Source organism: Inquilinus sp. OTU3971, from assembly GCF_038440215.1.
Map to the genome: position 1 here is coordinate 57,672 of NZ_JASATH010000001.1, position 57,671 is coordinate 115,342.

Here is a 57,671-nt window from a genome sequence, read left to right on the forward strand (position 1 = left end):
TCAGGGCGACGTGCAGGTCGATCACGCCTCGAACCTCAATCCGGACGGAACTGACACTATCCCCACGTCTTGGTTTCGCTCTCACTCGCGTCGTACTTGGCGCGGGCTTCGATGATGTCCCGTTGATTCTCCTCGGTCCAGGCGACTAAGGCCTGGACCGTCTGGTGCAGCGTCGACCCCAGCGGCGTGAGCGCGTAGTCGACCCTGGGAGGCACAACCGGGTGGACGGTGCGCCGGACGATCCCGTCGCGCTCCAGCTGACGGAGCGTCGTGGTCAGCATGCGCTGGCTGACGCCCTCGATGTTTCGCTGCAGCTCGGTAAAACGGTATGTGCGCTGCTCCAGGAGCGCGATCACCAGCAGCGACCACTTGTCGGCAATACGGTCGAGGATCTGGCGCACCTCGCAGTCTTCGCGAGAGTCCCACTGCAGCACCCGGTAGTTCCCTTCGGTGCTGCAGCGCTCAGTCTGTAACCTTTTAGTGCCTTCTTTCATGGTCGCGGACTCCGCCTTAGGTCTTGCGCAGTAACAAGAAGGAACTGACCGGCCTGGAAGTGACTATGGCCGGACGTCCCGCGGTTGCGCAACAGATCCCTAGACCCTTCAAGGAGTCGAGCCGATGTCGACCATCGTGGAACCAGAGTCTGCGCAGAGCCGAACCGAGCGGATCAGCGGACGATCCCGAGGCGCGCTACTCGTGCTGTGCGGCGCCATCTTTCTCGAGGGCATCGACGTGGCGATGCTGAACGTCGCCCTCCCGGCGATCCGGGCCGAGCTTGGTCTGTCCACCACGACCCTGAGCGCCGTCGTCAGTGCCTATGTGCTCGGCTATGCCGGCTTCATGCTGCTCGGAGGACGCGCCGCCGACCTGTTCGGCAGGCGGCGCATCTTCCTGCTATCGCTGACCGTCTTCATCGTCTTCTCGGGCCTTGGCGGTCTTGCGACCAATGGCTGGATGCTGCTGGTCGCCCGGTTCGTCACTGGGCTCTCGGCATCGTTCATGACCCCGGCCGGGCTGTCGCTCATCACGACCAACTTCCCGGAGGGGCCCCAGCGCAACAAGGCCGTCCTCATCTATGCGGGCACGGCGGCAGCCGGGTTCTCGCTCGGGCTGGTCGCCAGCGGCCTGCTCACCGCCATCAGCTGGCGCTGGGTCTTTTTCGCGCCGGTCATCCTCTCGGCCATCCTCCTGGCTCTCGCGCCGCGGCTGATCGTCGATACGGCCTCCACCGAGGGGCGCCCGAAGTTCGATTTCCTCGGTGCGATCACCATGTGCGGGGCGATGCTTGCCGCCGCCTTTGGCGTCACGCGCCTGGAACGTGCTGCGGAAGATCTCGACGCCGCCCTCATTGCCTTTGCGGTGAGCGCCGCACTGTGGATCCTGTTCGTCATCATCGAACACGGCACGCGTTCGCCCCTGGTCCGGCTCGGCATCTTCCGGTCGGCAGCGCTGATCCGCGCCAATCTGGTCACGCTCCTCTTCGCCGGCTCGTTCTTCGGCTTTCAGTTTCTCGCCACGATCTATTTGCAGGAACTTCTGAGGTGGACGCCGCTGCAGACCGGGGCTGCGCTGTTGGCCATCGGCATCGACTCCATTCTGGCGCCGACGGTCACCCCATGGCTTGTGGCGAGGTTCGGCAACGCTCGCGTCATCCTGGGAGGCCTCGTCTTCGCGGCAGTCGGCTACGGCCTGTTTCTGCGGCTCAGCCTCGACTGGACCTACGCGACGATGTTTCCGACTATGCTTCTGCTCGGATTTGCGTTTTCGCTTGCCTACGGCCCTCTCACCATCGCCGCCACCGACGGGGTCGCCGAAGATGAGCAGGGGCTGGCCAGCGGTCTGGTCAACACCGCCTTCCAATTTGGCGCCGCCCTCGGACTCTCGGCGGTGAGTGCCATCAGCGCCGTCATCCTCGGGGCGGACGTCGCTCCGGACGCCCGTCTGGAGGCGATCCGAGCGGCTCTCCTCGTTCCGCTGGCCGCGGCGGCTCTCGGTGCGCTCGTCATGGCGACTGGCGCGGCTCGGCGCCAAGACAAGTGACGCTCACCCGCGCACCTTCGGAGATGCCGGCCGCCTGGCGGCCGGCATCTCGCCCCGCGGACCGTGGCGGCGCGCCCGGATCGGCGTCGCTTCCGCCTCGAACCACAACAGCCGGATCGAGGGGGAATTTTCATCCGAGCTCGTGCCGGTGGCAAGGATGCCTCTTGGTGTCGGTACGACAGGTGCCATAGCCTAAAAAATGCGTCAGGCAAAACCAAAGGACAGCTGCTGTCGGCGGTGGCAGGAGCTGGGAGTATATTTTAGTTCTTCGATATCAGATCTCGAAAATATTCGATATCCAGCCACTTCCGGTCGTTGATATTGGGAGGGGCGTTGGGATCTTCGGCCGCTGCCTGATCCGCCTCGGGCAAGGGCTGATCCGCGATCCCATCCATTGCTCGCGATCCGCGGCCTGGAAGCCACGGCAATCGGGAGTCGCTCCTCCGCACCACCGGGGCCGGGAAGATGAGTCTTGGGCGTATCGGCGACGTTCGATTCGGGCGCTCCGAGCTGCCGGCATCGAGATTCCCGGCGCGGGGGCCGGTGCCGCGGGCAGAAGGGCTGACGCCACAGCCCAGAGGCCCGGTATCGCCCCCGCCGGGTCACCCTTTGGCCTGGGTCGGGGAGATCACTTCGGCCGAGAATGAACTCGCGGCCATGCGGGGCTCGAGCGCCGCGGCGCAGCAGACCGACGGCATCAACGGCAAGTCACGGCACCTCCTCGAGCTTCGGAGCATGGTGCAAGCTACGGCGCAGCGGGAGACCGCTCTGGCCCTGGTGGGGGCTCCCCCGGATCAGTGGCAGCACCGAGCCGCCGAGACCCTGGTGCGGTTGAACATTCCCCAGATCCCTGAATCCGTGCGGCCCTTCATTCTGGCAGGGGTCCAGGAGGCGCTGGACGCGGCGCCGGCAGGCGAACGGTCGGTGAAGCCGCCGACACTCACCGTGACGGCTGCGGATCCGAGGACGGGGGCTCTGGCGGGCATCGCGGAATCCGCCAGGCAAGGGTCTGCCGACGCGCCGTTGAGCACGGAGACCCGGCTGGCCCGGGCTGGCGCCGGCGCGTTGATCTGGGAGTGGCAGGCGGCCCAGGACAGCGGCGTTGCGGATGCGCTCGAGCAGCAGGCCCGGGCCTACGAGCAACTGGACCCCGGCTCCGACCGCGCCGTCCAGGCCCGGCTGCGGGCCGACGCGGCCGTCGCGCGGGCCCTGGCGGATGGCGGACAGTCTGCCCTGTACCGGGCCGAGGCGAACGAGCTCCTGTTGTCGCCCGGCGGGAGGGCGGCGCTTCCCGGCGCCAAGCGCACGCTCGACGGGGGGCTGGCCCCGCTCGGACGGCCGTGGTCGCCGGCGTCGCCCGAGGGCACGCTGGAGCAGGCGAGGATTCGCCGGAGCCAGATCGCTGGTCAGGCCGGGCTCCTGAACGAGGCCTGGTCGCACGCTGTCGCCGCGTCGCGCGCGGCCTCGTCCACGGAGGCCAAGCAGGCTGAAGTGGCGCAGCTCGAAGGCGCGCACGGCCGCCTCCTGATCTCGGCGCCCGTGCTTCCCGACCCGGCAGGGGACGACGATCTGAAGGGGCGCTTCGAGGTCGAACTCCAGTCCTACGAACAGGCGGTGGTGGGGACGCGCGGCCGGCTCGCGGTCGCCAAGGCCGAACTCGAGACGCTGGCGGCGACCGTCGGCGCCGAGCGGGCCTTCGCCCGGGAGCGGCTGGCCGAGTTCGGGCAGGCAGCCGGCACGATGCCGTCCCCGACCGGCCCGGCTGCGGAGGCACCGGAGGACGCGCAGGCAGAGGCGATATCCGCGCGAACGGCCCTGCAGGCCGCTCAGGCGCAACGAGAGCTGGCCGCGGCGCAGGAGGGCCTCGCCCGCATCGAAGCCGAGGCGGGCCAATTCCGGATCGATCGCCTGCAGGAGCGGTTGTGGGAGGAGGGAGAGATCTCGCTCGTGCGGGAAAGGCGCATGCGCCTTCTCAGCGACACGGGTCTTGCCGACTGGGGCAACCGGGCGGACAAGCCCTTGGTTGAGCGTTTGGACGCCCCGGAGCTCGAGGACATCTATCCCTATACCAGCCTGGAATGGGACGAGTTGTCCGCGCGCCGGGCCGATGCGAACGAGCGGTTGTTGCACGCCCGGAAGTCCAGCCTGGAGATCGCGCAGCAGGTCAACACCGAGACCCGCGCGACAGCGCGCCAACGCATTGCTGAGCTGCGCGGCAGGGGCGTGGTCACGGTCGCGGCCGACGTCGATGCGCCGGCGCCGGGGCTGTCCGGCGCCAGTGTCGAGGAGGCCGAGGAGGCGCTGGCGCAGCTCACGGCCGAAGGCGAGGAGATCGCCGGCCAGCTCGAATTCGTGAACTTCACGCTTGGGCAGCCACCCGAGGCGCGGGCCGATCCGGCGAAGATGGCGGCGGTCGAATACCGCTTCGTGATGGAGGATCCGAAGCGGCTGCAGCCCAGCTTCAACGCCTTCGCCAGGACGATGGAGCAGTTGCCGCGAAACGCGGACGGTACCGTCACGCTGACGGTGGGACCCCAGCTCGAGAATGTCCTCGGTGCGGCGCTGGGCCTGCGCCCCAACCGGCCGGTGCAGGCTTCTGCCGGGGCGGTGGACGATGCACTCTATCCGGGGGCGCCGGGCGAGGGGCTGGCGTCGGCTGCCGGATCGCTGGGCACGGCGCGGGAGGGCGACGGGGAAGACTGGTACTCGGGCCGGTCGCAGCAGCAGCTCACACCCGTGATCGACGAGCTTCTCGGTGTGACCGGTGCCGGGCCCGGGAAGACAATCAACGTCAAGATCCACCCCGTCGTCATGGCGTTTCCCACCGGAATCCGTTCCACGGTGCTGATCGAAGCCCGCGGCAGCGGCGGCGAGACCTGGTTCATCGACGACGAGGGTGGCAAAAACACGAGCGTCGACGACTTGCGGACGCAGCTTCCCGCTGGAGGCAAGCTGTTCCTGCCGAAGGGGCTGTCGCTGGCGCGCATCGGCGGCGATGTCCAGATCGAAGAGATGGACTCGCATCTCACCACCGGCGGAGAGGTCTTCAGGGCGGTGGGCGATTATGCCTCGGTCGGTCTCAGCCTCTTGGGAACAGGCTTGACGATGACCGGCGCCGGCGCGCTTATCGGCGCGCCGATGCTCGTCGCGGCCGGATCCTGGGGCATCTACAGCACGGTCGACTACACCGCTGACCGCATCCGGCATGGGCGACTGACCGGCTGGGATGTGTTCAGCGGGGCGCTCGGGCTCGGGGCGTCCGCGGTGCCTCTCGGGGCGGGGCTGGTTCGTATAGGCGCTTCCGGTGCGGGGCGATTGGGCAGCGCCCTCACCGGCGCGGCGCAATTCGAGGGCCTCCACGGCATGGCGGGACTGGGGCGTGCCTATACCGGCCTCTCCGGCGCGCTGGGCCGGGCCGCCGCAGCGCTGGAGCGGAGCGGCCTGTTCGTCGGAGCGCCGCTTGTCGCCGACCAGATGTGGAATCTGGCGATCCACAGCGGCGAGATGAGCACGCGCGACCTGCTGCTCGGCGTTCTCGGTCTCGGCGACATGGCTTTCGGCATGAGCGCTCACCAGTTGAGGGCCAAGTTCGAGGCGAGAGCTGAGGCGACCGATCCGTTGGGGGTCGGAGGGTTCGACTTCGGATCGGGAGGATTTGGCGAGCGGGACTATCAAGGATCTGCGCCGTCCACGCGCCTCATGAAGCTCTACGAGGCGGGGCTGGATGGCGTCTACCGGGACAGTCACAAGTTGCTTAGCCACGAAGCCGGCCGGATTGTGGTCGATGGTGAAGTGGCCGACGTCCGCGTGGCCGCCGAGGAGCCGGCGGCCGGCCCGGAAACCCCGCATACCGATCGCTGGACGGAGCCACGGCCTCAGGCGGCACACCGTGAGGTGGCGGTGGGCGAGAATCTGGTTCCGGCCTCGTCCCGTCTAGCGCCCATCGCGGCGCTCGGGCCGGAGGGAAGAGGCGAGAGGGCGATTGGTCCGGCGGCTTCGTCCGACGCCCCGTCCGTCACAACGCCCCGGCCCGATCTTGTGCAACCTCCGCAACAGCGACCGCCGGGCGAGGAGCCGGGGAGGATTGCCGCTGCCGGGCCCGCGTCGCGGCATACCGATGCTTCGGGGCGGGTCCTTTCCCGCGACGGCGGGTCACGGCCGGGCGCTCCCTCGGGCCGGGACGCGCGCTCCCGCCCGGAGACCGGGCCGGTGACGGCTAGGACCGACGCGGCAGGTCCGGGCCGGGGGACGATCGGCCCCCGCCGCGACCCGGCCTCCGGACCCGTCGCACCGGCCGGAGCCGCGCCAAAACCGCGCGATGACGCCCGTCGCGGCGCGGGCGGGCCCGTCGCCGACCCCGCGGTCCGACCCGGTGGGGCGGGCGATCAGGCGTGGCACGGTTCGGTGTCCGGTCTGTTTGGCGGTGTCGAGAGGTCGAACGACAGGCAACTCGGATCGGCTGGCCGGCCTCCGGCCGGGACGCCCGCAGGAGACAAGGTACCGCCCGTCGATCCCCTTGGCCAGAGCCCGGGACGGGGGCTTAGCCCGCCGGGTGACGACCGAGCGCCCGGCATGCCGCGTGCGACTGATGGCCCTGATGCAGGGCCTCCGGCCACCCCGCGGGGTGGGGACGGAGACCAGTCGCCCGACGGACCCGGCCGGTCTGGTCCGGATGATGTTCGTAGCCCTGCGCAGGACCCGACCGCCGGCGGGCTCCGACCCGCGGTCAATCCGGCGCAACCAGGATCGGCACCGGCTCCCGGGGCGACGGCGCCCGTCGATCCGACGCGCGTGAATCCCGTCACCCGGGATCATGGCTCAGCACAACAGGGCGGGCCTCAGCAGGATGGAGCTCGGCCGTCCCCAGCGGACCAGGGAGGGATCCAGAAGCTTCCGCCCAGCGCTGTGACGGGCCATGGGGGCGGCCGGACGTCGGCATCGGATCCGGGCGCGGGCGAGGCCACGGTGCCTGGTCAGCTGGTCGAGCCGGTGGATCGCGACGGCACCGGTGGCGGTCGCGGCCGGCGAGAGGATCAAGACGGTGAGAGCCGCCCTGGTGGATCCGTCCCGCCCACGCGGGCGGAGGCCGCGACAGCGGAAGGGTTCGACCCCGCCGAGCTGCTGAACGTTTACGAGTATATCCGGAGGAATTTCGGCGAAGAAGTCTGGGAAGCCGACGCACGGATCCTCCCTTGGTTGGGAGAGCGGATGGGGGGCCGTCTGGCGAGGCTTCGACAGTCTTCGGATGACGGGGACTGGGTTGGGGCGGACCTCGGCTCTGGCCCAGTCCCTTTGGGTGGCTTGGTCTTGCAAAGACTCGGTGCATCCCGTGTCGACATGCTGGAATACGCGGCTGCGGCTCGTCAGTACCTGCACGATTTGTTTGCCATCCCGGATCTGAGCAACCACGAGATCTGGGGGAAGTACGAACCCTATACGGGTGGAAATCTTGCGTCTCTGAAGCCGGGCATCGGCTTCGTGGATCTCTTTTCTCCTGCCGAGAGGCTCCGCGACCGGCACAAGGTGATCACGGCACTCACCGTTCTGGAGTCGATCACCCCCAACGAGGCCGCTTTTCACCAAGTGACCCTCAACGCGCTCGATACACTCGAGGCCGGCGGGATTGCGGGGTTCACATTCATGGCCGGGTCCCATAGCTGGACCGATGGGGCCGGCCACCTGTTTCCCGCGGCTGGAGTCTCAAGAGAGAGAATCGAAGCTTTCGTCAGGCTGATCGATCCGGACGCCGATCCGGACGCCGATTTCTACTTCGTCGAGCGCGATCCGGACGATGGTCATTCGGAGTATGAGGGCTTTCTGGCTGCGGTGCTGCAGAAGCCGGTGAACTATAGCCGGGCCTCCATCGAGGAGAGGCTGCAAGGCTGGTACGAAGAACCGGCGCTTGAGAGTGCTGTTGAGGGGGCGTCCCAGGACGAGCGGGCGGCCTCCTCGCATCGTCCGGATCCGGCCATCGGGAACGAAGCAGCGCGGCCGGTCCGATGGGATGAAGATGGCGTATCTGGATCGGATTCCGACCCGGGGCCATCTGCAGCCTCCAAGCTTCCATCCGGAAGCACGTCGGGGCCAAGCGATACGATCCATGGAGGAGCGGGCGAGCCTTCCGCCGCGGTCGAGCAGGCGGGCGCCGGGGCGCTGTCAGTGTCGCAGACGTCGGAGAATGCGGATGGGACGGAGCGGGTGCTTCCCCGAGGTTCCCAAGGGGGCGGTCTTCGTCGGGAGGTAAGGGCCGATCCGGCCTCTCGCTCTCGTCCGGGAGCCGACCAGGCAAGGCCGGTCGCGGCACGAGACGATTCCCGAGGACCAGGCCGCACGTCGTTGGGCTCGCGTCACCGCCCGGAGCCCGAGTCCGGCGTCCCCGCGATGGTCACGTTGAAGCCGCGTAGTACCGGCGAGGGCGCGGAGCGGCCTGCAGCCGATATCACTATCCGTCTCGGGACATACCTCGAGGGGCCGGACGGTGTTCGCGCAGTGCCGGAAGCCCCTTCGGCGAGAATCGGAGATAGTGTGTCTCCCGGCCACCCTATCGTCGACCCTCTTGAGCGCAGGACGGCGGAGGGGCCCGCCATGGCGGATGAGGATAGCTCTTCGCGGCAGGGGCCGACCGGGAGCGAGTCTAGAGCACACCGCGGATCAGATCCGGATGTCGTGCCTGAGTCCCTGGTACCGCGGCCCGGCTCGGGGGAACGGCAAAATGGCGGGAATCCAGGACGCGAACCATCTGTCGACGCCGTAACGGGACGTCCGGGAGATGGTCGGTCAGAAGCCGCCTATCATGCGTCCGCGAGCGAACCGTTGCCCGTCGAACCAGCCGAAGCCGACGGGCTTCCTCGCGTTGCGCGGAAGCTGACGCCTGCCGAGTTGGCACAAAACCTTGAGGCAGCGCTCGCTATCCTCGGCCGCATCGCTCGCGACTTGCCGCCGATGCCGGAAATGCCGATGTCGGTGCTGGCCGATCAGTGCAGCCGCTCTCCGACACTAATGGAGCTCATACGTGTCGCCGACCGAAGAAGAATTCGTATCTTCAGTAGTACTCAGGGGAATTGGTATGATCATCTCACTAATAAAATCCATGTCAGTCCGCGAATATTGGGATTCTTGCTACGGAGAGAGTCAGTCGATGCGGAGATGTTCGCTACTGAGATGATAAGATTTCTAACGCACGAGTTAGCTCACGCATATTATTCAAATTCAGTCTCGCGGCGGGAGATTCTCGACAGTCAAGAGCCGCTCGGAATTTTCGGCGGCATAGAGGCGCTCGGAACGGTCCCACGTCCGGAGGATTTCGACAGCTCCGAGATGTTTATGGTCAAGCGCGTCTCAGCCAGTTTAACTGAGGAGGGATTTTGCCGGCTGACTGAATATCTTGTCGAGGGCGAACGGATCCACAACGGCGGCACGCCGGGCTCCCGGAATGAGAGGCACGGCGCCGACCGAGCCGTGTTCGCCCGCTACCTGGCCAGACAATTGGATTTGCCGCAGGCTTGTCAAGCCATGGGTGATCTGTTCCGGACTAAGCAGTGGCCAGCGGGCGGCATCACGTATGAAAAACACTATGCCAATATTGCGAAGGAGATTTGGTTCATTTCTCGCAGAGGCTATCCGAAAGAAGTCTCGCCCATTAATTCTGCCGATGACCCAAATCCGACGCTTCAGGACGATAGTGGGGAAGAGATAATCGACGGCGATAGAGGTGGCGCCTTGGTCACTGACCGTGAGGCTGCCACCCCCCCGGCGCGGGCCGGAGACTTACCACCGAAAGATCCGCCGTCGAACGACGGTCCTCCAGCCCCAGCGGACTCACCGGACCCGGACGAGGTCCGGCGGCTGGCAGAAGTCCGTTCCCTGATTGGTGACGCGCGGGCGCTGATGGACGAGATGGGGGGCCTGGATGAGGACCGGGCTGCTCTCGATACGCTCTCCCGCTATCTCGACACCTATGGTGTTGTGGATCCCCATGGGGTGGAGCAACTGCGTTTCCACCTCAGCCGGCTGGTCGGCGGGTACGAGGAATACCGCCGGGGAGCGACGGATCATTTGAGAGATCGCTCCGTCTACACCCTGTCGACCCGAGAGCAATCATTGCAGGACATCACGTCTCTGGCGTTTGCTGCGCAGACCATACTTCTCGACGGCCGGACCGTTGCCTCCGCGGGGTTGGAGCCCGGGAATGGGCCTCCCCTCGTCTATGGTCGGGCAGAGGAGCGGCAGCCGTTTCTGATCAACGGTGACGCGCAGAAAGGTCCGCAAGCTCCGCTGGTGCTGCCCCCGGACCTCGTCGAGAGTGGCGTCCTGCCGGTTGCCTTGGGCGGACAACGGGCCTTCGCGCAGGGCATCGACGGCGGGCTGGTCTCCGAGGCGCAACTCGCTCGTGCAATCGCCGACGCACCGCTTCGCCGTCCGGACGGCTCCGAGACAAGTCTCGGTCGCCTGGCTCAGGAGGGAGGCCCTCTGCCGAAGATCCTCCTGCTCGTGGACGAGGCGGGGGTTCCCGGCGGCTATGCCAAGCCCTTGGCCGATGCCCTGGCGAGCCGCCTGGGCCGTGACGACATCGCCGTGCTGGCACCGGACGGCCTGGTCGACCCCATCCTCGACGGTCCGCTCGAGCTCGACTCTGGAGAGGTCGTCCAGCCCGGGCAGTTGACCGTCCTGCGCCGCGACGGAAGCGCCGGCGGGCTGATCGAGCATCGGCCGGGGCCGGCAGCGCAGCGGGTGCCGTCGCTTCAGATCCGCATGCCGGATCTTTCCTGGGGCGGACAGACCGTATCCGCGGTACCGGTCGGTGTGTACGCCGTCAGTGCGCAGGTCTTTGGAGGTAAGGTTTTCGCCGACCCCTATCGGCCGGAGAGCCGCGGTCAGGGCTACACCCCAGCGGAGTTCGCCGCCTATCTGCTTGGGGGCGACTACCGGCCGGGACAGCCGGTGATGTTGCTTTCGAGCTATGGCAATCAGGTTGCCGGCGCGCTTGCCGAAGCACTGAACGCGCCGGTGATCGCCACATATGGATCGCTCGCCAACGGAGTGGGGTTGGCGCGAGAAAGCTCGAAGGTTGTCGATGACAGCCGCCGGCCTGCTGGGTGGATCATCGCGGATGCGCTGAACACGTCTTTCGCGCAGCTGGCGTGGGAGCCGCAGCCGGAAGCTGTGCCCGGCGACTCGTCAGACGACGATGAAGACGGCTCGGACAGTGACGAAGAGATCCGTGGTGGCGTATCGCCGCTCCCCGGGCCTGTCGACATGGGGGCGTCCGGCGGCGGGGCCGCGGAGGCCCGTACTGACGCTTCGGCAGGCCGGATGGCTTTCCCGGTCGACGTCATGAGCGAGTTGACTCCCGGTACGAAGGTTCTGGGCATCGGGCAAAGCCTCGATGATTTCGGCAGGATGCTGCGGCGAGACGGGGTCGACTACAGTGACTTGCGGTTGGACGGAAAGGGCAACCCTCTATCCTCCGGACAGTTCGATCACATCTTCGTCGATCTCTCCAGTTTTGATGGACGAGGTAAGAACAAGGGCAGAAACAAGAAGACATTCAAAACACTGCTGAGTCGGATCAAAGTTGTTCTGAGGTCTGGTGGAAAAATGCACCTTGTGGGTGTTCCAAATTCGAAGGTTCTTCAAATTGTTCTTGAAAATATCCCTGATCTCGAGCTGACCAGGAATGAAAAGGCTCCTCACCAAGCGTATTGGCGGATTACCAAGACAGCGCCTGCTGAAGCAAGTAGCCGCGGCGTCGCACGTCCGCCCGAGCCCGCCGTCACAGAGCCGTCCGGTTGGTCTGCGGAGGCTCCCGCGGAAGTTGGGGCGGATGGCGACGCAACCGTCGCACGCGGTGCGGGTGCGACGGAGCCCGCTATCGAAGCCGGCTTCGGCGGTCGCCTATCAATCGGTCCGAATGGAGAGAAGGTAGGCAGCGACTCGGCAGAGCTGAATGTGGCCGGCCAGAATTCTGAGGATGGCCGGCCTCCCGCAAAGACGAGCGATGGACCGTCGCTGCCCCCCCCGCCCCCGCCGCGGCCTGTCGCTGGCGACTGGCCGGATCCCGAGGATGGGGAAAGACCGGGAGCGGAATTGCCACCAGATCAAACGGCTGGCTCGGAGGTCGAAAGCGATGTTGTCAGTGCCGGCCCGGTCCTTGGTGTCAACGAAGATGCTTTGCTTGCTGCGCTCAAGAAAAGAGTCGATCCGGAGTTCAGGGGGCGACTTGTCGAGTATGTAAAGAAGAGGCAACGGATCACGTTTCGCGATTACATGGAGTTTTGCCTCCAGGGGTTGGATGGCCGGGGTGGGTATTACAATTCAGGTATGGTCGACATCAGCATTCAGGCTGGAGAGGCGGGCTCGACAATTGGCCTGGATAGCGTTGGTGACTTTGCGACGGCCCCGGAGCGCAGCAAAGACCTTGGTGGTGCGATTGCAAACGCGCTTGATCGGATGCATGAGGCGATGGGGCGGCCGAGCGACTTCGAGATTGTTGAGATGGGCGCCGGAAACGGCACTCTTGCGCAGGCCATACTTGTAACGGCACGCCACCGCCACCCCGAACTATATTCAAGTGTTCGATACACGATTGTGGAAAGAAGCGAAGGATTGATTCGGAGGCAGAAAAAAATTCTGGAGGGAGAGGCCGTCGATTGGATTCATACTAGTGCAGTCGAAATTCCAAGGCATGATGTCATTGGTGTGTTTCTGTCAAATGAGCTTGTCGACGCCTTTCCGGTTCATAGAGTCGTGCGGAGGGGCGGTGATATTCGGGAGATTTACGTAACTCTCGACAAGGAGGAGAGATTTGTCGAGGTGGAAGGCGACCTGAGCCCCGAGTTGGTTGCTCGAGTGGCTGAGCTTGACATCTTGTTGCCGTCCCGATCTGCATTGGCCGATGGTCAGGAAATGGCTGTGCCGCTGGACGCTACGAAATGGATGAGGTCTGTCGACAACGCGCTTGGTCGGGGATACGTCCTTACGATCGACTACGGCGCTCCGGGATATCACCGACCCTTTGCCTTCTATAAGAAGGAACTCCCGATCTCAGCGGCCTATGAGGCCCCTGGCGCCGTCGATATTACGTACTTGGTAGACTTCGCCGCCCTGCAAAGCGTCGGCCGAAAGGGGCGGCTGCGACCGAGCACGCTCCCTAACTTGCCGGGACTTCAATTGCAGCGGCGCTTTCTCATAGAGAGTGGGTTCTCGGGAGCCGCCCAACCTGGCGGCGCACTATCTGGGCATCGGCTGTTTTGGGTACAAATCCAGGAGAAGGTTCCCTCCGCGGAGGTGCTGCCACGGGGTGTGTCTGACTCGAGAGGCGGGTCGGTCAAGGCACTCGGCCAGCCCGAAGGTCGAGACGAGGGTGGCCGGCCGGAAGACAATGAAGGACCGCCTGATGATCCGCCCGACGGTGATGGTGGCGGCGTCTCGCCGTCAACCACACCACCCGCAACGGTGCCGCCGGGAGGTGGTGGTCGTGTTCTCAACGATGACGAGATCGCGAGTCTTGATCCGTCCGCTCCTTCGACCCAGACGGGCATTGTTCCGCCCCGGGATCCGCCGCCGGCGGACGGTGATGGGCTGGATCCCGATGATGACGGGACAGGGCCGGGAGGAGACGCTCCTGGAGATCCCGCGGTCGGCCGGCAGATCCTCGGTGTTGAGCCGCACTTCTCCGGCTCGGAGGTGAGAGAGGGCGCGACCGAGCCGTTGGCGGGCGGCGATCGGCCCGATCTCGACCGGCAGGCATCGATTCATTCCAGCACAGAGTCTCAAGGCGCCGTGCCCGCAGCAATCGAACCCACCAACGCGGCGTCGAGCTCGTTCTCTCCTCGCGATGACAGCGGCGGGTCAGGTGATGGCGGAAAACCACAGCTAGAGGCTGCGGCTGCCGATTCGTTGGCGACCGGTGACGGATCTCGGCTAGACGAAGACGGCGGAGATACACCCGAGGATCCGGCCGGTGGAGGTCTTCCACCGTCTTCTCCACGATTCGGCGCGGCGGGCGGGGGCGGGAACCCTGCCGCCCCAAGACAACCCGGTGAGCTCCTGAGCATCGTGTCGACCGGGACTTCGGATGAGGGGAGTGGCGGCCGAGCCGGCCAGGGGCTCGAGGTTGTGCCAGAGGAGGTTCCAGAGCCCGATGCAGAAGAGGTGGGCGGGACAGATCCTTCCGTAATCGCGCAGACGGGGCGTTCAACGTCTCGGCCTATCCCTACGGAAGCCGACATACTGCCGCTGCTGCATGATCATCGTGATTCTTTGACACCTCTATGCTTTGAGTTGAGAGAACATTTAGAGTTTGTCCGCGAGACACAGCGAGATGAATTAGGCGTCACCTACGATCAGGTGATGCCTCATGCCGTAGTTCGTGCGCCGATGCGCCCATTCGTCGATGAAGAAATCAATCCATGGGACCTCATGGCAAGAGGCTTGTCACAGAGAGACCGGCTCGCCTTCTTCGACTCGGTTCTCACATCCCGAGACCTAGGGAATGATCAGGCAGTGTCTCGGATTGCGTTCTCAGACGCAGAGGAAATCTTTGTTGATCTTGCGGATCGTGATGTCCTTTTGTTGCCCTCTGGAACGGTCCAGATACCGTTCGGGGCATATGGCGAGCAATTCTCATACGATCTGGTGCGGGCGACCGGCATCTTAGCACGTATTGCTAAACACAAATCCGAGCAATCAACATTACGATTAACAAATAGTAGATCGGATCTGTTTGAGTCAACAATTGCTGGTCATTTTAGAAATAGAGATGATTTTCATAGTGATTACAATTCCGCGCTTGCGGTGTTGCAGGAAGGAATTATTGGTCTCGCAGATGGTGTATGGATGGCAACTGCGGACGCGATAAATGCGCCCCGGGACCCATTGGAAGCTTTGAGAGCGCTAGTCGAGAACCGCATTCCGCAACAAATTGCACTTCGCTTTGGCAGCGGGGTGCTCGCGCCATCGAGGTCAAGCGGCCGATTCATACGCAACCTCGTTATCTGGAGAGATGGGGTCCCGATTCTCAATCCCCAACTCATGCCAGCAATCCATGACCAGAAACGCGAAATGGCGAAAGCTGAGAGAGAGGGGGCGGTGGAGGAAGGGCGGCCCGAGCCAGCATTCGGTCGCGGTTGCCCCGTCGCTCATCCTGTTCGCGATCAGGATAACGATGGCTCCTCTTCGAGCGGGGTGCAGGCACTATCCGAGGCCCTGCTGCGTATCATGAGCGACTTAGCTGAACGTCGAGAGGCGGGAGGTCTGGACCCGGTGCCGGAGGTCCCGGGGCCGCACAACAGAGCTCAGCTGGATCTCCGAGTCATTCCTTCAGATACCACGCTTCCTGAGTTGGTCAGGGACCGCGATGCGTTCGATTTTGCGTTAGGATGGACGAGACAGAAAGTCGATCCGACCTTCAATCCGCTCGAAGATCTTCCTGGCGAGGAGATCGGTGAAATTGAGGGGGGCGCGCTGATTGCGCAACAGGCACAAATTCTTCTTTTCACGAAGTATTGGAAGACATCAAAGAACCATCAGGCCCCACAGAAGGAGGTGAGCAAGTACCAATCCAGGATCCTGGGGGCAGTTGCCGATTGGAACGGGTCTCGGTTGGAACAGCAGCACGAGGCTTCGTTCGCAGATGCTTCGGGTGCTCGCGCAGTGGCCGAAGAGGTGGGGAGTCAGGAGCGTTCTCAAGTCGAGGACCTTGGAGACGATGGCGATCGGGCACGCCGGCATATAATGTCGCTGGAGGGACGGGGCACAAACCGAGCTGGAATTACGGAAGGCGAAGAAACAGCCAGGGGAGGCCTGACGCCAGAGGCGGATGAGCTGAAGGCGAGCGTCGGCGAACTGCATGTGAAGATCATGCCGCCACCGAACGGTGAGTTGGCGGCGGCGGTGGAGTACCCGGACCCGCAGGACGTCTGGCTGTACGGATTTGTGAGCAAGGCAAGTGCCCTCGGAGTGTCAAGGGGGACAGCCTCGGCACTTGCCGGGGGGCGGCCTTTGCTGGGGCCGCCGATGGACGCCGTGACGGGGTATTACGACGGGCGGACCGGCCTGAGGGAGGCCGAACTTGAGCGGGCGCAAGCCTATGTTGGAGAGACCGGGCAGCCCTCCTTCTATGTGTCCGGAGACATTGCCAATCTTGGCGGCCTCAACCAAGCGATGAGAAATCGGGCCGAGGTGGCCAACGTTCATTTCCGGGCGCTGACAGATATCCTGCGTGGCACTCTCGCAGAGGCCGGAGCCGCCTTGGTGCCGATGCGGACCGGCGGCGATGAGGTTGGCCTCGTGGTGGTCGGGATCGACAAGGAGGTCTTGAGCGCGGCCCTTGGCTTGGTGGAGGACCGCATCCAAACTTATGTCAGGGCTGCCGATCTGGCAGGCATCCCGCATCCCAAGCATCCCGGCGAGAAAGGGGTTGGGCTTCATCTCGGATTGGCCGAGATTCTTCCCGGAATCTCACGCGCGAGCATCTTCAACACAGCTGACCTCGGCGTCGATAGGAGCAAGGCACGGAATGTCGCAGGAGAGCAGGGACACGCGATTGGGGCTGACGGGGCTGACCCCGGAGCAGCGCGAGCGACGAATTCGGGAGCTGGAACTGCAGTACGAGCGCGAGCGGACGAAAGCGCGGGCAGAGCTGGAGTTTCGGAGGGGGAAGGAACAGGCGGAAGAAATCTGAGTTCCGAAGCGAGCGATCTTAGGGCAAGTGTCGACGAGTTGGTTGCTCGGATCATGCCGCCGAGCAGCGAGGTGGTGGCCGCGGTAGAGTATCAGGCCCCGAGCGAAGTCTGGCTGCACGGCTTTGTGAGAAAGGCGACGACACTCGGCGTTCCGGAGGAGACCGCCTTGGCGCTCGTTGCGGGGCCGCCCCTGCTGGGGCCGCCGGTGAACGCCGTGACGGGGTACTACGACGGGACGACCGGTCTAAAGGAGGCCGAGGTCGAGCGAGCGCAATCCTACGTCGACGGAACCGGACGTCCTGCCTTCTATGTGTCCGGAGACATCGCCAATCTTGGTGGCCTCAACCAGGCGATGGGGAACCGGGCCGAGAGGGCGAACGTCCATTTCCGGGCCTTGACCGACATTCTCCGCGGCACTCTGGCCGAAACCGGAGCCGCCTTGGTTCCGATGCGCACCGGTGGGGACGAAGTCGGCATCGTTGTGCTCGGGGCCGACGAGGAGGCCTTGAGCGCGGCCCTTGATCTGGCGGGAGACCGCATCCAAGCCTATGTCCGGGACGCTGGCTTGGCGGATGTCCCGCACCCCAAGCATCCCGACGAGAGGGGGATTGGACTCCATCTCGGATCGGCCGAGATCCTGCCCGGGATCTCCCCCGAAAGCATCTTCAACACAGCCGACCTCGGCGTCGACAGGAGCAAGACGGCCCAGAGCTCGCGCGAGGACAACAGGGTCGCCGAACCATCCCTCAGGGAAAGCGAGGCTTCGGGCCAGGGCGGCGACGAGCCTGGTGAAGAGGGGGAAGCGGATGGTGGCCGCGTCTCTCCGTCTCCCGAGCCTCGGGACACAGGCCCGTCCTCCGGAGCCAAGGCAGTCCCCGGGGATGTACCTGAAGCGGATCTGCCCGCTGAAGCGTCTGCTGCAGCCAAGTCCGCGGCGACTGACGAGGCGGATGCCATTCAATCGCCGGAAGCTGAACAGGCGCTGCGAAAGGCTAACGACCTGATCGAGGAACTGCAGCCGGAGCGAAACGGGCTTGATCGGGATGCCATAGGCGCTGTGCTGGCGCGCCTCGCCGAAATCGGCGCAAACGCACGATCATTGCCGCCTGCCGTTACGGAGGCGCTGTCGGCAGTGCGTCGGTTGGCCGGCAACCGTTGGCTGACAACACTCCAGGCCCTTCGAACGATGGAGAAGCACGGGGCCGACGCCAGGCTGCAGGGCGAATGGTTGCGCGAGGCCGTGATCCATCCCTTGGCCGAGGCTATGCGCAGCGCGCGAGCCACCGTAGAGGCGGGAGATGGCGCCGAGATCGTCGGACCGAGCATATTGGCCGCAGGGGAGGCTCGGCGAACACCGGGTAGAAGGGCTCTCGATTCCCTCGTTGCCAAGGCACGGGTCGTGGAAGATCTGCGAGAGGCAGCAGCCCTGCTTCCCGGAGATCTGCCGGCCTTGTACCCCTTCTATCCAGGGACGACTCTTCCGGGACCTCCCGAAGGAGAGCGGCCCATTGAGCCCCGGAGGATCGGCATCCTTCCCGGTCGCCAGCGCTGGAAGGACTTCCTGGCGGAAAACGAGGGGAACGAGGCAGCGCAGCGCGCCGTCGAAGACGAAGTTGGAGACTTTCTCGAGCGAGCCGCGCTCCCTCTCCGTGCCGCGGACCTTGACGATGTCAACGAAGGCCCCGCTCGCGTCGAGCTGCCTCCCGACGTTGCCGGCGCCCGGGCTAAGGCCGAGACGGGCTATCGTGAGTTCATGGCGCGCACGGGCGATCAGGCGCCGCGGATGAGTAGCGGAAAGCTGCTCACGACCCTGGATACCCTCGGCGAGAAGCTCCAGGCGGCAGCCCGAGGCGTCAAGAACGTGCTTGGCGGCTCGGTCGAACCGGTCGGCCTGGCGGATATGCTCCGGAACGGACCCGAGAAGATCTCGTACGAGGCCGTATTAGCAGCGATCCGCACCGAGATCGGCTGGACGATCGAGAGGCTGGACCGGCTGGCCGGCGGGCCTGTCGGCCGGCCGGACCGGCTGGTACAGGGCGAAGCCCTGCTCCGGGACCTCGACGACGAGCTGGAGGCCACGCACGGATACGTGCAGGCGCGGGACGATGGCGGCCGGACGCCGCCTGCCGGCGGGCTGGCCGCGGCCGATCTGGCCCGGGTGCGAGTGGAAGTAGGGGCGGTACGCCGGCAATTGGCGGACCTCTTTGGGAGGGGCTGGTCCGAGTTGGCTGGATACCAGGTGGAGTGGGCGTTCAGGCGCCTCTCTCGCACCCTTCGGGACGTGCAGCCCCGTAAGCTCCGTAAGCCCCGTATTCATATTCCTCGCGAACTCGAACGCTTATTCCCCGAGACCCAAGCCTATCTTCAGTTCAAGCGGGCGATGGCCCTATGGGGAGATCGTATCCCGCGGGTAGGAACCTTTGAGGACCGGTCCCCCGATCGCACGAGTGATAGGGGGGATGGTCGCAGCAACGATCCCGCGGCCGACGGCTCTTCTTTCGCACGGCGGACAGAGGGCGAAGACCGTCGAATTGCCTCGGCATTGGAAACTCACTACGAGATTTGGGCGACCATCCGGATTCTGGGACGCACCAACGCTGCCAGTCCAGGCAGGCTCGATGGTCCGAGCATTTCCCAGAAGATCATCGCGGCCCGGAATCTCGCATCATCGCTTCAACCAGACCAGCTCAGAGGCGTGCCGCCTGAGTATCAAGAGCAATCCTGGAGAGACTTAAAAGGCGCTCTCAACGAGTGCGTCGCTTGGTTGGAGGAGGCCATCCTCTGGCTGGGGGCGAAGACGGAATACCGTGTGCGTGAGGGAGACCCGGACTATCGCGGCATCCCCAACGAGATCAGGCGCAATCCGTCGATCGAAGCGGCGCTCCGGCATATGGATGAAGGGCGACGCTTCACAAGGCAGGCGTTGTCTACAAACGAGCCTGACGGGGTCGAACTGCTGGCCGATAACACTCTGGCCCACCTCAGAGAAGCGATCACCTCTCTCGAGACCTACTGCAAGGCATCTTTGGGTTACGAGCCGCCGACGGCCGGAGAAGAGCCGGCCGTCCGTGAGCTCGAGGATCGGCTGGTTCGGCAGATCGAGGCGCATCCCGACCCAGCATCGGGAGCCGCCGGAGAGGGAAATCGTCGCACCAATGACCTGAGCGCCGGCTACCACGACTCACGACCACCATACGCGGTGGAAACGGAGTTCGGCAACAGCGTGCCGCCCTCCGGCGAGCTCCGGAGCGAGATGGAGGCTGCTCTGGCGCGGCTGGGCATGAATGTGGATCCGGCGAACTCGCCGGACGGCGAGGGGGCGGTCCCGGCAGCGCCCCGGCTCGGCGATGTCTTCCGTCGGGATGCCTCCGGGCAATGGCATTGGCAAACGCCGTCGGAGGAGGCGCCGGCGGCCGGAGTCCGCAAGCCGCTCGACTATCTGGTCGCGGTCGACGGCACAAGAAGGTCGCCGGAGGACAAGATCGTCAGCGCGGTGGAACGCCAGGCGATGCGGTTCGACGGCCCGGCTCTCTACCTCCAGGGCGTCGGCACGGAGGGTTGGGCACCGCTCTTCGGCGCGGCGACCGGCCTCGGATCTGAGAGCCGCGCGAGAGCCGTGGTGCAATCAGTGATCGACCTGGTGGGCGCCGGATACAAGATTCGGCTGCATGGCGTCGGCTATTCGCGCGGCGCGGCGTCCCTGCTGAAGGCCTATCAGGATCTGGCGGGCGTCTCGGACGTCGATCTGGTCAGCCTCGCCCTTTACGACACCGTGCCCGGAAACGTGCTCGGCCTCGGCATTCAGGAGGACACGCTGGCCGTGCCGCCGGAGGTAGGTCTGGCCGTGCATTTCAAAGCCCTCTTCGACGATCGCGTCTTCTTCGGAGGCCCGTCGATCGAGCCCAGGGCGGATCATCCCGGCAGCGACCGGAATCGGATCGAGCTGGCCTTCCCGGCTCGTCATGGAGGCGTCGGCGGCGATTGGTCCGACATGCCGGACCTGAGCCTGAGCATGATGACGGCCTGGATGCATGCAGCTGGTGCTCCGGTCGAGCCGTATCGTCTCGATCCGTCCGAACTGTCTGGGATGAACCTGGAGATCCAGCGGCTGAACCGGCCCATCGTCGATACGCCTAGACGAGAAGGCAGTCGCGAGATCTGGTATCCGGATGATCCCGCGTGGCCACGCGGGTATCGCCTGCCACAAGGAGATCGGGTTCGTGGCCTGACGCCCGAGACCGCAGATTCCTACATCGACTGGATCCCCGGCAACTGGGGTCCCGGCAACTGGACCCTGGACAACAAACCCTTGCCTGTCGGCCGGATCAACGATCCGAAAGGCTTGGTCGAGCGCATGGCCAGTCTCGGCTATTGGCCCGACGGCGGTCCGGACGGGATGCCGGCCGCTCGGGAGGGACAGATCCACCCACGATCGTCTCAGGAGCCCGAGGAATTCGGAACTCGCGTCTCGTCGGCAGTATCCGGGGGCGAGGTTCGCGCGGCCGGCCCGCAGTTGGCCCGCGAGATGGTCGTCGCCGGCCGGACAATGGCGGGCATGCCGGCGGATCAGTTGGATATGCTCGCCGCGGCGAGGGAGGAGACCGGGACGACCGAGCGCGTGGCCACCCGAAGCGGCGGCCACCCGCAGTCTCGGCCCGCGGACCGGATTCCGGTCGGCCGGGGCAATATCGCACTGTATGGCGAGGCTGATGCTCAGGCCCTGATGGACGCCCTGCGGGACGGCCGGCTGGCCGCCGACGGCGACATCTACATCTACAAGTTTTACAACCGCTGGCTGGCACCGGACACCAGCGCGCCCGCCACCCTGCGGACTGCGCAGTTGCGCGACTGGGCGCTCGTGCCCAAAGAAGGCGGTGGCGATGCGTTGGTGTCGGGCCGGTTCAGGGCCGGCGAACGCTGGTTCGTCGGCGCCCCTGAGATGTCCGGACAGCCGGTCTTCGTGGTCTCGCGCGACCTCCCGGCGCAGGTCGAGGCCGCGGGCGGCTTCACCGGCGTCGACTGGGCGCCGCGGCCGGACTTCGAGTTCGTGCGGCAAACGCCTCTGCAGGAGCCTGAGCAGGGGGCCGCCAGCCTGGAGCCTGCGATCCAGGCCAAGCCGGTCGGGGAGGTCCACGCGCGCACCGCCGACAGCACCTTCGACCCGCTTCGCCACCGGATCGCGGACGATCTCCGACGGGCGGCGAACCAAGGCGGGGAGCCGCGGGGGACCCCGTCGCTGCCGCCGCTCGATCTCGGAGGTGCCGTGCCGCTGCCGCCCCATCTGCAAGCCCAGGCCGATGCGATGATGAGCAAGCCTGTGCAAGAGGGGACGCACCACCTCAGCGCCGGCTATCGCCATTCCAACGAGCCGTCCGGCCCCCAAGGCGGCAATGCGTCTCGTCCCGCCGTGCCGGCCGCGGCAGCGTCCGATCCGCCGGCGGGGCCGCCTGCCGCCGAGCCGACGCGGCGTTGGTGGCGCCGCTGGAAGAAGCCGGACATTCGGTTGTCCGGGCTTCTCCGCGTGCGCGCGAACACCGGTCCCGTCACCGGCGCCGGTTCGCCGACGTTGCGGGGGTACGGTTTCGGTGTCGGGACGAACACGGATCTCCGTGCAGTGCGGCGCGCCTTCGCGAGATCCGGACGCGACGGCGTTGCCGAGATCTCGAAGCAGTTCATCTTCACCAAGCGCACGCAGGAACACCAGAACGTCACGGCGATGCAGGCGGGCGGCAGCTTCGTCTCGCATCAGAGCATCTTCGTGCTCCAGGGGGGACACCTGCTCAAAATTCTCGAACGCGCGGCCTTTGAGGATGGTGGCGATCCCGTCTTCGACGTGCGGCCGAGCTTCGGCGAGATCGTCGGCCCGGCAGAGGGTGGATCAGGGACGGTGGTTCGGGTGGTCGGCAGCCTCGTGCCGCGTGGTGAGCCGGTGCAGCTGGCCGAAGGCGAGACGGGCTTCTTTCCGACCCCGGCGGACAAGCCGGTCGAGTCGGTGCGGCTGCCCGGTCCCCTCCGATTCGACAAGGTCATGGAGGAGACCAAGCTGACGCTCCGGGTTCCGGTGCTGGGGCATATTCCGTTGCTTCGTCGGATCTTGACCGGGTTGCCCCGTTGGGGCGTGGAGCGGCGACCCGAGGTCAAGCACGCGGTGAGCCTGCCCGAGGGAGCGGTCGTGCCGAAGCCGTTCGTCGACGGGGTGGCGGCGCGGACCGGCCGGGCGGAGCTCGCGTTCGAGGTCGTCATTGCCAACCCGGCTGCCGCGAGGCGCCTGGCGGAAGCACCGTCGGTGGAGGCGCTCCGCGCGCTGGTGAAGGCGGGCGAGCTCGATCCCGAGAAGGCCGAGTTCTACGTGCCCGGTGCGGCCAGCGGGCTGCGCCTGTCGGCCGTCGCCGGCAACCAGGCGCTCATCCCCGTGACCGATCTCAGCGGCAAACCCCGGTTTCGCTGGAACCCGAAGTTTTCGTTCCTTGACATCTTCTTCAATGACCCCATCCCGACGCGCGGACGGTCCGTGCCCAATCCGGATCGCCTGGTGAATATGGCTCTCGCGCCGGTGAAGAGCCGTTGGTCGCGGGCGTGGAACCGGCTGATGCCGGAGACCGCTCCCAAGGGGCGTGTCGCCCGTTGGCTCTGGCGCCGCCGGGGCCAGCTGGATCCGCAACAGCCGCGCGCCTTGCCCACCACAGGTCCGGTGTTTCGGGCCTTCTTCGGGCCGCGAATGGAGTTCGCGGCACGGGAGACGCGCTACACATTCTCGTGGGGATCGGAGTATTGGCGCGTTCCGCGCCTGGTCGCGGTCAGTCTCGAAGGCCGGTTGCAGGCCAAAAAGCCAGCGCCGGAGGAGGCGCCGGTCCTGGCCGAGCGGCGCTGGGCCCGGGCCGAGTTCCTACACCCCGCGGGTCTGGAGACGGAACTCGCCATCCCCGGCTGGCTGGCCAAGGCGATGATCTGGGCAAACCAGGGGAATCCGTTGATCCTGCCGAAGGGAAGCCGGGCGGCGATGGAGGAGTTCATCGCGGATCTCGAGACCGACGCGACGCCGCTGCAGCGGCAGGCGATCGACGAGTTCCGCGCCGACCTCCTGCTAGAGTTCAAGGACCAGGACTTCTTCCCGCGCGACCGGACCGGCGAAATCGCGATCTTCCTCGAGGGCCAGGGCAGTCCCTCCGGGCCGCTGCCGCCGGCTGACATGACCCATCTTGCCGCCAAGGGGGCTGAGCTTGACCGGTGGTACGCCGAACATGGAATCGAGGAAGAGCCTGGCCGCGACCAGCCGCTGATGCCGCTTTGGGACGCTGAGCGGAGACGGCCGCCCGACGGCCCGGACCCGGCGGGTGGTGGCGCTCCGTTTCCCCCGCAACCGCCGGTGCCGCCGACCCCGAGCGGCGGCGGTCGAGAGGCTGCGGCGCTGTCGATCCCGCCGGATCCGCCGTCGTCCGCGGCGGAGCCAAAGTTGGCTTCGTCGGGGGAGGAAGGCGGAGGACCCTCGGCCGCCAGTGACGAAGGCGCACCCGCCGGCGCGGTGCGTCAAACCGATGCGCCGTCGGTCCCGATGCGGGGAGGATTCCGGTCCGCCGGGAACAAGACGGCCCCCGAAGCGCCGAAGTCGACGCCGGCTTTGCCCGAGGTCGAGGATAAGGGCGCTCGAGGAAGGCCTCCGGAGGCCAACGTCAAGAAGGCGGCCGTCGCCATCGTTGCGGCCCGCGTCGCCACGGCCGCCTTCGGACATGCGACGGGGCAGATGTGGGCGTTTGAGGCGATCAGCGGGCGGGGCGCCAGCACCCTCGCATACTGGCGGTCAGCGGTGTCGAAATACGCATGGCTGCAGAACAACCATGCGATGATCGATGTCTTCGACCTCGCGGCCCGCGGCAAGACCCGGAAGGCCCTCGGTCTGGCGGAGAGGATTCTCGATCGGGCGCCGCGGCGCGGTGCCGCCCGCCTCAACGAACAGGAAGCCGGAGAACTGCTGGCGGAGGTGGAGGCGATCGGCAAGGCCGCGGAAGGCTACCGAGCGGAGCGCGAGGCGCTTGCACTGCATCTGCGAAAGCTGCTGCCCGATATTACCATCCGGGACTTCCCGCCCCCGGAGGAGGTGTTGCGGAACTGGCTGCCGACCGATCTCGGTCTCCACCCGGATGTGGGGCGGCTGCTCGAGGAGATGGGGCAGGACACTGGGCCATTCCCCGGCCAGCGGCCTCAGGAGATCCTGGGGCGGCTGCTGTCGCATCTCGACGCGCTGGCTCTGGACGACCTCCGAGGGGGGCAGCATCGGGCGAAGGGACCGGAAGGCGAGGCTCCGCAGCCGGATCGTCCCCTGCAGTCACATCTGATCGACACGCATGAGGCGCGACAGGCCTACCGCGTGCTCCACCAGATGGTGCGCGAGGCGCTGCCGTCCGGGGAGACGGGCGCGATCCGTCACAAGACGGCCGAAGGCAAGGTGGCCGGTTCGATGTCGCCGGAAACCTGGCTCGGCTGGTTCTTTAAGCTGGCGTCGTTCGGTGGCGCCTTCAATGTGCTGCTCGCTTGGCTCAGCAAGCCGATGCCGAAGCATGGGTCATGGGTCGACTGGGGCGCCTACGCTGCCGATCCGGTCGGGGTCATCCCCGCCACCTATGTGCAGTGGAAATACCTCGAATCGCTTCGCCAGCTGACGGAATTCAAGACGCAGTTCCCCTATCCGCGCACGTCGGAACAGGACGCCCAACTCGCCAGGCTGGAGAAGGCGAAGGCCCATTACAACAGGCTTGCCGACCTCACCAGCCTCGCCAGCGCAGCCAGGAGCCTTTTGGCCGGATCCCAGCACCTCTCTGCAGGCGACCATGCTCTGGCGTCGGCGACCTTTCTGCAGGCGCTGAGCAGCGTTGGCTGGGTGCTGGTTCAGCGGACGCCGAGCTGGCTGAAGATCGATCCCAAGACCAAGGCCTTCGTCCGCTACAGTGCGATCGCGCTCGGCATCCTCGTGCCGACCCTCGTGCTTCTCATCAAGACCGTCTTCGAAGACGAGAAGAAGGAAGAGAAGGGGCCGAGCGTCGCGGATTTGGCCTTCACGGGCCTCGACGACCTCGAGGAGCAAGTCCGCCAAATGATGGCCGACCTGTCCCCGAAGACTGAGCCCGGCCCGCAGGCCAGCAGTCCGGTGACCGCTCCGCCGCAACCGTCCCCGGGCTTGACGCCTGCAAGCCCTCCGTCTTCGCCGGTCGAGCCGCCGGCGTCGAAGCCGCCGGAACCGCTGCCGGTCGCGACGGTTCTGCCGCATGGCGGCGAACGGAAAGACGCCGGCACATTGTGGGATATCGCAGCCGCTCACCTCGACGTCCTGCTGACGCCCGAACAGTTCGCCTTGCCGATCAGTATGAATGCCAAGATCGCAAGATATGGAGTGCCACGGCTGATCGAGCTGAATCCGCAATATCCCCTGGCGTCCAGCCCCAACCTGATCCGCCCAAACTGGAAGCTGCGGGTCGGATGAGCGCCGGGAGCGGCCACGCGACGTCAGAAGAGGACAGGCGGACACGGGCGGCAGGGCAGCGTCGGGGGTGACGAGACTGCCATCGTCGGTTCTGCCGCGAGAGTTGAAGCAAAGGAGAGGATGGAGATGTGCAAGGTGATGGCGGCTGCCACGATGGCGGCCGCACTGGCGCTGGGGCCTGGGAGCGCCGAGGCCGGAGGCCAGCTCAATGTGATCTGCAGCGCCGAGGTGGCGTGGTGCGAGCTGATGGAAAAGGCGTTCGAGAAGGAGAGCGGCGTCGAGGTCTCCATGGTCCGGCTGAGCTCCGGCGAGGCCTATGCCAAGATCCGCGCCGAGGCGGGCAACCCCAAGACCGATCTCTGGTGGGGCGGCACCGGGGATCCGCATCTGCAGGCGGCGCAGGAAGGCCTGACCCAGGAATACCGTTCGCGGCAGTTCGGGGAGTTGCACGACTGGGCGCAGCGGCAGGCGGAAGGCGCCGGCTTCCGTACGGTCGGGATCTACGCGGGCGCGCTCGGCTTCGGTTACAATACCGAACTCCAGGCTCGCAACGGCCTGCCGACACCGAAATGCTGGAAGGACCTGGCCGCCGAGGCCTATCGCGGCGAGATCCAGATCGCCAATCCGAACTCATCGGGGACGGCCTACACGGCCCTGGCGACACTGGTGCAGCTGTTCGGCGAGGACGAGGCGTTCGCGCTGCTCGAGCGCATCGGCCGGAACGTCAGCCAGTACACCAAATCCGGCTCGGCCCCGGTGAAGGCGGCGGCGCGCGGCGAGACGACCATCGGCGTGGTGTTCCTGCACGACGCCGTGGCACAGCGGGTCGAAGGGTTTCCGATCGAGGCGGTGGCGCCCTGTGAGGGCACGGGCTACGAGGTCGGCTCGATGAGCATCGTCGCCGGTGCGCCCAACCTCGACAACGCCAGGCAGTGGTACGACTTCGCGCTCAGGGCCGATGTCCAGTCCATGGCCAAGGACGTCAAATCCTACCAGGTACCGTCGAACAGGGCGGCCGCCCTCCCGCCGGAGGCGCCGCGGCTGGCCGATATCAAGCTGATCGACTACGACTTCAAGATCTATGGCAATGCCGAGACACGCCGACGCCTCCTGGTCCGCTGGGACCAGGAGATCGGTTCGGACGGGAAGTAACGGATGCCGGGTGATCACGCGCGGCCGCAGGCCGTGGGCGCGGCGGTCGTGGGCGCTGTCCGCGGCGGTTTCTCCCCTGACCCCAATTCATCCTCCGCTTCACGAGACGCCGATCCGATGGCCATACGGCCCGGCCCTTCGCGGGACGGGCCGGGACGGCGGCAAGGTCGGATGCTCGGCCTCTGGCTCTCCGCGGGGGCGCTCGGTGTTCTCGTCCTGCCCTGGTACCAGGTCCAGGGCGGCTGGCTCTCCGACGGGCCGGGCGATCCGGCGCCGGCGATCCTGCAGGGCGGGTCCGGCCGCTGGTGGGTGCTGCTGCCGGTCGCCGTCCTTGCGCTCGCGCTTCTGGCCCGGTGCCTCGGCGGCGCCCGCCGTCCGGCGCTCCAGGTGTGGCTCGGCCTCGTGGGGTTGGCCCTGATGCTGGTTCAGGTGCTCGCGGTCGGGGCGGCCGGCTGGCGTTGGCCGGGGCTGCAGGATTGGCTGGGACCGGTGCTGGGGCAACCGGGGCTGGGCCTGGGCGCCGCCACCACCGCCTTGAGTTTTTTGTTCCTGGTGACCTCCGGGCTGGCGGCGCGCGGCTGGATGCGGGGCGACGCCTTCGTCGTCTCCGCCATCGGCCTCCTGATCACCCTGGTCGCGGTCTTCGTCTTCTACCCGGTGCTGCAGATGCTGGCTGGCGGCTTTTCCGCCGCCGGCAGCGCCTCGGGCCTCGAAGCCTTCGCCGGCAACCTTCTGGACCGGAAGATCTGGTCGCTTGGCTGCCTCGCTATGTCCGGCCGCTGCGGCGTGGCCTGGAACACGCTCCTGCTCGCCGTCGCGACCGCCACCGGCACCACGGTGCTGGGGTTGGCCCTTGCCCTGGTCGCGACCCGGACCGGCTTCCGCTTCAAGCGGTCGCTGCGTCTGCTCAGCCTGCTGCCGATCATCACCCCGCCCTTCGTCGTCGGTCTGGCGCTGATCCTGCTGTTCGGGCGATCGGGGGTGGTCACCCAGGCGATCTCCGGCCTCTTCGGCGTGCCGGCCGGGCGCTGGCTGTATGGGCTGCCGGGCGTATGGCTGGCGCAGATGCTATCCTTCACTCCGATTGCCTTCATGGTCCTGATCGGCGTGGTCGAAGGTGTCAGCCCGTCGATGGAAGAGGCGTCGCAGACGCTGCGTGCCGACCGATGGCAGACCTTCCTCAGGGTGAGCCTGCCGCTGATGCGGCCGGGGATCGCCAACGCCTTCCTCCTGGCCTTCGTCGAGAGCATGGCGGATTTCGGGAATCCGCTGGTGCTCGGCGGGAACTTCGGTGTGCTCTCGACCGAGATCTTCTTCTCGGTGGTCGGCGCCCAGAATGACCCGGGCCGGGCCGCGGTCCTGGCCGCCCTGCTGCTGGGCTTCACCCTCACGGCCTTCGTCGCCCAGCGCCGATGGGTCGGTCGCAACCGCTACACGACAATCACGGGCAAGGGCGATTCCGGCGTCCATCCCGGGCTCAATCCGGCGCTCGGTCTCGCCTGTCAGCTCCTGGCGCTGCCCTGGCTCGGCCTGACGCTCGTGATCTACGGCATGATCCTGTTCGGCGGTTTCGTCCGGACCTGGGGCCGGGACCACAGCCTGACCTTCGTTCACTACTCCAGGGCGTTCGGCATCGAGGCCGGCCCTGACGGCTGGCGCTGGATTGGCGTCGCCTGGGGCTCGTTCTGGCAGACGATGGAGATCGCTCTGATCGCGGCGCCATTGACCGCCGCGGTCGGCCTCCTGGCGGCCTATCTTCTGGTGCGCCAGCGCTTTGTCGGGCAACAGATCTTCGAGTTCGCCCTGATGCTGAGCTTCGCCATCCCCGGCACGGTGATCGGCATCAGCTATGTGCTGGCGTTCAACCAGCCGCCGATCGAGATCACCGGCACGGCCATGATCCTCGTCGTCTGTTTCGTGTTCCGCAACATGCCCGTCGGCGTGCGCGGCGGCATTGCGGCGATGAGCCAACTCGACCGCAGCCTGGACGAGGCATCGCTGACGCTCGGGGCCACCAGCCTGGGCACCCTGCGCCGGGTGACCCTGCCGCTCCTGCGCCCTGCCGTGGTGGCCGCGCTCGTCTACGCCTTCGTGCGCTCGATCACCTCGATCAGTGCCGTGATCTTCCTGGTCTCGGCCGAGCACAATATGGCCACGGCCTATATCGTCGGCCTGGTCGAGAACGGCGAATACGGCGTCGCCATCGCCTACGCCAGCGCCCTGATCGTGGTGATGCTGGCCGCCATCGCCCTCATCCAGCTCACGGTCGGCCAGCGCCGCCTGCGGCGCCAAATCCGGATCGGCGGCACGTCCCGCGCCCTGTCAAGGAGCCTGTCATGACCCTGGATCCCCGCGCCGGCGCCGTCGTCTTCGACCGGGTGCGCAAATCCTACGGATCGGTCACCGCCGTCCACGAACTCTCGCTGGAGGTCCAGGCAGGCCACCTGGTCACGCTTCTGGGGCCTTCCGGCTGCGGCAAGACCACGACGCTCCGGATGATCGCCGGGCTTGAGCATCCGACGGGCGGCCGCATCCTGATCGGCGGGCGCGACGTGACGGCGCTGCCGGCCAACGAGCGGAACGTCAGCATGGTGTTCCAGTCCTACGCCCTGTTCCCGCATATGACCGTCCTCGACAATGTCGGCTACGGGCTGACCGCGTCCGGCCGGCGCCGGACCGAGGTCCGGGAGCGGGCGGAGGAGGCGCTCGCTCTGGTCGGTCTCGCCGGCTACGGAGCCCGCCTGCCGGCCGAGCTGTCGGGCGGGCAGCAGCAGCGCGTCGCCGTCGCCCGGGCGCTGGTGCTGGAGCCGCAGGTGCTGCTGCTCGACGAGCCCTTGTCCAATCTCGACGCCCGGCTGCGCCGCCGGGTCCGGACCGAGATCCGGGAGCTGCAGCAGCGCCTGGGGTTCACCGCGGTCTACGTCACCCACGACCAGGAGGAGGCTCTGGCGATCTCCGACCGCATCGTGGTGATGAACGAGGGGAGGGTTGCTCAGGAGGGCGCGCCGCGTGACCTTTATGAGCGGCCGGCCTCGGCCTTCATCGCGGACTTCATCGGCGAGGCCAATATCGTGGCGTGTGAGATTCTGGCTGCGGCCGGAGACACCGCCCGGGTGCAGATCGGCCCGCTCGCGCAGGATCTGCCGCGGCATGGCCTGCAGCCCGGCCCGGCGCGGCTCGCGATCCGGCCGACCGCGGTCGAGCTCGCGCCGGCCGGCGCCGACGGCTTGCCGGGCCGTGTGGTCCATACGGCTTATCTCGGCGATCACGTCGAGTACGAAGTGGAGACCGGCATCGGACGGCTCTTCGTGGTGGATCCCGCGATCGAGCGGGTGATGCCTCCCGATAGCGCCGTCGCCGTGGCCTTCCGCGACCGGGGCATCGCCCTGGTTCCCGGATGAGGCGGCGGCGGAACCGTCTCACCTGCGCGTCGCCGCACTGCGCCCCGGTGGATACCAGGGGCCGCGGTGTGTTCAAGGCCGCAGCTCAGGGGCTCGGAAAAAGGAGCGGCGCAACGCGGTCGGATCGCCGGCCGTGTGGTTGACACTGGGACAATTGCACCATGGATGAACTTTCGGGGTGGGACCGGCTTGCAATCCTGGCGGCCGCGCTGCGGCAGCGCCGACCCCGTATGGAGTTCAGCGCGCGCACCGCGAAGCTGGTCAGCAGCAGCGTGCCGAAGATGGCGCAAAAGCTCGTCGAGGAAGCGGCCGAACTGGCGATCGACGCGGTGCGGGGTGAGCGCCGGCGGGTGATCGAGGAGGGGGCCGACCTCATGTTCAACCTGACGGTGCTCCTTATCGAGCTGGAGGTCGCCCCGTCCGAGATCTGGGAGGAGATGGATCGCCGGGAGCAGCTCTACGGGCTGGCCGAGAAACTGCCCAAGGCGGCGGCGAGGCTCGATCGAAGCGGCGCCTGAGCAGGCAGGGCACCGTCGACGCCCGGCCTGTGACGAAGCACGCCATGAGTCCGAATGATCTGGGAGCGGATATGCGGCATCCGGGCATAGAGCGCCATCATCGGGACGATCAGCAGGCCGATCACAGCCTACCGAGCGGCGAACGTCATTGCCATGCCGACCAGGAGCGATGTCACGACTGTCGGACCGAGCGCCCCCGATGACGGTCAAGCCGTAGCCTTCGGCCGCTCTGCGCAGCGATATGCCACCGATGACGACTGCCGCGACGGCAGTGAAGGGAAAGGAATCGGCGCGGCAGCTTGAATTGCAGCACGTTGCGATGATGGAGATCGTGCTTCGCACCGGACACGGCCGCCACCTGGTCAGCGGGCCCCTCCGTGGCTCGTGCCCCGACGCCTTGCTGCCCTGGAGAGTTCAGTTCATCGCGAGCGACCGTGGCTCGACGTGGGCGACCGGAAGAGACAACGGCGCGGAGCTTGGCGGCGCATCGAGGATCACGGATTCCGTGGCGGCGTTCGGATCGCGACGGGACAAGCAGTCCGCCGGCTGCGGACGGAACGGGCTGATGGCGGCTCCTGAGCCGCGCCCCTCGGTCCGAACCCCATTGCCTGGCTTTTGTACGGTGCCGGTGAGGGGGCCGTGTGCGGCTTGCCCGGCTCCGGAAGCGCAGGTTCTCACAGCCCGCGCTTGTCGATCTCCGCGCTGGCGATCCGGATACCCTGCTCGACGACGGGATAGCCGACATAGGGCAGCAGGTTGAGGAGCGTCTCCATGATCTCGGTCTTTGTGGCGCCGGCGGTGACGGCGGCGTTGACATGGACGCGCAGCGGCGTCTCCATGGTCTTCGATCCAATGGCTGCAAGCGCGGAGCAGGCGGCAAGCTCGCGCATCTTCAGATCGAGGCTGGGGCGAACGAAGATATCGCCATAGGCATGCTCGACAATCAGCCTGCCGATGTCCGGGGCGATGTCGTCGAAGCCGGAGATCACCGCCTGGCCGGAGGCTGCCGAACTTTTCGCCAGCGTGGCCGCGCCGCGGTCGAGACGCGGCTGGCGCGCCTCGGAGGTCACCGCGGAAGCCGCAGTTGCCGGACCCGGCGTGCGCCCGTCGGCCTCCTTGAAGACGGTCTGGGCCAATGTGAAGGCATTCAATGCAGCGGGGAAACCCGAATACACGCTGATCTGGGTAAAGGCCTCGACGATCTCGGTCCGCTGCAGACCGGCGTTCAAGGCGCCTTCAATGTGGAACCTGAGTGCTTCCGTCCGGTTGCCCGTCGCCGCCAGCATCGAGATGATCGCGAGCTGCCGCACCTTTGGATCGAGCGTGTCACGGCCGAGTATGTCGCCATAGGCGAACTCGACTGTCCAGCGCGCCAACTCCGGGGACATCTTCTCGATGCTGCGGAGGGTGGACACGATGTCTCCGCGGTTCAGCCTGGCGATGGCGGCAAGACCGCGCTCGTATCGGTTCACGCCGTCATCGGTGGCCGGCGCCAGCGGCTCGAAGCTCACCTTCCGCTCCTTGAAGATCTCGCGGATCAAGGCGATCGCGTTGATCGGGGAGGTGAAGCCGAGGATGGCGATCGAGGCGAAGACGACTTCCACCAGCTCGCGAGGGCTGCCGCCGACATTGAGGAACCCATGCATGTGGTACTTGAGTTGAGGCTGGGCGCTTCCGCCCGCCATCAAAGCCGATACCGTGACGACCTGGCGCAAGGACAGGTCCAGGCCGGGCCGCGAGAGGATGTCGCCATAGGGGTATTCAACCGTGAAGCGAGCCAGGTCCGGCGCGACCTTGGCGAGATTGTTGACGGGGATATCGTACCCCTCGCCGCCGATCTCCTTCAGAACCTCCATGCCTCGGACATAGCGCTCGTCCGCAGTGCCGTACGCCATCGCGGGGTCCTCTAGGGCGAACCCGCCGGCCGCGACTGTCGCCGCGCCGAACAGGGCAAAGGAACGGCGCGTGCAACTCGGATTGGGCTCATGCTTCTCGTCCTGCTGTCTCGTCATGACGCGCTTCTCCCCACGGATGACGGATTCTTTTTTAGTCAGACAATCTGACCATTATGGTGAATGACTGTCAAGCGAGAGAAGAAAGTCCTGAGAGAATCGGCGGATTCTGGCCCGTGAGGTTCGGCCAATCAGACCCGGATGATCATTATTGTCCGACAGAAATTGCTTCCAGATGGACTCGCAGTCGTGGTCGCGGAGGCGTATGGCTGGTTCAGCTCGAGACGGGTGTCGGCGGTCGCTGAGTCCCTGTGCCAAAGTGCGACGGTGGTCGCGGCGCCGGACTGGATTCTCCATGCGTGCGATCGGGGGATCCGCTGCCACGCTCGCGGCGCGAGCCGCGCTATGATCGAGAGAAGTGCGGGGCTCGCTTCCCCACGACGGCAGCCATATCCTCCCTCTGATCTGGGGGCGCGACCGGCGCGTGACGCATCCGCCGCTCGAAGTGCAAGCCTTCGGACAGTGAGGTGTCGAGGGACCGCTCGACGCCGTGTTTGATGGCCGTCAGGCTTGGCCGCGGCATGAGAGCGACGCATGAGGCGGTGTCGCTTGCTTCCCGGAGAAGATCGGCGGCCGGGACGGCGCGTGTCACGAGGCCGCATCTCTCTGCCGCCTCGGCTGTGCTCCGGCGTCCGGTCAAGCGGAGCTCCATCGCCTTGACCTTCGACGATACGAGGTGAGCCGCTGGGTGCCGCCGGTTCCGAGCGTCACGCCGATTTTGATCTCCGGCAGCCCGAAACGGGCATCGTCCGCCGCAATGACGATGTCATACATCATCGTGATGTCGCGGCCGCCGCCTGGGGCATATCCTGCGACCGCCGCGATCATCGGCTTGCGGCAGCGCCCGGTTCTGCCCGGTGAGCCGGGACATCGTCGAGACAGGTGCCGGGGATGCTTCGGGAGGCCGCCTCCTTGACATCGGCGCCGGCCGCGACGTCTTGTTCGAGCTGGTCAGGACGATGCGGCCGACCTCCGCGCTCATTCACCTCCAGGGCGGCCGTCATCCCGCGACGAGCCGTGCGTTCAAGGCGTTGCGCACATCGCAGCGAGAGCGTGGGCAAAGCGACCCGCCTCTTGGTGACGACGTTGAGATGCATGCATTTCATGAGGAGTCGTCCATCGGGCGGTCTCGGCAGGCCTGGGTTCTGATCCAGGACACGTCGCGGGACCGTCTAACGCGCGTGCAGCCTCCGCTGGAACTCGGCCCAGGTTTGCGAATGTCTTTGCGCGTATCCGGTGACGACCGGCGCGACAGCCGCTCGCCATGGAGCTGTGTCCTGGATTGTGGTGAGCACGGCTCCTTTGCCGGCCATTTGCTTCATGATCGCCGCATCATCGGCGTTCATGCGCTCCCAATTGTCCGAGATCTCCAGCCTCGCGGCATCGAGCAGAGCCTGCCGCCCGCTGGGCTCGAGCGAATCGAGAGCCTCGGTTCGCACGACCAGGACGTAGGTGATCATCATCAGCCCCGGTGCATGCGTCGCCCTGGGCGCCGCCATATCCAGCTGCGAGAGCCAGGCGCCCGGCGACGTGAAGACGCCGTCAAGCGTGCCGCGCGCAAAGCTTGGCTTGAGCTCGGGGATCGGCAGGACAATCGGCTCGGCGCCCAGCCCGTTCATGATGTCCTGATAGATACCGGCTCCGGCCACGCGAATCCTGAGACCTTTCAGATCAGCCACCGCATTCACCGTCCTGTCGCGGAAGACGAGCAACTGGTCGGCGCCGCGCATCAGGCCGATGACACGCAGGCCCTGCGGCCGCGCGAGCGAATCGAGCAGATCGACGATGCCGTCACGGGTCTCGGCCTTTGCCATCATGGTGTCGTCGATGGTGAAGGGCAGGTTGATGAAGCCGAAACGAGGGTCCAGCCGTTCGAGGTTGGAGGCATTGACGAAAGTGAGGTCGGCGTCTCCATTCTTGAGCGCCTCGACCGATGCGAAGCCGGGATGGATCTTCCCGCCCGGATTGGGGTCGATCTTGATCTGACCGCTCGTGTCCCGCGCAACCTGCGCCGCCATGGCGAGAAAGTAGGGCACTCGCGGATGATTCATGGGGATATCGAAGACCAGCCGCAGCGTCTTCTCGACGGTATGCGAACTGGCCTGGGGCGCCGAGGCCAGCAGGCCGAACGACAACGCTGCCGCCCCAGCGACATAGCTCAACAACTTCAGCATGCGACGTCTCCTCCCAGTTGCTCCGGCGATCACGGCCGGTTTTCGCCGCTCAGCGCGTGCGTTCCAGAATGCTGACGTAGTTCGCGACGGCAGCCCCGCCCATGTTGAAGACGCCGGCGAGCCTGGCGCTGGGCAGTTGAAATCCCGCCGCGTTGCCGGTGAGCTGCATTGCACTCATGACATGCATGGAGACGCCGGTGGCGCCGATTGGATGCCCCTTTGCCTTGAGGCCTCCGGAAAGGTTCACGGGCAGACGCCCTTCGGGGGTTGTCCAGCCTTCGAGAACCGCGCGACGCCCCTGGCCGGCAGGGGTCAGCCCCATGGCTTCGTATTCGATCAGCTCGGCTATGGTGAAGCAGTCGTGAGTTTCGACAAAGTCGAGATCCTGGAGACCAAGCTTTGCCTCCCGTAGGGCGTTTTGCCACGCGGTGGAGGCTGCCTCGAAACGCGTCATGTCGCGACGGCTCATCGGCAGGAAATCGTTCGCCTGCGCTATCGCGCGGATCCCGACCGAAAACGGCACGACGGAGGCCGCCTCTTCGCGGCAGAGAACAAGCGCGGCGGCACCGTCCGAAACCATCGAGCAGTCCGTCCGTCGGAGCGGTGGGGCGACATAGGGATTCTGGTCGGACACTGTCGCGCAGAACTCGTAGCCCAGATCCTTCCTCATATGGGCCAGTGGGTTGAGCGCGCCGTTGCGATGGTTCTTGGCGGCGATGTGGGCGAGAACGTCGGATTGATCGCCGTGGCGCTGAAAGTAGGTTTCCGCGATGTGGGCGAACAGACGGGCGAACGAGGCGCCCGCGGTCCCCTCTTCGGCGACGTAGCTTGCGGATAGGAGGGCGCGGCGAACGTCCTCGGCCGGGCTCGCGGTCATCTTCTCGATGCCGATGACGAGAACCGTCCGCGCGTGTCCCGCATTGATCGCCATGACCCCGTGACGCACCGCGGCGGAGCCGGTCGCACAGGCGTTCTCGACGCGCGTTGCAGGCTTGAAGCGAAGGTCCCGATCGGCCTCGAGGGCCAACGATGCAGGAAATCCCTGCGGATCCATGCCTTGATTGAAATGGCCGATGACGATCTCATCGATGTCCGTCGGTTCGAGCCCGGCATGGGAGATCGCATCGCGTGCAACGCGCCGCGTCAGCGATTCGAGCGTCTCATGCTCGAGTTTGCCGAAACGGGTGTGAGCCCAGCCTATGATGTGAGTGAGCATCGCGGCGCCTCCCGTCGCGTCCGGATCAGTAGGGCAGTGGCCAGCGGCGCAGCCGCTCTTTGGCTCTGACGGCGAGGCGGGCCAGCCCGCGCGGCTCGAGGATCAGGAACGCGATGATCAGCGCCCCGAATGTCATCAGTTCGAGATTGGCGGTCATGTCCGGTCGAATGGTCCCGCCGAGCAGGGCCGCGCCGTTGGTGATGGCGACCGGCAGCAGGACGATGAAGGCCGCTCCCAGGAAGGAGCCGAGGATACTGCCCAGGCCGCCGATGATGATCATGAACAGGATCTGGAAGGAACGGTGCAGCGAGAAGGCTTCAGCTTCGATGTTGCCGAGATAAAGGAAGCTCCAGAGCGCGCCGGAGATGCCGCAGTAGGCGGCTCCGACGGCAAAGGCGGAGAGTTTGGCATAGGCGGTGTCGACGCCAGTGAGCGCAGCGGCAGGCTCGTGATCCCGCACGGCCATCCAGGCGCGCCCGACGGATGAGCGGATGAGGTTCTTTGCCGCCAGCGCCAGCGCGACGACCGTGGCCAAGGCGACGAGGTAGCGCGACTCCACGTTGCGGAGCTGGATGCCCGCAAACTCCAGGATCGGCGTGCTGACGATCCCCGATGCCGCGTTCAGGGAGAGCCAGGGAATGTGAGTGCAGGTCCATTCGATGAAGAACTGCGCAGCCAAGGTCGCAACCGCGACGTACAAGCCCCGAATGCGCAGACTGAGCAGGCCGAAGATCATCCCGACGAGGCCTGCAGTCACGCCCGCAAGCAGAAAGGCTATGGGAAAGGGGAGCATCGGCACCCGGGCCACCAGATTGACCGTGGCATAGGCGCCGACCGCCATGAAGCCGGCAGTCCCCAGTGAAAGCTGGCCGGCGTAGCCGGTCGTGATGTTGAGGCCGATCGCGGCCAGCGAAAGGATCAGGAACGGAAGGAGGATCGACCCAAGCCAGTAGGTGCCGGCGGTAAGCGGTAGGGCGGTGGCCGCGAGAGCGACGGTGCCGATCGCAATCCAGCGGTCGAGAGCCCTTGGGAAGAGGGCGGCGTCTGCCGGATAGGACGTCTTCAGCTCTCCTGCATCGCGATAGAACATAATCAGGCCCTCGTCGTCGTTCCGGAGCCGAGCAGACCGGTCGGCCGGAGCAGCAGGACGCCGATGGCCAGCGCGTAGGGGAACCAGTTCTCGATGCCACCACCGACAAGCGGACCGGCATAGACTTCGGCCAGCTTCTCGCTGACGCCGATCAACAGCCCCGCCAAGATCGCGCCGACGATCGAGTTGAACCCCCCGAGGATCATCACCGGCAGCGCCTTCAGCGCGACGAGCGTCAGCGAGAACTGCACGCCGAGCCTCGCGCCCCAGATGAGGCCGGCGATCAGAGCTATGAAGCCGGCGACGCTCCAGACCACGGCCCAGATCAAGCCGAGAGACACGCCGGCCACCTGGGCCGCCTGGCTGTCGTCGGCGACCGCGCGCAGGGCGCGTCCGATCCGCGTGACGCTGAAGAAGAGGGAGAGGGCGATCACGAGGACGCCGGCGATCGCCGCCGTGGACAGGTCAAACTTGGAAACCAGCAAGCCACCGAGCTCCACCGGTTCGTCGGGGATGCCGAGCTCGAGCCCCCGGACCTGCGTGCCCCAGAGCGCCTGCGCGAATCCCTCCAGGAAGATCGACAATCCGATCGTCGCCATGAACAGGATCATGTGATCCTGGCCGAGGAGCGGGCGCAAAACGATGCGCTCGATACCCACCGCAAGCAGCAGCATCGCTGCGAGCGTGGCCAGGAAGGCGGCCCAAACCGGCAAGCCGGCCTCGGTGAAGCCGACGAAGCTCAGGGCCGCGAAGAGCACCATGGCGCCCTGGGCGAAGTTGAAGATGCCGGACGCCTTGAAGATCAGGACAAAGCCGAGCGCGACGAGCGTGTACATCACGCCTGAGAGCAGGCCGCCCACGGCAACCTCGAGAAAGAATTGGAATTCGAGCATCGCGTCCTCGTTCAGATCCCCGCTGCGCTGATTTTGGACGAGCCCAGATAGGCGGCGATGACCTCCGGATCGCGGGCGACGGCAGCCGGTGTGTCGTCGGCGATCTTGCGGCCGTGGTTGAGGACGATGACGCGGTCGGAAAGGCCCATGACGACACCGATGTCGTGCTCGATGAGCACGATCGTGGTGCCGAAGCTCTCGTTCACGGCGCGAATGAAGCGGCACATCTCCCGCTTCTCCTCTTGCGTCATGCCAGCCATCGGCTCGTCGAGGAGGAGCAGGCGAGGCTCGGTCGCCAGTGCCCTGCCCAGTTCGACGCGCTTCTGCACGCCATAGGGAAGCGTCGAGACCGGTGTCCGACGGATGTGTTCCAGGTCGAGGAAGGTGAGAATTCGCTCCACCTCTATGCGTTCTGTGCTCTCGGCTGCGATGGCCGACGGCAGCCGAAGCGCCTGGGACAGAAGCGGGGTCTTGAAGTGGGATGAGCGGCCGACCAGCAGGTTGTCGAGCACACTCATGCCGCCAAAGAGCGAGACATGCTGGAAGGTGCGGCCGATGCCCGAGAGCGCCGCGCGGGACGCACGCATGCGCGTTCGAACCTTCCCGCGGAACGTGATCGTCCCGGTGGTGGGACGGTACAGCCCGTTGATCACGTTCAGCAGCGAGGTCTTGCCGGCGCCGTTCGGACCAATGATCGAGAGGATCTCGCCGGCCGTTACGCTCAACGAAACGCCCGCCAACGCGTGGACGCCGCCAAATGCGAGGTTGACGTCCTGAAGATCGAGGACGGTCTCGGAGGCGGCCGGCTGCCGGCGCGAGGTCGCGCGAGCCGAGATCGGCCGTGCGAAGGGCGTCGTGGTGGTTTGGCGTCGTACCGCGCCGTCAAGGGTCAACTCGTCGCTCGAGAAGCCGTGGGGCAGGATCTCGAATCCGACGATGACATGGGCCTGGAGGGCTGGGTCGGCCGTCAGGAGGGCATTGATTTCGTCGATCCGGCCCTGGATGAGATCGTGGATCTCGGAGGCCGCCGCGGATGTTTCCGGTTTCGACCTGGCTGTCTGCCTGTCTCCGACCAAGCGCGCGACGGCCGCCGTGTCCAGCGCGAGGCGAACCGAGACGCCGGCGGCCGTCGGCACGGCCAGCGCCCGTTCGATCTCAGGATACCCTCGCAACAGCGCTTCGATCCTCGGCAGGACCGCGCTGTCGCTCGCCCGTGTCCCCGGCGTCCGTTCGGCTGTCGGCTGGATCGAGCCGTTCGAAGCATCGTGGTCGGTGAAACGTCCACCCGAATGTGTCTCCAGCCGTCCCATGACAATCGGCACGCCATAGCTGCGAAGTCTGGCTTCGGCGTCCGGCGCGAGGATCTCGCCCGTCGCGATCGCGATCCGGCAGCGGCCGAGGCCGATGCCGTTGAGGAGGGGGGCTGCAAATAGCAGGCGCGATCCCGGCAGGCCTCGACGCGCGGCTGCCTGTAGGGCGCGCGACATTGAACCGGCCGCCGACAGACGGTCTCGAACATCTCGATCGATGAGCTCGAAGGCACGGGCGGGAGCAACGAGATAGGTGGGCGCCACATCCTTCAGATCTATGGCGAAAGTCGATGGACCCTCGACGCAGTTGACGCAGAACCCGGCCAGCAGTGGTTGCACGATCGATACCGACGCGTCGTGGATATCCGACATCGGCAGGAACGCCATGGCTTCATCCGCCGCAGAGACGCCGAAGCGCTGCAGAGTCTCGCGTGCGCCGGAGATCAACGCGGCGTGACTGAGCAGGACGCCGCTGGGCGGACCGTTCACGCCACGGGTGTGAACCAGGAGCGCAGGTGTGTCACCCGAGATCGTGACCCCACCCGGGGCTCGTGCGGAAGAGACGCGGGCGACGGCGGTTGCTTCGTCCAGTTCGGGAATCGTCAGCACCCTCGCGCGCGCCCAACCCGGGGCGATGGCCGCTGCAAGTCTTGCGTTCTCGCCGTCACAAAGGATCAGGGCCGGCGTCAAGCCCGGCGCGCCGTAGCGCTCGAGAAAGTCGATGCTCAGCGGAGCGGCATAGCCTGCGAGTGCTTGCGCCGCCACGACGGCCGCATAGAGTTCGGGCCTGTTCTCCCCGATCGTGATCAGAGGGCGGTCGGGGCCGACACCATAGCTCGCGAACACGCGCGCGAACCGGCCGACCTGATCGGCATGCTCAGAGAATGAGCGCTCGTGCCAGATGCCGCCGCGTTTGTGCCTGAAGACGGCATGCCGCCCCTGACGGGCCACGATGCCGTGCAGCAGGCCAGGCAGGGTCTCGGTCGAGCCGAGGGGAAGCGCGGCCGCATTCTCCGGATCCGCTGTGGCAGGAGCGGCTTTTGAAATTGCCGTCACCGTCATGACAGCCATCTGCGGCGGCTGCGGGGCAGGGAGGCGACGAGGTGGTCCCTTGACCCTTCTCCACTGAGACCGAGATAGGAGGTGCGAATCTCGGAGGTGGCCATCAAGGTCGCCGCGGTGCCGTCGCGAACAACGCGGCCGTTCTCAATGAGATAGCCGTGTGTGGCATAGCGCAGCGCGATCGAGGCATTTTGCTCGGCGATGAGGAAGGTCATGTCCTCGTCGTCATTCAGCCGCTTGATTGATCTGAAGATGTCTTCGACGAGCATTGGAGCGAGACCCATGGATGGTTCGTCGAGCAGGACCATGCGCGGACGTGCCATAAGCGCGCGGCCGATGACGCACATCTGCTGCTCGCCACCCGAAAGCAGGCCTGCAGCCGACCGGCGTCGTTCCTTCAGCCGCGGGAACATCGCGTAGATACGATCGAGGCTGGACGCGATCGCATGGTGCCCGTCGCGGCGCGAGAAGGCTCCGATCCTCAAATTCTCCTCGACGCTGAGAGTGGAGAAGCAATGTCGGCCTTCCATGACCAATGACAGTCCGAGCGAGGCGAGCTCGGATGGATCGCGGTGGTCGATGCGGGCTCCGTCGTAATAGATGGTCCCCTTGGTCACCTCGCCCCGCTCCGATCTGAGCAGATTGGCGATCGCCTTGAGTGCCGTTGTCTTGCCGGCACCGTTGGCGCCGAGCAGCGCGACGACACCCCGGTGGGGGACATTCAGCGACAACGACTTCAGGACGAGCGCCAAGCGTCCATACATGACGTCGATGGCGTTGACGGCGAGCAGCGGCTCGTGGTTCTGCGACATGGCGCGGCCTCGCGGGTGTGACCGACTGTCGGTATCGCGTCAGTTCACTTCCTTCGCGCAGTCGCGCGGGATGAGGCCCTTCTCCTTGGCGTATTGAGCGGCGGATTCTTCGACAAGCGGCCTGACCATGTCTTGATCGGACTTGATCCAATCCGAGATCGCGACCCACTTCGCTCCGTCCCATTGCTGGAAGCGGATGCCTCCGTTGCCCTCATGGTCGGCGCAGGTGACTGTGATCTCGGGCATCAACCCGTCGAGGCCGAGTTCCTGGATGCGGGCCTTGGTCATCACGAGATGCTCGAGGCCCCAGCGCACTTCGTCGCCGGTGAGCGGCCTGTTGCCGAACCTCATCATGGCCGTTCGCATGGCTTCGGTCAGGATGATGCCATGGAGGACGCCACGGACATAGTAGACCGAGCCGATCCGGTTCGTCTCGACATTGCCCAGACCGCGCGCGTAAACGAACGCCCTGATGTCGTCGAAGACGGGATAGTTCGAGCCCGTCGCGTGAAATTGCGATGTGATGAAGCCCTTCGCGGAGTCTCCGGCGGGTATGACGTCCTCCTCCGAACCAGACCACCACCAGCCGATGATCTTGTCGCGCGGGATCCCGGCGCGGGCGGCTTCCTTGACGCCCGTCGGCGTGGCCGCCCCCCACCCTCGGAAGAGAACCCAGTCGGGTCGATATTGACGAACTTGCAGCCAGACCGCCTTCTGGTCGAGGCCTGGCGGCGCGATTGCGAATGTCTTGACCTCGAAGCCGTAGCGCTCTGCCTGCTTATCGAGAATGATCTGGGTTTCTCGCCCAGCGGCGGAATCCATGACAACATTGGCTATCTTCTTGCCCTTCAGCTTGTCCAATCCGCCCTCTTTCTCCGATATATAGCGGACTGTAGCCGTGCTCTCGCTCCAGTAATTGGATACTACCGGAAAGAAGTACGGAAATACTCTTCCATCAGAGGAATCCGTACGCCCGTAGCCGATGGTGATGCTCGGGATCTTGTCGGCCGTCATGCGATCAATCAGCGCATAGACCCCACCGGTGCCTGAGGGTGTGAATGCAGCTGCGCCGGTGGCGCCTTTGGCTTTCTGCCGCTCATAACACTCGATCATTCGGTCGGGTTGATAGCCTGTCTCGCACTCTTCGAAGACGAGTTTGACGCCGTTCACACCACCGTCGCGCTCGTTCACGAGGGCGAGATAGTCGGCGTAGGCGCCGTAGATGCCCGATCCGCCGGGCGCGTAGGGGCCGGTCCGATAGATCGCGACCGGAACGAACTGTTCTCCCGCTTGCGGCTGCGCCTCGGCCGTCAACGTCATCGCGACAATGGCAATGGCGACGGCGCCAGCATGGTGGATCCCCATATCGTCCTCCCTGAAACTGTCATTTTTATCTGATAGTCCGACGATAATTCCATTGGTCACCTTTCGTCAAGTCGTCCAAGTTGCAGTCATCTTTGTCGATATATCGTTGAAATATAACGATTTAGTCTAGCTGGCGATCCGGATTGAGTGCCGAGAGGTGCGATTCGAGTGAGGTTCGTGCTTGACTATCGACATTTTGGTCCGACAGTTATGAGAAACACGACGAGCGATATTTCGATGGTCGACATCTCCCGCACAGCGGACGCTCCGCGTTCGGTGCATCCCGTCTTCCGGCCTTCCGAAGATGTGCCCGGGTGGCCCGAAGGGGCACTGCTGCGCCCGTCTGCGCAGGCGCATCCGCTCGACTGGCCAGCGATTGCACGTTATCTAGAGAGCCACGGCTTGGCTTTTGACGAGCATGTCCCTGCCCGCCAGTTCGCGGGCGGATTGGCGAATCTGAACTATCTGGTGCGGCTGAATGGCGGTTGGCACGTCCTTCGCCGCCCGCCCGATGGACCGCTCCCGCCCGGCGCCAATGACATGCGCCGCGAGCACCGTATCCTGTCGCGACTTTGGCGGGAGTTGGCGCTGGCGCCGCGCAGCCTGCATCTTTGCGAGGACGAGGCGGTGGCGGGGGCGCCGTTCCAGATTATCGAGTTTCGCTCGGGCATCGCGGTCAAGGGCGACGACCTGACGTTGCTTGCAGGTGTTCCGGGAATCGAGGCATATCTCGCCGGCATGATCGTCGACACGCTGGTGGCGATCCATTCCGTCGATCTCGACGCGGTGGGATTGGCGGGGCTGGGGCGGCCGGACGGCTTCTTTCGTCGCGCCGTACAAGGCTGGAGTGACAGGGCCGAGCGCGTCGCTGACGGAAAGCTCCCGTCGGCCGCGGCTCACATCATACGCTGGCTGGCTGCTGTGCCCGATCCGCGGGGCGGAGAAGCGGCCTTGTTGCACAACGACTTCAAGCTCGACAATATCCTGCTGGACCCGGTTTCGCTGAGACCTGCGGCCGTGGTCGATTGGGACATGGGCACGCGCGGCGATCCGTTGTTCGATCTCGCCACGCTCCTCAGCTACTGGAGCGAACCAACCGACCCCGCCTGCATGCTTCGGCTCGCACAGATGCCGACGGCCCGGTCCGGCTTTCCCGGCCGGGAAGAGGTCGCGCAGGCCTATCAGCGGCGAGCGGGCCGATCGGTCACCGCGATCAAGCCCTATCGCGTGCTGACCATGTTGAAGCTCGGTGTCGTGTTCCAGCAACTCCATGCCCGGTTTCTCACGGGAGACACGCGGGATTCTCGCTATGCCGCCTTTGGTTCGCTCGGCGAGGAATTGCATGAATTCACGATCGATATCGTCAACGACAGGATCTTCTGAGGCAGCGCTCGATGAACTTCGATATTCCGCCTGATCTCAGGGAACTGGGCTCCCGAGCGCGCCAATTCGTGCGTGACGTCGTCCTGGCCTATGAGCGAGACAGCCGCCGCGGCGCTCACGGCCCCAACGATGCGCTTCGGCTCGAGCTGGTGGCGCATGCGCGCGACGCCGGGCTGTTGAGCCCGCATGTTTCCAAGGACTGGGGGGGGCTGGGAATATCTCACATCGGCAAGGCCATCATCTTCGAAGAGGCCGGATACTCGATGCTCGGACCGGTTGCGCTGAATTGCGCGGCGCCCGACGAAGGCAACATGCATCTGCTCGAGGCGGTGGCGACACCCGAACAGAAACGGCGTTGGCTCGGGCCGCTGGCCGCCGGTGAGATCCGTTCGTGCTTCTGCATGACCGAGCCTCATCCAGGGGCGGGCTCCGACCCGTCCAAGCTCAGGACAACCGCAGTCAAGGACGGCGACAGTTTTGTCATCGATGGCCGTAAATGGCTCATCACCGGAGCGGACGGCGCCGGTTTTGCCATCATCATGGCGAGGACCATCGTTGATGGCCGCGATGTCGGCGCGACCATGTTCCTGGCTGATCTTCCGGCTGCCGGATTTCGCATCGAGCGCCTCCTCGACACGCTCGATTCCTCCTTCACGGGCGGCCATGCCGAAGTCGTGATCGAAGGCATGCGCGTTCCGGAGGCCGATGTGCTGGGCGGCATCGGAGACGGCTTCCACTACGCGCAGGTCCGGCTCGTGCCGGCCCGCCTCACGCATTGCATGCGCTGGCTGGGAGCCGCCCGCCGCGCTCATGACATCGCCGTGGAATACGCGCAGCGGCGTGAGGCCTTCGGTGTGCCGCTCTCGTCTCACGAGGGCGTCGGCTTCATGCTGTCCGACAATGCGATCGACCTGCACACGGCCCGGCTGGGCATCTGGCACCTCGCCTGGCTCCTGGACCAGGGGGAGCGCGCCGGCCTGGAGAGCAGCATGGTCAAGGTTCATGCCTCGGAAGCGGTGTGGCGCGTGGTCGATCGATGCGTGCAGATTCTCGGCGGATTGGGCGTGACCCGGGACACGGAAGTCGAACGCATCTTCAGAGATGTGCGAGCCTTCCGCATCTATGACGGTCCGTCCGAAGTCCACCGCTGGAGGATCGCCCGCCGGCTCGCCAAGGACGCAGCGTGATGCCACACGAACTCCAGGGTATCGACTCACTGGCCGGCAAGGTGGTCATCGTCACGGGTGGCGCGCGTGGCCTCGGCCGATCGATCTCCGACGGTTTTGCAATGGCCGGCGCTCATGTCGTTCTGGCGGGCCGTAACCGGGCGACCCTCGACGATGCGGCCGCGCAGATCGCCGCGGCTGGCGGTTCGGTTCTTTCGTTCCAGGCTGACGTCTCCAGTGAAGACAGCGTCGAAGCCCTGTGCGCCGCCGTGGTCGAGGCTCACGGCCGGATTGACGTGCTGGTCAACAACGCCGGGATCAATCCCTGGTACAAGGCGGCCGAGGACACGTCGCTTGAGGAATGGCGCCAGATCATCGACACCAACCTCACCGGCGTCTTTCTCGCGTGCAAGCACGCTGGCCGGGTCATGATCGCGGCGGGAGAAGGAGCGATCGTCAATATCAGCTCGGTCGCCGGGCGTGTCGGCCTGGCGAAGACCACCGCCTATTGCGCGGCCAAGGGCGGAGTCGAGCTGCTGACCCGTCAACTCGCGCTCGATTGGGCCCGAAAGGGTGTGCGTGTCAATGCCATCGCCCCGGGCTACGTTCAGACCGACCTGACCGAAGGTCTGCTCGCACACCCGGTTCTCGGCAAGCGGATCGTCGAGCGCGCGCCGATGGGCCGATTTGCACAGCCGAGCGAACTGGTGGGGGCCTGCCTGTTCCTGGCGTCGAGTGCCGCAAGCTACGTCACCGGGCAGTCGCTCGCCGTCGACGGCGGCTGGACGGCGGCGTGATGCCGGGAGAAACGACCATGCCGCAGCCCATCTCGATGGCACTTGACGGCATCAAGGTGCTCGATCTCACGCGCCTGCTGCCTGGGGCGTTTTGCTCCCAGATGCTCGCTGATCTGGGCGCCGATGTGCTCAAGATCGAGCAGCCCGACGGCGGCGACTACAATCGCTCCTTTCCCCCGCTGAATCGGGCGGAGTCCGGTTCGTTCCTGCTTCTCAACCGCAACAAGAAGAGCCTGACGCTGAATCTGAAGACGGAGATGGGAAAGGAGATCCTGCGCCGGCTCGCACGCGACGCCGACGTCCTGCTGGAGGGCTTCCGGCCCGGTGTGATGGACCGCCTCGGGCTGTCCTTCGAGCATCTCTCGCAGGAGAATCCGAGGCTCATCTACTGCGCCATTACCGGCTACGGCCAAGACGGGCCGAGCCGCCTGAAGCCCGGTCACGATCTCAACTACATGGCCGAGGCGGGCGCCTTGCAGTTGTTCGGCCGGGCGGGGGAGGGGCCGATCGTTCCCGGCCTGTCGATCGCGGATGTCGGCGGCGGATCGCTGATGGCGTCTACAGCCATCCTGGCGGCGCTCATCGCGCGCGGCCGCACCAACAAGGGCCAGTTGGTCGACGTGTCGATGCACGACGGAACCATGACTTGGCTCAGCCTGCACGCGGCGGATCAATTCTTCGCCGGCATCGAGCCGAAGGGTGGCGAACGTCCATTCATCGGTCAGGCTCCCTGCTACAACATCTATGCCTGCGCGGACGGCAAACATGTCGCTCTCGGCATCATCGAGGCGCATTTCTGGCATCGCTTCTGCGACGCGGTGGGCCTGCCGGACCTGAAGGACAGGCAATGGCCGACGGGCCGCGAATGCGAAGAGCACAAGCGCCGGATTTCGGATCTGTTCGCCAGCCGCACCCGTGACGCGTGGCTCGCGGCCCTGGCCGAGGCCGACATCCCGCTCGGTCCGGTTCTGAGCATCGAGGAAGCCTTCGCCGATCCCCACGCCCGCCATCGTGCGATGCTGCGGAGCGTCGAGCATCCCGTCGAGGGCGAGATCCCCCAGATCGGCTTTCCGGTGAAGTATTCGGACACGCCATGCGCGATCCGCTCGGCCCCACCGCTTCTCGGCCAGCATACTGATGAAGTCCTGGCGGCCATCGGTTTCGATCAAGCCGCAATCGAAAGACTCAGGCGGGAAAAGGTGATCTGAAACGAAAAGAGCAAATGCTTGGGGAGGAGACGGTGGCTTCGAACATGACGGACTATCATCAAGAGCGGAGGAATTTCCGCTGGAAGGTACCGGCGACGTTCAACTTCGGCGCAGATGTCGTGGATCGTCTGGCGCGCGATGCGGATGGGCCGGCTCTGATCTGGGCCAACGCCAAGGGCGAGGAGAGGCGATTCTCGTTTTCCGACATGGCCAGGCAGTCAGCCCGGTTTGCCGACATGCTCAGCCGCCGCGGCGTCCGCAAGGGGGATCGGGTGATCGTGATGATGCCGCGCATTCCCGAATGGCAGATCGCCATAGTCGGTTGCCTCAAGCTCGGTGCGGTACCTGTTCCCTGCATCGAGATGCTCACTGCCAAGGATGTCGCCTATCGGGTGCGTCATTCCGGTGCCAAGGCTGTCTTCGTGCGGGGCGAGCACGCTCACAAATTTGTAGGCCTGGAGAGGGACCTGCCGGTTCGCCTCGCCATCGGCGGCGCTACAGGGTTCGAAGCGTATGAGGCGGCGTTCGCCACGGCTGGCGAAACATTCGCCCCCGTCGTCGTGGCGGCGGACGATCCCGCGATCCTCTACTATACGAGCGGCTCGACAGGACAGCCCAAAGGGGTGCTCCACGCCGCGCGCGCGTTGTATGCTTGGCGCTGTTCGGCTTTCTATTGGCTCGATCTCGGCCGGGATGACGTTGTCTGGTGCACGGCCGATACCGGTTGGAGCAAAGCCGGCACGTCGATCCTGTTCGGTCCCTGGAGTTGCGGTGCCTGCAGTTTCTTCTTTGACGGCCCGTTCGATTCCGGCGAGCGCCTGGCCTTGCTCCAGCGATACGGCGTGAGCGTCTACTGCGCGACCGGCACCGAGTTGATCAGGGTCGTTGGGGAAGATGTCCGGGCTTTTGACTTACGGCGGCTTCGGCACTGCATCTCAGCGGGCGAAGCGCTGAATGTCGCCGTGGCAGAGCGATGGCAGGCCGCGACCGGACTCCCCGTTCTGGAGGCGTATGGGCAGACGGAGACGCTGATGACTCTGCTCAACTATCCCTGCCTGACGCCAAAGCGGGGCTCCATGGGTCTGCCTCCTCCGGGTCTCGAGCTCGATATCATCGACGCGAATGGCCATCGACTGCCCAGCGGGGTGGAGGGGGATATCGCTGTGCTCACGCCGAATCCGCAGATGATGCTAGGTTACTGGCAGGAGGATGCGCGCACGGCCGAGTGCTTCGTTGAAGGGCCCGAAGGCCGCTGGTTCATCACCGGTGATCTCGGACGGCGCGACGAGGACGGCTACTTCTTCCACTGCGGCCGCCGCGACGACGTTATCAACTCGGCAGGCTATCGCATCGGGCCTGCCGAGGTCGAGAATGCGCTGATGGAGCATGCCGCCGTTCTCGAAAGCGCTGTCATCGGCGTTCCGGACGATGAGCGTGGCGAGATCGTCAAGGCATTCGTCGTTTTGCGCCCGACGTTTCTGCCTTCGGACGTGCTCGCGAGGGCATTGCAAGATCATGTAAAACAAGTCACCGCACCGTACAAGTACCCGCGGGCAGTCGAGTTCCTGCCGGAGTTGCCAAAGACGATGACCGGCAAGATTCAGCGCCGCGCCCTGCGGGACATGGAAAGGCAAAAGGGCGTTTTGCGTGGAAAGGCGGTCCATGTCGGTTCTGTTTAGTCAGGTTCGTGCCGAGCCGGCCTTTCGGCTGGTGGCGCGTGCGATCGAGGAGAAGATCCTGTCCGGGGCGATCGCTCCCGGCGATCCGCTTCCTTCCGAGGCAGGGCTGGCCGAACAGCTCGGCGTCAATCGTTCGACTGTTCGCGAGGCGATCAGAGGCCTTGAGCAGAACGGGTTCGTGCGCCGAGAGATCGGGCGCAAGAAGCTGTATGTCTCGATTCCGCAATCGTCTGAGATCTCCCGACGCCTGACCGCCGCGATGGTTCTCCACCAGGTGACGTTCGACGAGCTGTGGGAGGCTATGTTCGCGCTGGAACCGGCGGCAGCGACCGCAGCCGCCCATCGAGGCACGGATCAGGACTTCAGCGCCATCGAGGAGAACCTGGCGGCGACCCGTCAGGCGCTGGAGGACAGCTCGAGCTTGACCGCGCTCGACATCGAGTTCCATGAGCTGATTGCACGGGCTGCGCGCAATCGTGCGATCCAATTGGCCCGGCTCCCGATCAGTGAGCTGTTCTATCCGGCCTTCTATGCCGTGATGTCCCGCCTCAACGCCGGCCAGCGCCTCCTGGTCGCTCATGAGAGCATCTTTGCTGCGGTTCGCGACCGCAACGAAAAGGGGGCGCGAGAATGGATGGAGAAGCACATCCTCGATTTCAAGCGGGGGTACGAGCTTGCGAATCTCGATATATCGGCGCCGGTCGACAGGCCGGGCGCGTAGGAGGGGCGTACGGGTGATGACGGCCTGCCGCCAGGGCCTGCCGAGCGAGTTCTCCAGGAGCGTGGAAGAGGCCATTCTTTCCCGTCGCTCGGTGCGCGCCTTCCTTCCGGACGAGGTTCCTCATGCCACGATCGCCCGGATTCTCGAAGTCGCTGCGCGGGCGCCGAGTGGCTCGAACATTCAGCCGTGGCGGGTCATTATCCTGACCGGGCGACCGCTGGCGGCCCTGACCAGGGAGCTCGAGGCCCTGGCGCTCTCGGGCGATCCAGGGGAGGAGGTCTATGCCTACTATCCGACCCGTTGGCGCGAACCCCATCTCGCCCGGCGCCGGAAAGTGGGCTGGGACCTCTACGGCGCTCTCGGCATCGCCCGGGGCGAAACCGAAAAGATCGTGCGCCAACAGGCGCGGAACTATCTGTTCTTCGGCGCGCCAGTCGGGTTGCTCTTCACGATCGAGCAGGATCTCGAGCGGGGCAGCTGGCTCGATTACGGCATGTTCTTGCAGAACATCATGCTGGCCGCGCGCGGCTTTGGTCTGGATACCTGTCCGCAAGCGGCCTTCGTCAAATATCACAGAATCATTGCCAGCCATCTCGATATTCCGGCCGGGCAAATGCTGGTCTGCGGGATGGCGCTCGGCCATCGCGATCCCGACGCGCCCGAAAACCAAATCGCCACGGAACGCGCCGGCCCGGCGGATTTCGCGCGGTTTGTACCACCTGCGGCCGAACTGCCAGGGCGGGCCGGGCCGCACCGGACGTGTGGAGAGGCTTGATGGAGATCAAGGATCGGGTCGTGATTGTCTGTGGTGCGGCCTCCGGCCTCGACCGCGCCACCGCGGTGCGGTTGGCTCGTGAGGGCGGGCGCCTCGCGCTGGTCGATCTCAATGTGCAGGCGCTTGAGGCGGTCGCTGCTGAGACCGGCGGGTTGCCCTTCACCTGTGACGTTGCGGACGCCGCGGTGCCGAGTGTGTCCTGGCCGGGATTCTCGAGCGACTGGGAAGGCCGCGCATTCTGGTCAACTGTGCTGGGATCGCGCCGAGTGCCCGCATCGTGGGGCGGGATGGGCCGGCTTCGCTCGCCGAATTCGAACGGGTGGTCCGTGTGAATCTGGTGGGAAGCTTCAACTGGCTGCGCCTGGCCGCCAATGCCATGAAGGACAATGATCCTGACGCGGAGGGAGAGGGGGGCGTCATCGTGAACACGGCTTCGGTCGCCGCGTCGGAAGGACAGATCGGCCAGGCTGCCTATGCAGCTGCGAAGGGAGGCGTGGCATCGCTGACGCTGCCGGCTGCGCGAGCTTGCACGATACGGCATTCGCGTGGCCGCCATTGCTCCTGGTTTGTTCGGCACGCCGATGGTCCAGAGGATGACCCCGGACGTGCAGGAGTCGATCATCGCGACGGTTCCATTTCCGCATCGTTTTGGAAAGCCGGAGGAGCTCGCTCACATGGTCGTCGCACTCGTCACCAATCCGATGGTCAATGGGTCGGTCACCCGGCTGGATGGCGCGTTGCGTATGCAGGCACGTTGAGCACGCCGTCGGGCACTCAGATTTGCCAATCTGTCTCTCCGGCATGCACGCGCCGCCGCGCTTCCCGCCCGGCTCGAGCGCCGTTCGAGCCACCGGAGCGGATATGCGACGCCGACGATACAATGGGAGCGTTCCCGGCTGGCGGCAGTGGCGGGATATCGGCGATCGGGAAGAGCCTTGAGCTCGGAGCCGAAGGAGGCTCCGACGTGGGAGGAGACCGCGGCGATCGTCACCGAGAGCGACGGGGAGGGCACATCAGTCTCCACCGTCGCTCGCCGGCACGGTCCGGTGCCGCAGCAGCTGTTCGCCCGGCGCCGCCTGGCGCGGCAGCCCCCCGCGGCGTTGCCGGCGGCGGCCCAGCCGGAGCCGGCCGCGGTGTCTGTCCTGCCGCGCCGGGGGCGCCGCCGGTCGGAGGCGAGCGGGAACGGGGTCGCGGCGGGCGGGGGCGAAGTGCGGGTGAGCATGGATGCAAACCCGCGGGCGATCGCGGCGATGAACCAGGCGCTCGAGGCGGGCGCATGACCGGGCCGTCCGGGTGACGGTGGCGATGAAGCCGTCGACCTGCGCAAAGGGGCCGAAGGCCCGGCGGTGCTGGTGCGCGAGACGATGTGCAGCGATCCGCTCTCCGACGTGATCCCGGACCAGGATGAGATCCGCCTCTACACCAACCGTCATGCAAATAGAGGCGGCGGCCAGAGGGGCGCCAGTGTCGATGTTATTTGTAACGCGGAGAAAGGAAGTTCGCCTGACAAATTTGCGGTCCGTCGCGCGCACGCTGATTGATGATTTTTCGTATATTTGATGATCTCGATATCGGATCTCAAAAATATTCGATGCCCAGCTGCGGCCGGTCGTTGGCATTGGGAGAGAGTTGAGAGGTCGGGCCCCCGGCTGCTGCGCGGCCTGGCCCGGGCGAGCGGCTGATCCCACCAATCGCTCGCGATCCGCGGCTTGGAAGCCGCGGCGATTGAGAATCACTCCTCGCAGCACCGGGACCGGAACGACGAACCTTGGGCGTATTGATGGCGTTCGACCCGTGCGGACCGACCCGCCGGTTTCGAAGTCTTCGATGCGTGGCCCGGCGTTGCGAGGTGTCGGCGCCACAGCTCGCATGCCCGGCATCACCGCTGCCGGATCACCTCTTGGCCGGGGTCGGGGAGGCCACTTTGGTCGAGAATGGGCCTGCGGTCACCCACCGCCGCCTCCCGTCCCTCGTCCCTGTCCGAGGGAGCTGACCGACCCCGGCTCCGCGATGACCTGCGCATGAACGAAGTCCTGAAGCTATCCCACCCTCTGTCGGCGGCACAGGCGGAGGTGTGGCTTGCGCACCTGAGCGCCGTCGTGCTCCTTCCCGGCCAGCTTGAACGACGGCTGGAAGAAGTTCACGAACAACCCCACCCTCGTGTAGAGCCGCGCCAGCGCCGCCGCAGCCGCGATCCCCTTCAGGCGCCGGTAGCCCACGATCCGGTGCACCACGGCGCCGTTCTTCTGCTGGAAAAGGTCTGCACCCAGTGTGCCTTGACGGTGCCGGCGAGTGTCTTGCGCGGACGTGTCGGGAGGCAGACTGGAGGGGTGGTATCTGCACTCGCCGCTGACGCGCCGCTCACCGATCAACCAGATCTCTTTGCCGGGCATGCGCTGACCGCCTATATCGCGGAAGCGGTAGTCGGCTCGGCATCGGCCAGCACGCATCCGAACCGCATACCCGCAGATCTGACTCGATTGATCTTCTCGATCGCGATCTTGCTGTGAAAGCTCTGTTGCTCTTCCGGAACCCGCGCCCGGGTCAGGCGGGCCGGGTCGCTCGTCCAGCTCTCCGGCAGAAACAGCCGCAGACCCACCATCACCGGCACCTCGCCGCGGGCCAGCGTCAGAGAGACCAGGGTCTGGCAGTTCGCATTCTTGCCCAGGGCTGAGGCGTACTGTGGAGCCACCCCGACGGAGGCAGCTCCCTTCTTTGGCATCACGGGTGGTGCGGGTCGAGTTTGTCGAATGGCGAGCGGGTCTGGCTAATCTGTCTGCGGACAGATGGCAAGGCTGCCGTGACAGGTCAGCCGGACCGTGCATGCGCCGCGGTGAGCTGGACGCCGCGGCGCATGCTTGGCTTCAGTATCCGATCGTGAAGCGCCGCTGAACGTGCCGTGGTAGCTCCACCTCATCGATGATCGCGACTGCGGCATCTTCGATGGAGATCCGATTCTGTCCGTCCGCGTCGAGGACGGGCTGATCGCCACCGAGTCGATAGCGACCAGTCCGCTCGCCAGGATAAATGTTGTGCGCTGGGCTGAAATACGTCCAGCGGCGGTTCGAGAGCCGATAGGTGTTCAACGCATCGCGATGGCCACGGACCGCAACCTCGTATTCCTCGGGGATACCGATCTCCTTCAAGCCCTTGCGCAATTCGTCGGCCGTGTCAGCTTCCACAAGCCCGGGCCTCAGTTCCAGGCTGCCCGCGCCGCCCACGACGATCAGCCTAAGGCGCAGATGGCTTTCCATCGCCTTCAACAGGGTTCTGGCAACCTCGGCATAGACGCCAGGATTCCTGATCGATTGCTGCACCGTGTCGTTCAAGTCGCGTGCTGCGTTGCCCGGCTGGTAAGTGCTCACTAGGACGTCCAGGCCCTGTATTCCCGACATCACGCTTTCGAGATCGAAGACGTCCAGCGTCTTCCAGGTGACGCTGGCTGGATCTGGCGGGAATCGCGAGGCGTCGCGCGTGAACGCAGTGACTTGGTGCTCTCTGCTGACGGCCTCGGAGAGGACTCGCTGGCCGATATTGCCGGTCGCGCCGATGATTCCAATCTGCATGGCGATGATTTTTCCCATCTGTTTTGTGGGCGGTGGGCAACCCACCGGTCGATGAGATAAGGTGGTGGAGGTACGCAACAATCCCGGTTGATTGGAAAGGCGTTTTGCATTGGTGGGAAAATGAACCTCGGCTTTGACGACGCAGCGATCTTTCTCAGCGTCGTTCGCGAAGGGACCTTCAGCGGCGCGGGACGGGTGCTTCGAATGCCCGTCAGCACCGTTAGCCGTCGGGTCGCCGCACTGGAAGCTCGTTTGAGCACTCAACTCCTGCGGCGCACAACTCGGGCCGTCAGCTTGACGGAGGACGGCCGAGCCTTTGCCGAGCGTTGCAGCCTCGTTTTCGACGAGTTCGAGGCCGCCCGTGAAGCTCTGGCCACCAAGGGCAATGGTCTTCGCGGCACGATCAGGGTGACCGCTCCATTCTTTGCATGTTCGGAGATGTTCGGGCCATACTTGCTCGATTTTGCGGCGCAGCACCCCGATCTCGTCATGGATCTGCGCCTCACCAACGGCACGCCGGACCTGGTTGAAGAGGGCATCGATCTTGCCTTCCAACTCGGGCCTTTGCCCGACGGTCGGCACGTGGCGCGGAAGCTCTGGCCCGTCCGTTATGCGCTCTGCGCCAGCCTCCCATTTGTGAAGCGGTACCCGGATGTGATGAAGCTGACACATCCACGCCAGTTGACGACTCTGCCATGCATTCTGACACCGCCTCTCGAATCGTGGCACTTCGAGCGCGATGGCGAGGGGGACATCACGTTTGTGCCCGAGATCATTGGGGCGAAGATCGAAGATTTGGCGCTGGGGGCTGTGGCCGCTGGCCGGGGCCTCGGCCTCGGCTATCTGCCAGAAAGCCTCGTCGCTGGACGTTCTAGTGATGCGTTCGTGAGCCTGAATCTCGGTGGGTGGCGGCCGCGTGCGCGTGATCTGTTCGCAGTCTATCCTCGGTCGCGCCAGCTTTCACCAAAGGTACGGGCGGCCATCGATCACGCGGTTGCAGGGCGCGATTGGTACAAGCAGCCGCGGGAGGAGACCGGGTCGATGACCGGACGTCGAGGCAGGGCCGCCATGGCGCTCCAGGGCTAGTCTTACTGCGTCACAAGTGGCCTAGGATTGTGGATCGTAGTCGCGCAACAGGGACATCGTTGCAGGCGCTGAGCCAGGGCGACGGTCAGGCGTCGCCGCAGCGTGGGGATTGAGGTCGGGACGTGCCGTTCGGGTCGGATCGGGGGCGCCGCGGGGTCGATGACCCTCGGGAAGGCCGGGCGCTTGGCGGCGAGGGGCTTGAGCTGCAGCTGAGGGGGGAAGCGTCTCGAGCAGGGAGACGAGGAATCCGTAGGCGGCGATGCAGAGGCCGACGTGGTGATGGAAGCCACGCCAGCCGCGGCCCTGGTAATGGCCGAGGCCGAGCTCCTGATAGTCCCGCTCGATGCGCCAGCGGAGCTTGGCGACATCGACCAGTTGGGCGACCGGGATGTCGGCCGGCAGGATGGACAGCCAATACTTGGTCGGCTCGACCTCGCCCTCGGGCCACTCGATCAACAGCCATTCCTGGGGATGGGGCTCGGATCGGTCGAAATCCCGATGCGCGGTGCGCACGCGCAAGGCGGCGAAGCGCGAGCCGAGTTCGCCATTGCTCCCCTCCCGCCAGGTGACGGCCTGCCAGGCCCCGGCTGGCAGCGCCTGGGCCAAGGCCTTGGCCGAGATCGGCTGGTGGTCGGCGGTTCGGCGCAGTCGCGTGGTCGGCCGACCTTTGCCGCTCCACGGCAGGGGTGGCAGAGGGCCTTGGCCGGGCGGCCAGACGCTCAAGGAGGACAGGACGCCCACCGCATAGGTCAGGCCGAGCTCGGTCACCCCGGCGCGGAACGACCCGTCCGTCCCATAGCCGGCGTCGGCCAAGACCACGCCCGGCGCGAGCCCCGAAGCCTTGGCCTGCCTGATCTGCTCCAGCGCGATCTGCGGCTTGGTCTGAAAGGCGACCTCGGGCGGGATCTTGCCCCGGCGCCGCAGCTCTGGATCCTCGGCCCAGGCTTGCGGCAGATACAGTCGCCAGGCGATCGGCAGGCTCGCCGCATCGCGGGCACCGACAGACTGACCGCCACCTGGCAATTGTCCTGCCTGCCCAGTTGGCCGCAGTACTGCCGCGCCACGCCCACCGAGTGCTTCCCTTTCTTGGGAAAGCCGGTGTCGTCGATGACCCAGGCCCGGATCGGACCCCGCTGCTCAAGCGTCGGCAGCACCCAGTTCCGCGCCCGGCCCATCAGCGCCGCATCCGACCACGGCGCCTGGCCCACGACATGCAGCAACGACTGATGCTTGGCGGCCACGCGCGAGGGCGCCGTCACCGCCGCCAATGGTTCCACGCTCTTGCGCTCCACCGGCAGCAACAAGCCCAAGTAGTAATCCTTCAGCGGCTCGGCCCGGTCGGCGTGGCCGATCACCTCCACCAGGCTTTCGGTATAGGCCTCGAACGCCGCTTCACTCTCCGCCGTCCAGCTGTCCATCGCACCGCACTTCGCTGAGGTCGAGGCGCTACCGCAGTAAACCCGACGCTGCTCCGAATCCCCACGCGGACGCGACTTTCTGACTCAGTAAGACTAGGTGTCGACAGACGTTGCCGCGGATGTAGAAGTCGACGTCGTCCGGGCGGCCCAAGCTGACGCCGCAGCCCGCTGCAAGACGATGATTAGGTGTGTCGCCGCTTTCGGATCGACATGATCTGGGAGGGGCCGAGACTGAACGTCTCGCGCAGTGGCGGCCACGCGGTAGCTGAGTTGTGTTGCGAGCGCGATTTTTGGCACCCGGCAGCGGCGGACCAGAAACAGTGAATCGTAAGCGAAATGACTCGCGCCAAGCGCCGGAAGTGAGTCACTGTTAGCCGCAAGAATCTCCTTCAGAAGTGATGGCCCGCTCGGAACCAGATCCTGCGCTGTTCGTATGTGCTCCTGGACGGTTTCACGAAAGGATGCCCTAACCGATCGGCCGAGGGTGTCGTCGCGCAGAATTATCCCGATCTTCCGCTTTAGGATCTGGTAGTCTTCAGCCCAGGTGGCCGAAAATCCAGGGTAGTATTGGTTCATAAAGGGTCTGATTTGTTGGGCATATTGTTCCTGTGTGATCATCCTCGCGTAGGTCAGCGCCGCCCCGTAGCCGTTAAGATAGGTGCCGACTC

General features: G+C 65.6%; 29 protein-coding genes and 4 pseudogenes (1 of these 33 only partly in view). 17 read left to right on the plus strand and 16 right to left on the minus strand.

The genetic code is table 11. The annotated features are described in order from the left end of the window. Positions 1–56: 56 nt before the first annotated feature. Complete coding sequence (locus AAHM41_RS00260) at positions 57–494, minus strand: winged helix-turn-helix transcriptional regulator (protein WP_342234486.1); 438 nt, start codon at positions 492–494, stop codon at positions 57–59. A gap of 124 nt (positions 495–618) precedes the next feature. On the opposite strand from AAHM41_RS00260, the gene AAHM41_RS00265 reads away from it, so the two are divergent. From AAHM41_RS00265 to hisE, 6 genes are all read left to right on the plus strand, one after another. Next, positions 619–2,040 (plus strand): MFS transporter, encoded by a 1,422-nt coding sequence (locus tag AAHM41_RS00265; protein ID WP_342234487.1) that lies wholly within the window; start codon positions 619–621, stop codon positions 2,038–2,040. A gap of 609 nt (positions 2,041–2,649) precedes the next feature. Then, a complete protein-coding gene (locus tag AAHM41_RS00270; protein ID WP_342234488.1) occupies positions 2,650–26,199 on the plus strand; it encodes an SAM-dependent methyltransferase in 23,550 nt (7,849 codons plus the stop codon). Between the two features lie 126 nt (positions 26,200–26,325). Continuing rightward, positions 26,326–27,351: an ABC transporter substrate-binding protein gene (locus tag AAHM41_RS00275; protein ID WP_342234489.1), complete on the plus strand. Its 1,026-nt coding sequence runs from the start codon at positions 26,326–26,328 to the stop codon at positions 27,349–27,351. Positions 27,352–27,522: 171 nt separating this feature from the next. Next, entirely contained in the window at positions 27,523–29,691 is a 2,169-nt protein-coding gene (locus AAHM41_RS00280) for an ABC transporter permease (RefSeq protein WP_342234490.1), read from the plus strand. After that, positions 29,688–30,752, plus strand: a complete 1,065-nt coding sequence (locus tag AAHM41_RS00285; RefSeq protein ID WP_342234491.1) for an ABC transporter ATP-binding protein — start codon at positions 29,688–29,690, stop codon at positions 30,750–30,752. The genes AAHM41_RS00280 and AAHM41_RS00285 overlap by 4 nt, the downstream gene beginning before the upstream one ends. Before the next feature lie 161 nt (positions 30,753–30,913). After that, positions 30,914–31,270, plus strand: a complete 357-nt coding sequence (gene hisE, locus AAHM41_RS00290; protein WP_342234492.1) for a phosphoribosyl-ATP diphosphatase — start codon at positions 30,914–30,916, stop codon at positions 31,268–31,270. 674 nt (positions 31,271–31,944) lie between these two features. Here the strand turns inward: hisE and AAHM41_RS00295 are convergent. The 10 genes from AAHM41_RS00295 to AAHM41_RS00335 form a co-directional block, all read right to left on the minus strand. Beyond that, complete coding sequence (locus AAHM41_RS00295) at positions 31,945–33,282, minus strand: carboxymuconolactone decarboxylase family protein (RefSeq protein WP_342234493.1); 1,338 nt, start codon at positions 33,280–33,282, stop codon at positions 31,945–31,947. 343 nt (positions 33,283–33,625) lie between these two features. Beyond that, a complete protein-coding gene (locus tag AAHM41_RS40550; protein ID WP_446719419.1) occupies positions 33,626–33,934 on the minus strand; it encodes an enoyl-CoA hydratase-related protein in 309 nt (102 codons plus the stop codon). Continuing rightward, complete coding sequence (locus tag AAHM41_RS00300) at positions 33,919–34,164, minus strand: enoyl-CoA hydratase-related protein (RefSeq protein WP_342234539.1); 246 nt, start codon at positions 34,162–34,164, stop codon at positions 33,919–33,921. The genes AAHM41_RS40550 and AAHM41_RS00300 overlap by 16 nt, the downstream gene beginning before the upstream one ends. Positions 34,165–34,454: 290 nt before the next feature. Next, positions 34,455–35,456 (minus strand): TRAP transporter substrate-binding protein, encoded by a 1,002-nt coding sequence (locus tag AAHM41_RS00305; RefSeq protein WP_342234494.1) that lies wholly within the window; start codon positions 35,454–35,456, stop codon positions 34,455–34,457. Between the two features lie 49 nt (positions 35,457–35,505). Further along, complete coding sequence (locus AAHM41_RS00310; protein WP_342234495.1) at positions 35,506–36,672, minus strand: acetyl-CoA acetyltransferase; 1,167 nt, start codon at positions 36,670–36,672, stop codon at positions 35,506–35,508. Positions 36,673–36,697: 25 nt separating this feature from the next. Then, positions 36,698–37,762, minus strand: coding sequence for a branched-chain amino acid ABC transporter permease (locus tag AAHM41_RS00315; protein ID WP_342234496.1), 1,065 nt, complete (start codon positions 37,760–37,762; stop codon positions 36,698–36,700). Between the two features lie 2 nt (positions 37,763–37,764). Continuing rightward, positions 37,765–38,655, minus strand: a complete 891-nt coding sequence (locus tag AAHM41_RS00320) for a branched-chain amino acid ABC transporter permease (RefSeq protein ID WP_342234497.1) — start codon at positions 38,653–38,655, stop codon at positions 37,765–37,767. An 11-nt stretch (positions 38,656–38,666) separates the two neighbouring features. Then, complete coding sequence (locus tag AAHM41_RS00325) at positions 38,667–41,036, minus strand: ATP-binding cassette domain-containing protein (protein ID WP_342234498.1); 2,370 nt, start codon at positions 41,034–41,036, stop codon at positions 38,667–38,669. Further along, positions 41,024–41,839: an ABC transporter ATP-binding protein gene (locus tag AAHM41_RS00330; protein ID WP_342234499.1), complete on the minus strand. Its 816-nt coding sequence runs from the start codon at positions 41,837–41,839 to the stop codon at positions 41,024–41,026. The genes AAHM41_RS00325 and AAHM41_RS00330 overlap by 13 nt, the downstream gene beginning before the upstream one ends. 39 nt (positions 41,840–41,878) lie before the next feature. Continuing rightward, on the minus strand, positions 41,879–43,204 hold the full coding sequence (locus AAHM41_RS00335) for an ABC transporter substrate-binding protein (protein ID WP_342234500.1): 1,326 nt from the start codon (positions 43,202–43,204) through the stop codon (positions 41,879–41,881). A gap of 237 nt (positions 43,205–43,441) precedes the next feature. On the opposite strand from AAHM41_RS00335, the gene AAHM41_RS00340 reads away from it, so the two are divergent. The 10 genes and pseudogenes from AAHM41_RS00340 to AAHM41_RS00385 all read left to right on the plus strand — a co-directional run bounded on the left by AAHM41_RS00340 (position 43,442) and on the right by AAHM41_RS00385 (position 52,213). Then, positions 43,442–44,587 (plus strand): phosphotransferase family protein, encoded by a 1,146-nt coding sequence (locus tag AAHM41_RS00340; protein WP_342234501.1) that lies wholly within the window; start codon positions 43,442–43,444, stop codon positions 44,585–44,587. 11 nt (positions 44,588–44,598) lie between these two features. Continuing rightward, positions 44,599–45,774 carry an acyl-CoA dehydrogenase family protein gene (locus AAHM41_RS00345; protein WP_342234502.1) on the plus strand — a complete coding sequence of 392 codons (1,176 nt, stop codon included), beginning with the start codon at positions 44,599–44,601 and terminating at the stop codon, positions 45,772–45,774. After that, positions 45,774–46,550 carry an SDR family NAD(P)-dependent oxidoreductase gene (locus AAHM41_RS00350; RefSeq protein WP_342234503.1) on the plus strand — a complete coding sequence of 259 codons (777 nt, stop codon included), beginning with the start codon at positions 45,774–45,776 and terminating at the stop codon, positions 46,548–46,550. Before AAHM41_RS00345 ends, AAHM41_RS00350 begins: the two co-directional genes overlap by 1 nt. Positions 46,551–46,567: 17 nt before the next feature. Next, positions 46,568–47,758: a CaiB/BaiF CoA transferase family protein gene (locus AAHM41_RS00355; protein ID WP_342234504.1), complete on the plus strand. Its 1,191-nt coding sequence runs from the start codon at positions 46,568–46,570 to the stop codon at positions 47,756–47,758. 32 nt (positions 47,759–47,790) lie between these two features. Then, on the plus strand, positions 47,791–49,437 hold the full coding sequence (locus AAHM41_RS00360) for an acyl-CoA synthetase (RefSeq protein WP_342234505.1): 1,647 nt from the start codon (positions 47,791–47,793) through the stop codon (positions 49,435–49,437). After that, a complete protein-coding gene (locus AAHM41_RS00365; RefSeq protein ID WP_342234506.1) occupies positions 49,421–50,158 on the plus strand; it encodes a FadR/GntR family transcriptional regulator in 738 nt (245 codons plus the stop codon). The genes AAHM41_RS00360 and AAHM41_RS00365 overlap by 17 nt, the downstream gene beginning before the upstream one ends. Before the next feature lie 16 nt (positions 50,159–50,174). Beyond that, entirely contained in the window at positions 50,175–50,933 is a 759-nt protein-coding gene (locus AAHM41_RS00370) for a nitroreductase (RefSeq protein ID WP_342234540.1), read from the plus strand. After that, positions 50,933–51,265, plus strand: coding sequence for an SDR family NAD(P)-dependent oxidoreductase (locus tag AAHM41_RS00375; protein WP_342234507.1), 333 nt, complete (start codon positions 50,933–50,935; stop codon positions 51,263–51,265). Before AAHM41_RS00370 ends, AAHM41_RS00375 begins: the two co-directional genes overlap by 1 nt. Then, positions 51,190–51,691 (plus strand): annotated as a pseudogene (locus AAHM41_RS00380) (SDR family NAD(P)-dependent oxidoreductase). Before AAHM41_RS00375 ends, AAHM41_RS00380 begins: the two are co-directional and overlap by 76 nt. 177 nt (positions 51,692–51,868) lie before the next feature. Then, positions 51,869–52,213, plus strand: a complete 345-nt coding sequence (locus AAHM41_RS00385; protein WP_342234508.1) for a transposase — start codon at positions 51,869–51,871, stop codon at positions 52,211–52,213. A gap of 783 nt (positions 52,214–52,996) precedes the next feature. On the opposite strand, the pseudogene AAHM41_RS00390 reads toward AAHM41_RS00385, so the two are convergent. The 3 genes and pseudogenes from AAHM41_RS00390 to AAHM41_RS40555 all read right to left on the minus strand — a co-directional run. Continuing rightward, positions 52,997–53,185: pseudogene (locus AAHM41_RS00390) on the minus strand (ISNCY family transposase); the annotation flags it as partial. Positions 53,186–53,364: 179 nt separating this feature from the next. After that, a pseudogene (locus tag AAHM41_RS00395) lies at positions 53,365–53,655 on the minus strand (transposase); the annotation flags it as partial. A 142-nt stretch (positions 53,656–53,797) separates the two neighbouring features. Then, on the minus strand, positions 53,798–54,517 hold the full coding sequence (locus tag AAHM41_RS40555) for an NAD(P)-dependent oxidoreductase (protein WP_446719420.1): 720 nt from the start codon (positions 54,515–54,517) through the stop codon (positions 53,798–53,800). 102 nt (positions 54,518–54,619) lie between these two features. Between AAHM41_RS40555 and AAHM41_RS00405 the strand changes: the two genes are divergently transcribed. Continuing rightward, complete coding sequence (locus tag AAHM41_RS00405) at positions 54,620–55,585, plus strand: LysR family transcriptional regulator (RefSeq protein ID WP_446719421.1); 966 nt, start codon at positions 54,620–54,622, stop codon at positions 55,583–55,585. A 21-nt stretch (positions 55,586–55,606) separates the two neighbouring features. On the opposite strand, the pseudogene AAHM41_RS00410 reads toward AAHM41_RS00405, so the two are convergent. Both AAHM41_RS00410 and AAHM41_RS00415 read right to left on the minus strand, forming a co-directional pair. After that, positions 55,607–57,003: pseudogene (locus AAHM41_RS00410) on the minus strand (IS701 family transposase). A gap of 93 nt (positions 57,004–57,096) precedes the next feature. After that, positions 57,097–57,671, minus strand: partial view of a hypothetical protein gene (locus tag AAHM41_RS00415; protein WP_342234511.1) — the 3' portion only. The gene runs 292 nt beyond the window's last position; only the last 575 of its 867 coding nucleotides appear in the window; its start codon lies beyond the right edge, outside the window; it ends in the stop codon at positions 57,097–57,099.

Coding starts and splice junctions, on each gene's coding strand:
- AAHM41_RS00260 (WP_342234486.1), bottom strand. CDS start 494: ATGAAAGAAGGCACTAAAAGGTTACAGACTGAGCGCTGCAGCACCGAA.
- AAHM41_RS00265 (WP_342234487.1), top strand. CDS start 619: ATGTCGACCATCGTGGAACCAGAGTCTGCGCAGAGCCGAACCGAGCGG.
- AAHM41_RS00275 (WP_342234489.1), top strand. CDS start 26,326: ATGTGCAAGGTGATGGCGGCTGCCACGATGGCGGCCGCACTGGCGCTG.
- AAHM41_RS00280 (WP_342234490.1), top strand. CDS start 27,523: ATGCTCGGCCTCTGGCTCTCCGCGGGGGCGCTCGGTGTTCTCGTCCTG.
- AAHM41_RS00285 (WP_342234491.1), top strand. CDS start 29,688: ATGACCCTGGATCCCCGCGCCGGCGCCGTCGTCTTCGACCGGGTGCGC.
- hisE (WP_342234492.1), top strand. CDS start 30,914: ATGGATGAACTTTCGGGGTGGGACCGGCTTGCAATCCTGGCGGCCGCG.
- AAHM41_RS00295 (WP_342234493.1), bottom strand. CDS start 33,282: ATGACGAGACAGCAGGACGAGAAGCATGAGCCCAATCCGAGTTGCACG.
- AAHM41_RS40550 (WP_446719419.1), bottom strand. CDS start 33,934: ATGGAGCTCCGCTTGACCGGACGCCGGAGCACAGCCGAGGCGGCAGAG.
- AAHM41_RS00305 (WP_342234494.1), bottom strand. CDS start 35,456: ATGCTGAAGTTGTTGAGCTATGTCGCTGGGGCGGCAGCGTTGTCGTTC.
- AAHM41_RS00310 (WP_342234495.1), bottom strand. CDS start 36,672: ATGCTCACTCACATCATAGGCTGGGCTCACACCCGTTTCGGCAAACTC.
- AAHM41_RS00315 (WP_342234496.1), bottom strand. CDS start 37,762: ATGTTCTATCGCGATGCAGGAGAGCTGAAGACGTCCTATCCGGCAGAC.
- AAHM41_RS00320 (WP_342234497.1), bottom strand. CDS start 38,655: ATGCTCGAATTCCAATTCTTTCTCGAGGTTGCCGTGGGCGGCCTGCTC.
- AAHM41_RS00325 (WP_342234498.1), bottom strand. CDS start 41,036: ATGGCTGTCATGACGGTGACGGCAATTTCAAAAGCCGCTCCTGCCACA.
- AAHM41_RS00330 (WP_342234499.1), bottom strand. CDS start 41,839: ATGTCGCAGAACCACGAGCCGCTGCTCGCCGTCAACGCCATCGACGTC.
- AAHM41_RS00335 (WP_342234500.1), bottom strand. CDS start 43,204: ATGGGGATCCACCATGCTGGCGCCGTCGCCATTGCCATTGTCGCGATG.
- AAHM41_RS00340 (WP_342234501.1), top strand. CDS start 43,442: ATGGTCGACATCTCCCGCACAGCGGACGCTCCGCGTTCGGTGCATCCC.
- AAHM41_RS00345 (WP_342234502.1), top strand. CDS start 44,599: ATGAACTTCGATATTCCGCCTGATCTCAGGGAACTGGGCTCCCGAGCG.
- AAHM41_RS00350 (WP_342234503.1), top strand. CDS start 45,774: ATGCCACACGAACTCCAGGGTATCGACTCACTGGCCGGCAAGGTGGTC.
- AAHM41_RS00355 (WP_342234504.1), top strand. CDS start 46,568: ATGCCGCAGCCCATCTCGATGGCACTTGACGGCATCAAGGTGCTCGAT.
- AAHM41_RS00365 (WP_342234506.1), top strand. CDS start 49,421: ATGTCGGTTCTGTTTAGTCAGGTTCGTGCCGAGCCGGCCTTTCGGCTG.
- AAHM41_RS00370 (WP_342234540.1), top strand. CDS start 50,175: ATGACGGCCTGCCGCCAGGGCCTGCCGAGCGAGTTCTCCAGGAGCGTG.
- AAHM41_RS00375 (WP_342234507.1), top strand. CDS start 50,933: ATGGAGATCAAGGATCGGGTCGTGATTGTCTGTGGTGCGGCCTCCGGC.
- AAHM41_RS40555 (WP_446719420.1), bottom strand. CDS start 54,517: ATGGGAAAAATCATCGCCATGCAGATTGGAATCATCGGCGCGACCGGC.
- AAHM41_RS00405 (WP_446719421.1), top strand. CDS start 54,620: ATGAACCTCGGCTTTGACGACGCAGCGATCTTTCTCAGCGTCGTTCGC.